Here is a 57,671-nt window from a genome sequence, read left to right on the forward strand (position 1 = left end):
CATAGGTGTATTTTTAGGGTCTTATTATGAAATGGCAATTTACAGATTGTTACTGATATGACTCTTGAGGTGCGTATACCGAGTAAGAATATTCAAGTAGTATGCTTAGAAAATAACAAGCAAGAATTAATTTTTATAAAACACGCCTTAATTTATTTTTTAGAAAAATTAAATTTTTCTATTTGGCTTGTTATTTTTTAATAAAGTCATCTCGGTTTTGTTTTGATAAAAATATATTTATCTCAATTTTATATTGTCTATTAATAAGGGTTTACTATGTTAATTAATAAAAAAAATCTGATCGTATTATCTATCGCTGCTGGCTTAGGTTTTTCAGGTGCAGCAATGTCTGCAACGAACGCACAAGTAACAGTAACTGGGAATATTGCTGCTGCAACATGTGATTTAAGTGTCACAAATACCAATATCGATTTAGGAACATTTATCTCTTCAGATATTCAAACGGTTGGAACTGTAGCGGGTAGTACTCATAATTTTGATATGAGCTTATCTAACTGTAGTAAAGATTTTGATGCAGAAGGCGGTACTAAATTCGTTCAAATGTATGCGAAAGGTACTGCTTTAGCAGCAAACACGTCGTTATTCAACAATATCGAGAAAGGTACTGTGGGCGTGGAAGTTAAAGCGGATGAGCAACCTGTTAAGCCAAATTCAACCATTAAGTTAAGCAGCATTGATTCACTGACCAAAGAAGGCTCTGCAGTGATCCCTATGAGTGTTGCGTTGAACTCAACAGTGGCAACTCCAAATTCACAGCGTATCGAAGCGCCGATTACTTTCTCTGTAAGCTACGAGTAAGTTTGTCGTGAAATGGCAGGTTTCTGCCATTTCACTTTTTAACTCATCACGAGAAGATAAAAAATGAAATTATTAACTTTACTCCGTACGCTTCCTGTTTTTGCAACTCTGTTTTTTATTCAAATAGGAATGACGTCTGCGGCTGGAGTCGGTATCAATACCACTCGGGTTATTTTCAACCAAGGAAATCAGTCAGTCCCTGTCACTCTGCGCAATAGTACAGAGAAGGAAGAATATTTGGTTCAGGTTTATCTGACAAAAACCGCCAAAGGTACGGCGCAAGACCAAACTTTAGATGTGCTTCCTCCTATGTTCTATCTCGCATCAAGCCAGCAGCGCGATGTTCGCTTAGTGGAAGGTGCCGGATCATCCGCATTACCGAAAGATAGAGAATCTGTTTTTTATTTTCATGCTAGAGCCATTGCAGCAAGTGAAAAGAATGCTGGGCAGCAGAATGCAGCGATGAAAGGTGAAGTGAAAATTGCATTAGAGAGTGTGATTAAAGTTTTTTATCGCCCTAAAAACCTGACGTTAACGGCAGAGCAAGCTCAAGGTAGCCTGACATTTGAAGAGACAGCGAACGGAATCAAAGTGATTAATCCATCGCCATATTACATCACATTGTCATCATTGAGTGTGGGGGGGAAAGCGGTGACGTTAAACCCTGAAATGAACAACACTATGATAGCGCCTTTTGCCAGCATGGATTATCCAACCCCGGTGAAAAAAGGCAAAAAAGTATGGGCTGCCATCAATGATCTTGGGGGACGAAGTGAGTATTCACAACCTTAAACTGGGACAGTATCGATGGGCGCTTTTTGCTGGGATATTTTCCATTGTGGCGATACCCGAAGTGAATGCAGCAAATACCTTAGAGTTGACAGCAGAAATCGACAATGCAGGAGAGTGCGATATTGCGGTTAGCCCTTCATTGATTGAATTCAAACGACGTCCTTCCGTCGGTGAGTTTGTGGCGAATGATGCGGTAGATATCCAACTATTAAGTTTGTCGTATAAATGTACGGGTTATGAAACCAATGCTCGCCCTGAAATAAAAGTAACAGGGAATACAGCTACCGATACCAATTTGTTTTTAACAGCAGATCCAAAAGGCGCCAAAGGCGTTGGTTTTATGCTGAAAGATGGCGCGGTGAAGGATCTTTCTGGTTATTACAATGCAGGTAAAACAGTGGTCAATGGTGATTCGGTACTTCTATCCGCAGGCGCTACTGATGGCGAAAAGCCTTTTACGGTAGGTTTTATTCGCCAAGTCGGTAATAACACCGTCACCGCAGGTGCAGTGAAAGCCGCAATCTTATTCACTGTTGTGATGCCATAAATGGAGGCGATATGAACAAATATTCATATTTTCTCATGGCTTCATTGTTCGTTTTTACAGGGGAACTGTTTGCTGCTTCAAACACGGTGAGTATTAACTTTGATGCGCATTTATATCGTAGAACGTGCGATGTAAACCTCTCCGAAAGTGTGGTGGCTTATGGAAAAGTGAAGCCCCAAACCATTGTTGATAATGACTCTGGTGTTAGTACCGCTCTAAATCGCAATGTGATTTTAACCTTAGCCAACTGCTCCGGTCTGGGCACATTAAGTGGTAGCAAAGTCATTGTGACCGGCCCTAGCCAAGTCATGAATAAAGAAACCTTGTTTAAGGAAAGTGGTTCTTCAGGCGGTGTGGGTATTCGATTAAAAGCCGATGGGAAAAATAAGGTTAGCGGGGATTCGGTTTGGGATTTATCTGCGACCAGCAATCAAGGAAGCCAAATTACAGTGGTCACGGCGCTTTCATGTGGAAATTGCCAAAACGTTCAGAAAATTCAATTAGGCACATTTAAAGCCACCATGATGTTTACCGTTTTAGCTTATTGAGCCGTTTATTGAGTGATGAATCTATTAATAATAAAAATAACGGAATACTTTCAACTATGTTTAAGAAAACAGGTACATTACTTTTTATCTCTCATTTATTTGTGTTGTTAATTAGCATTAACGTTAATTCAGCACAAGCGGGATTGCTTCTAGAAAAAAGTCGTATTATTTGGAGCGATACCGACACTCAGCAATCAGTGACATTAACCAATGACAGTGATGACATTTATTTAATTCAATCCGGTGTATTTAATACACCAACGGGCACCCAAGAATCGCCACTGTTTTCTGTTATTCCACCTTTATATCGTTTAGATGCGAATAAACAGCAAACTATGAAAGTCTTATTACAAAGCTCTCCAGAATCATTGCCTCAAGATAGAGAATCAATTTTCTATTTTAGCGCGATTGCTATTCCAGGTGTTTCTCCTGAATTATCGGAAAATTCAGCGGCGCAATTATCAATCGGCACTCGCTTAGTCATTAAGCTATTTTATCGTCCCGTAAAATTTGCACAGTCGCCAGATGCTGCCGTGGCTAACCTGCAATTCCACACATTGCCGAAAGGTTTATGTGTTGCGAATCACTCCCCTTATTTTATTACGCTCAGCGAAGTCAAAGTGGGTAATCAAGTGTTTGTTGAGTTAGCTGGCACGATGGTGGCGCCGTTTAGCCATCAGACATTGGCGATTTCAGATTCCATTTCTGTACAAACGCCGATGCGTTGGCAGGCCATCAATGATTACGGTGGTGATACTGCACCTTACTCGGGTTCGGTGAAGGAGAATAAGGGGTCGTTATGTCAGTAATGAAATCGCTGTGTGGATGGGTTTTGATGATGACGCTAAGCCATGCGTTTGCTTCAGAGATAAATGAAGGTTTTCATTTTTCACCTGAACGTTTGGTCTATTTGGAAAGTAATACCAAAGGGATCTCTGCGGGTCTACAAAATGGCACCTCAAAAGCGGCATTGATTCAAGCACAAATTGTACCGACGGATCTTCAAACGGGTTTACCTTTGACGGAACATCAAGGGGAAAGCCATGAGGCTTTTTTGATTACGCCACCATTACATAAATTAAATATCAATGAACGTTTTAACTGGCGTATTCAGCGTGTTAATGATGGAAAACTCGCTACCGATAGAGAAACCGTTTTCTACGTTGCGCTGAAAGTGATCCCTGCATCTGATGCTAATGATAAAGCCGCATCACAATTTATTTTGGCGCCAACTATCTATTTAAAAATGCTGTATCGCCCTAAACAAATTGAAGAATTACGTTTAGACGCACAAACCGCAAAATTAGATATCACAGCACAAGGCAGCAAAATCACGATTAACAATCCAACGCCACTCTCTATGACATTAGCTAGCTTATCTGTGGGGGATTATGACGTGCCAGTAGAGAAATTCACCCATGGAATTGCGCCTTTTGGGCAACAGGTCATTTCTCTTGAAAAAAACGTATCAGGCACGATTACGTGGCGTGTATTGAATGAATACAGCATACCGACAAAGGTGGAAGTGAGGGGCGAGCATGAAAGCTAAAATGCGTGATGGCGTTTTTGCCATTTCCCCGATTGCTTTGGCTCTGGCGTGCTGTTTATCCATGGGGAATGCGGTGGCAGAACCTTATTTTGATCCAACACTATTAAATCTACCTGAAGGAACTAGCATAGATAGCATTGATTTATCCGCATTTACGCGTTCTGAATCGGTAACGGCGGGGCGTTATATGGTTACGCTGAGGATCAATAAAGAAGACCAAGGGCAAAAAGAGATCTATTTTTCTGCAGATGCGGCGGGGAATATCGTGCCGGAAATTACCCCTGCGTTATTGGATGAATATGGGGTAAATGTTGAGGGTATTCCAACATTAAGATCCTTACCAAAAGATGAACCGATCACGTCTTTAGAGGCTGCTCTGCCAGACTCTCAAGTGCAGTTTGATGTATCCAAGTTGGATTTAAACATCAATATTCCTCAAGTCGCTATGCGTCAAAAATCCCGTGGTGCGATAGATCCGAGTTTATTGGATCAAGGGATCACTGCGTTTTTGTTTAACTATCAAGTTAATGGTAGTAAACAAAAGCACAGTGGCTCTAGTGCAAGTGGCAAAAATACCAATGATTCGCTGTATGCCAATATTAGCGGTGGTTTTAATTTGGCAGCGTGGCGCTTGCGTTCAAACTTTCTGTATATGGAAAACAAATCCAAGAGCAATGGCTACAGTACCAGCCATCGGGAAAGTGAATTTTCACGCACAACGGTTTCACGGGACATTCAACGCTTAGATTCCGAGTTAGTGATTGGTGAAACCAGCACACTCAGTGATGTCTTTGATAGCGTTCCATTTAAAGGGATCCGTTTGTTATCAAATGAACAAATGTTATCCAAAGGAGATCGCGGATTTGCGCCAGAAATTCGTGGTGTTGCAATGTCTAACTCGCGGATCATCATCAGACAAAATGGCAACATTATTTATCAAACCTATGTGGCACCAGGGCCTTTTGTCATCAATGATATTTATCCAACGGGAACGGCAGGGGACTTAGAAGTTTCTGTACAAGAGGAAGATGGTACCACCCGAGTATTCACTCAAGCATTCTCTTCATTGCCTGTCATGCAACGTGCTGGCGGTGTTAAATATGAAGTTGCTGCCGGTAAATATGATGGTGGGATCACAGATGGCTCCAAAGAGCAGCAGTTTATTATGGGAACGTTGATCTATGGTTTACCGAAGGCAATCACTCTGTATACAGGGTTGCTTGGGGCAAATCATTATTGGAGCGGCATGGTTGGAACAGGGATTTCACTCGGTAGCTTTGGGGCGCTTTCCATGGATGTTACGCATGCACAAGCCTCGATTAATCATGAAAGCAAACAAGGGCAATCTTTTCGTATTCGCTATTCCAAAAACTTATCGGAAAGTGGCACATCCGTTGACTTAACCGCACTGCGCTACTCAACGAAAGAATATTACAGTTTTGCAGATTTCAACCAAGCGGGTTACCAGTTAAAAGAGAACGTCGCACCGTGGCTTAATGGTCGCCAGCGTAGCAGTTTCCAAACCTACATTAACCAATCTTTGGGCAAATGGGGCTCTATCTATTTACGCGGAATGCGCAGTGATTATTGGGGTAAGTCTGACACTGTGACGACGTTGGGTATTGGCTATAACGGCTTTTATCGTGGTATCAACTATGGCATCGATTACAGCATTAGTCGTACCGAAGGTAATGGAAATTGGCCTGAAAATAAGCAAGTTAGCCTCAATATGAGCATTCCGTTCAGCATTTTCAGTGACCACAAGAATATTGAGAGTATTAATAGTACGTTCCAAGTAAGCCATGATAATTCTGGGCGCACTTACCAGCAGGTTGGTATTAATGGTCAGTTATTAGATAACAAACTGAGTTATCAGCTGACTGAAAGTGGCGATAATCGCGACCAAAAAATGACAAGCTCAGTGAATGTGGGCTATCAAGGCAGTAAAGGGTATTACGGTGGTGGATATAGTTATGGCCGTGATAGCCAAATGATGTATGTCAATGCCTCCGGTGGAATGGTTGTCCATTCAGGCGGTGTTTCTCTAAGCCAATATTTAGGCAATTCGGCAGCTATCGTTTATGCACCGGATGCAGCGGGAACTAAGGTGAATAATGGCTCAACGGTTATCGATGCCAATGGCTACGGTATTATTCCGCATTTATCAGACTATACGCAAAATATCGCCAACTTGGATGTGAATACATTACCTGAAAACGTCGAAAGCAAAGAGAATTCGTTGAATCTCTACCCAACCAAAGGGGCTATTGTGAGAGCGAACTTTAAAACCTTAAAAGGGTATCAAGCGATGGTCACCTTGCAGCAGCCAAATCAGGTTCCAATGGGCGCCATTGCGTCATTGCATCAAGATGATAGCGCAGAAGAAGACGTTATTTCGGGCATTGTGAGTGATAACGGACGCGTTTATTTAAGTGGGTTGCCGGAGTCAGGGCAGATAGTCATCAAGTGGGGAAAAAGTGGTTCCGAGCGCTGTGAAGCGCCTTTCAATATGGATAAATCCACAGAAAACGCCTATTCGTCATTACGCAATTTAACTCTGTCATGCCGTTAAGTGGTCTGGATATTTTATGAAAATGAATACAATAAATAAGATGACATTATCAAGTTTAAAAAATCTAGTAATGAGCACATTACTGATGCTAATTAGCATTGCTCAGAGTTTTGCAGGTAATGTTACGGTGCTTAATGGCAGGGGCTTGATTGGGGTTTACGGTGAATACAGTACGACAGTGTCTTCATATACAGACGCCCCTTCATGGGGCGATACAGAAAAATTTTATTATGTTCAGCTCTATAATAACTTTAATGGATATATCAACTATTGTGTCGATGCGGCTGGCATCGTGAGTGCAATTGATGGGGTAAAAGGCATGCCCATCGCAAACGGTGCAATGATACTAGTACCGGAATTTGTGTTTACGGATAGACGAGACCAAGGTGCTAATAATAGTTATATCGACACGATTACTGGGCACTTTAATGGGTGGGGCTCAGGAACCAATGAGCAATTAGGAACTGGAGATTGTCTTTGGGCTCCAAATCAAAGCACACCCACACCGGTAATGCGGCATAACGTCACTGCAACAGGTCGTATGTTAATCTATGGAACGGGTAATCAACGAAGTGGAACTTACCGATTAGCAGATGATATTGGAATAGTGATTCAAAACCCTCGAAATGGAACAAGAACCAGCCGATTAGTGTCGAAAGCGGAGAATATTGTCGTTACGGTGTCAGGATTAACTTGTACTCTCAACACGCCATCTTATGTGAATTTTGGTTCCCATAGTGCGAGTAGCAAAAGTAATGAGTTGCTTTCTACCATGCGAAACAACATGTCAGTACAGTGCGATCAAATTGCGAATAAGATCGCAGCGACGATTTCGTTATCAGGCAATGTGAAGCCGCAATATTACGCAGGTAATAATCTGGAAGTGAACTTATTAAATGCCCAGCAGAAGGCAGGCGCGTATGTCAAAATGTACGTCATGGTCAACGGTAATAAAACACCAATTACTTTAGATCAGAACCCAATTGATTTAGCTAAAATCACCGCTCAGCAAACCAATGTCAGTTTTAATAATGAACTCGTGTATGAGCTTTATTCTCGTGGTAATAATGTGGCGGGTAAGGTGAGTGGCAGTGCGGAATTGTCGATAATTATGCGCTAAGAGTGAGGCTAATCAGTTAGTGAATTAGGGCGTTACTTTTGTGGTAACGCCCTAATTTTTATAAGTTACTTATTCTGGTAAGTATTGATGGCGCTCACGATCCCTGTCGCGTCTAAACCCAGATCCGCTAATAACTCATCTTGGGTGCCTTGAGGAATAAAGAAATCCGGTAGACCCAGGTTCAGAACAGGGAGAATTTTCTTCTCGCTCATCAGGAATTCATTCACACCGCTGCCTGCGCCGCCCATAATCGCATTTTCTTCCAACGTCACGATCAGGTCATGGGTATTGGCCATTTCTAAGATCAGCGCTTCATCTAATGGTTTCACAAAACGCATATCGACGACGGTAGCATTGATTTGTTCTGCGGCTTCTAAAGCGTTGCTCAGTAATGTACCGAAACTGAGGATCGCCACTTTTTCGCCTTGGCGACGAACAATTCCTTTACCAATTTCAAGCGGTGCTAATGGCATTAATTCCGCCCCTGTACCTGCGCCACGAGGATAGCGAACCGCGGTAGGGCCTTCTTGATAGTGGTAGCCAGTGTGCAGCATTTGACGGCATTCATTTTCATCACTTGGCGTCATGATCACCATCGTTGGGATGCAACGTAAGAATGAAATATCGAATGATCCTTGGTGAGTTTGGCCATCAGCACCGACGATACCCGCACGGTCAATAGCAAACATCACAGGGAGTTTTTGGATAGCGACATCGTGGATCACTTGGTCGTAACCACGTTGTAAGAAAGTCGAGTAAATTGCCACGATTGGGTTATAGCCACCAATGGCAAGTCCTGCTGCGAAGGTGACCGCGTGTTGCTCGGCAATCGCGACATCAAAGTATTGGTCTGGGTACTCTTTCGAGAAACGAACCATACCAGAGCCTTCACGCATCGCCGGGGTAACGGCCATCAGTTTATCGTCACCTTTAGCCTCTTCACACAGCCAATCCCCAAAAATTTTGGAGAATGTCGGTCTGGTGTCTTTGCTTTTTGGTAATGTAAAAGTAGCAGGGTCAAACTTAGGTACGGCGTGCCAGCTAATTGGGTCTTTCTCTGCCGGCTCATAGCCACGACCTTTTTTGGTCATAATGTGCAGGAATTGAGGGCCTTTTAACTCGCGCATATTTTTTAACGTTTGGATCAGCGCAATCACATCGTGCCCGTCAACAGGGCCTATGTAGTTAAAGCCTAGCTCTTCAAACATTGTGCCAGGAACAACCATGCCTTTGATATGTTCTTCCGTTTTCTTGAGTAACTCTTTGATTGGCGGGATATTCGAGAAAACTTTCTTTCCACCTTCACGCAGTGTGGTATACAGCTTGCCGGAAAGTAAATGGGCTAAATGGTTATTCAGCGCGCCAACGTTTTCTGAAATCGACATTTCATTGTCGTTGAGGATAACCAGCATATCGGGGGCAGCATCCCCAGCATGGTTCATGGCTTCAAAAGCCATACCCGCCGTAATGGCACCATCACCGATGACACAAACTGTTTTACGGTTTTTATCTTCTTTTTCTGCGGCGATAGCCATACCTAAACCGGCACTAATGGAGGTTGAGGAATGACCAACACTAAGAATGTCGTACTCGCTTTCGGCACGCCATGGGAATGGATGTAACCCATTTTTTTGACGTATGGTGTCGATTCTGTCGCGGCGCCCAGTCAAAATTTTGTGCGGATACGCTTGGTGACCGACATCCCAGACAAGATTATCAAATGGAGTTTTATAGACGTAATGCAGAGCAACCGTTAATTCAATGGCGCCCAATCCTGATGCAAAGTGACCGCTCGAGCGACTGACGCTATTTAGTAGAAATTGTCTCAGTTCATCACAAAGCTTTGGCAAGCTTTCTTTTGGCAGAAGGCGCAGTTCATCAGGCGTCTCTGCCAGTGCCAGCGTTGGATATTTCGCGGTATCTATACTCATTAGGTGCTCACTACTTAAATTAATTAGGGCGATGCCTGTTAACGTCGAGCGGTTGCTGACCGTGATTTTTTTGCGTTGATCGTATTTTATAAGTCGTCACAACGGCTCTAAGTTACTCAGGTAATCAATGTTATAATTATCGGTCTTATCTATACCAAAAGGCAAAGCATATTGTCAGCTTTTGCGCTCAATAACAAAATTGGCTAAAGCTCTCAACAGCTCCGTATTGTAACCTTGGGATTGCAAAGATTCTAAAGCCGTGATCGCATCTTGATAGAGCTCTTTGGCTTTTTGTTGGGCAGCGTCAAGACCTAACAGTGATGGATAAGTGCTTTTTTCATGTTGTTCATCAGCACCTTGGCGTTTGCCTGTCACTGTGCTGTCTCCGATGACGTCTAGAATATCGTCTTGAACTTGAAAGGCAAGCCCAATAGATTCAGCGTATTTATCTAAACTTACTAATGCTTGGTGACCTTTATTACCTGCTGCATAGGCGCCGAGGCGAATAGCGGCTCGAATTAACGCGCCAGTTTTATGCTGGTGGATACGCTCGAGTGAAATCAGGTCAACCCGTTTGCCTTCAGCATCAAGATCTAACGCTTGCCCACCACACATACCCGCTAAACCGCTGGCATAAGCCAATTCAGCAATCATCGCAATGCGGTCTTTGTCGGAAACATTAGGCATGAACGCACTGGAAAGTAATTGGAAAGCGAATGTTTGTAAGGCATCGCCGGCGAGTACGGCATTACCTTCACCAAACTTAATGTGGCAAGTTGGTTGCCCGCGGCGCAGGTCGTCGTCATCCATAGCAGGTAAATCATCATGGATCAGCGAATAAGCATGAATGCATTCTACAGCGGCAGCTGGCGCATCTAAGTTATCCAGGCTAACTCCCAGCATTTCACCGACGGCATAGGTTAAGAAAGGGCGTAAGCGCTTACCACCGAGTAAAGTGCCGTATTTCATGGCTTGCGCTAAAGGCAAATCAGCAAAAGGGAGCGCGTCTAATGAGGTCAATAGGTATTGGTTAACTCTATCGTGGGCTTGGCGTTGCTGGCGCACAAAGGCGTCTGGGTGTTGTTCGGACATAATTTATTCTGTATCAGGTGAGAAATCGTCGAGGGCTTTATTTTCGTCATCGCTCAGCAAAATTTGGACACGTTGTTCTGCTTGCTGGAGGACTTTTTGACCTTGTTTAGCAATTTGGACACCTCGTTCAAATTCGTTTAAAGCATCTTCCAAAGGTAGCTCTCCGGATTCTAAGCGAGCGACAATTTGCTCCAGCTCTTGAAGGGAGTTTTCAAAACTAACGGTAGGAACTTGCTGAGATTTTTCTTTAGCCATAATCGTTAATCACTAATGTTAAATCACTTAAAAGTGGGGGAACTTTAATTATTGTGCAGACTAACTTAGTCTCGCAATGGTTACAATTTATTATTGGTGTTTTTAGATTCAGTACGCAAGATAGTGCTATAATACGCCTCTTTATTGACAACTGGTAAAGTGCACAAAAGTCACTTTTTCGCAACGTCCGTTTGCCCCACTAACCAAGAACATGCCACGACTATGAAGTTTATTATTAAGTTATTCCCAGAAATCACTATCAAAAGCCAAACAGTTAGACTCCGTTTTATTAAAATTCTAACCAGTAATATCCGCAATGTATTGAAGAGTCTTGGCGAAGAGATCTCGGTTGTCCGTAATTGGGATAACATTGAAGTGCGTGTTAAAGGGGAATCAAAGCACGACGAAATTTGTGACATGCTGAGCCGTATTCCCGGCATCCACCACATCTTAGAAGTGGAAGAGAAGCCTTTCACCAGTTTACACCATATTTTTGAAATGACACTGGAAGCCTACGGGTCATCTGTGGAGAACAAAACGTTCTGTGTGCGTGTGAAGCGTCGTGGTAAACACGAGTTTTCATCCATTGATGCAGAGCGTTATATCGGCGGCGGCTTGAACCAGCATATCGCCTCCGCGAAAGTGAAACTGAAAGACCCTGATACCACCGTACATCTGGAAATTGAAGATGACAATTTGATCCTTGTGAAAGCGCGCATCGAAGGGATCGGCGGTTTCCCAATTGGTACTCAAGAAGATGTACTGTCACTGATTTCGGGTGGTTTTGACTCTGGGGTTTCCAGCTATATGTTAATGCGCCGTGGTTGCCGAGTGCATTACTGCTTCTTTAACCTTGGCGGTGCTGCCCATGAAATTGGTGTGAAGCAAATTGCTCACTATTTATGGAACCGTTTTGGCAGCTCCCATAAAGTGCGTTTTATTGCGGTTAACTTTGAACCTGTTGTGGCTGAGATTCTAGAGAAAGTCGATGACGGTCAAATGGGCGTCGTATTAAAACGTATGATGGTCCGTGCGGCTTCTAAAGTGGCAGAGCGTTACGGTGTTCAAGCTATCGTCACCGGTGAAGCACTTGGACAGGTTTCTAGCCAAACATTGACGAACTTGCGTTTGATCGATAATGCTTCCGACACATTAGTTTTACGTCCGCTGATCTCTCATGATAAAGAGCACATTATCAAGTTAGCTCGTCAAATTGGTACGGAAGATTTCGCGAAAACCATGCCGGAATATTGCGGTGTGATCTCGAAAAGCCCAACGGTGAAAGCGGTGAAAGCGCGTATTGAAGCGGAAGAAGAGAATTTCGATTTTGGTATCTTAGAGTCTGTCGTTGAGCAGGCGCAAAACATTGATATTCGTCAGATTGCACAAGAAAGTCTTGAGAAAGTACCTGAAGTTGAGATGGTTAGCCAACTTTCGGCAGATAATGAAGTTATCTTAGATATTCGCTCAATTGATGAGTTTGAAGATAAGCCATTGAAGGTTGAAGGAATTGAAATTAAACATATTCCATTCTACAAACTGGGCACACAATTTGGTGATTTACCAAAAGAGAAAACGTACCTGTTGTATTGCGACCGTGGCGTAATGAGCCGTCTGCAAGCGTTGTACTTGAAAGAGCAAGGCTTTGAGAATATTAAGGTTTACCGCCCGTAAGTTGTCAGGCGATGTTGAATGAAAAAGCGAGCTGATTAGCTCGCTTTTTTGTTTCTAGTCTTCCAGATAATCATTAATACCGGGTGGTAAAACGAGTTGTGAGGCGACATTGGCTGCGGTTTTTCGTCCTTGCAATAATTCAATCAATTTCAGTGCAAAGTCAAAGGCTGTCGCAGGGCCTTGGCTAGTCAGTAAATTTACTCGCTCATCAAAATAGACGCGCTTATCGACCCATTTATGAGCTGGAATTTTATCTCGCATGCTTGGAAAAGCAGTCATATTCCCAAGAGGGAATAGTTGGTGGTGCTCCAAAACAAGAGCTGGAGCGGCACAAATGGCTGCCACAATTTTTCCATCTAAATGCATGCGCCTGATTTTCTCAACCACCAGTGGGCTATCACGGAAAGCTTCTGCTCCTGCCAGACCGCCGGGTAACACGATGGCGTCAAAAGGTTCGTCTGCAACGCGGATGATGGGAAGGTCGGCAACGAGTTTAATACCTCTAGATGCGGTTATCTCTAACGTTCCGTCTTCCGTCACACTGGCTAATGTCACCTGTATTCCGGCACGAACCAGTAAATCAGCGGTCGTGACGGTTTCAATTTCTTCACTACCATTGGCGATGCATATCAGCACGGAGGTTGTCATAACTTTGTTCTCTATTTTTAATTAAGTGATACAAACGGTCATTCTCAGGGGTGGCTAAGCCATGAGCTCGAGCTTTTTTGATTAAGAAGCCCGTGATGTAATCAATTTCAGTTCTGCGATGATGGCGAACATCTTGCCGCATGGATGAATAGTTTTCCGATGTTTGATGAATAATGTCATAGACGCGTTCGGTCATCTCTTCTTTATCAGTATGCAACCCCTCGGCAACCATCACTTGGCAGCATTCATCTATGACCCGTGAAATTTGTTCAGGATAGTGAATGATTTGCCCATTGGTACAATTGTGTTCTGTGGAAAGTGGGTTTATCACGCAATTAACGACCAGTTTTCGCCAAATGGTATTGAGGATCTGATTATGCCATGCCACATCCGGTAGAGCTTCATGCAGGATATTGGCGATAGGGTAATAAGCTTCTGCTTGAGAGTTGACGGCACCTATATGAGTGATACCGCTGGCAGTATGAAAAACTTGGTTGTTATCTTGCCACGCCGCATGAGTTGTAACTCCGCTCAAAAATGGATGGCGCAATGTGCCTAACTCTTCCAAGGTGCCTAATCCGTTATGCAGTAGGAGAATAGGGCTAGTTTCAGGAATGATGGGCAGCAGGGGCAATAAAGCATCAGAAACTTGCCATGCTTTCAAACAGACAATCACTAATTCGCTTGTGTGTAGATGCTGATGGTTATTGCAAGGAATTAATTCGCGGAAAATTTTATCGTCAGGTCCATTAACATCAACAAATAAGTCGGATTGAGCAACTCGTAGCCATCCTTGAACATTGTGTCCTTGTGAGGAGAGGGCGGCTAGCCAAAGTTTACCAATAGCACCACAGCCAATCAGGGTTATTTTCATCGATTTTCCCTACTATCTGAGAGCGGTTGATTTGGATTAATAAGCGCCATCATAGCGATTTTAATATGATATCCAAATAATTAGTTGCGTTATACAAGTGAGCCAATCTGACAACATGGAGTGTCATGGGCAAATAAGCTATTATAAGCCGATTGATTATAGGAGAGCGTTAAAATGCCATCATTTGATATTGTATCTGAAGTTGAAATGAGTGAAGTCCGCAATGCGGTAGAAAATGCTCAGCGCGAACTGACTAGCCGCTGGGATTTTAAAAATATCACGGCAAGCTTTGAACTGAATGATAAGAATGAGTCTATCAAAGTGACTAGTGAATCCGATTTCCAAGTTTTACAACTGCTTGATATCTTAAGAGAGAAAATGGCAAAACGGGGAATTGATGGCGCAGTGCTGAATGTCCCTGAAGATATTGTACATAGCGGCAAAACTTACAGCGTGGAAGTGACTTTAAAACAAGGCATTGAAGCGAGTATGGCGAAGAAAGTTGTTAAGCTGATTAAAGACAGCAAGTTGAAAGTGCAGGCGCAAATTCAAGGCGAACAAGTGCGTGTAACAGGTAAGGCACGAGATGATTTACAAGCTGTTATGGCGTTAGTCCGTGGCGGTAACTTAGGTCAACCATTCCAGTTTAATAACTTCCGCGACTAATTGATAAGCGTGTTTTAGTTATTGAAAATAGCCCGCAATATTGCGGGCTATTTGTTAATTATAAGATTACATATGATTAAGCGTGAATAATGGCTTCAAGCTCTGCTTGGTTAACCATTTTCTTATCAATCTTGATATAAATACTCATCTCTTCAGCAATCACAACCACATCAAGCACACCGTTCATGGCTTTTAATTGTTCCTGAAGTTTGTTGATATTTTTAAAACGATGTGGAAGCACCATGCGAATACTGCTGACGTAAGGCGGTTGTTTCATGGTTAAGCTGATAGCAAACCAGATAACACAAAGCAGTAGTCCGCCGATAAATACGGTACTGGCTCCTTCAAATTTATACAACCAGCCTCCCAGAATTCCGCCTAAGGCTACCCCTAGAAATTGGCTGGTGGAGTAGACACCCATGGCCGTTCCTTTGTATCCGGCTGGAGCTTCTTTACTGATCAGGGACGGTAAAATGGCTTCCATCACGTTAAATGCAATAAAGAACAGTTGGATCCCTAAGAAGATAATCCAAAGCTGGTGACCTGATTGCCATAAAACAATTTCCGCAGCCGCTAAGAGCAAAATGCAGAACAGGAAAACTTGCTTCATTTTGCGCTGTTTTTCCGCGTAAATAATAAAAGGAAGTACGCAAACAAAGGCGACTAACATGGTGACTAAATACGCTTTCCAGTGATCTTGTGCCAAGTAACCGGCATCGGTCATGATCAAGGGTAGGGCGACAAAGCTGGACATTAGCAGAGTATGCAGACTTAAAATTCCGACATTCAGTTTGAGAAGTTGGGGATTAAGTAAAACCGCTTTTAAATTGCTTTTAACAAAAGCAGATTCACGGTTTACAACATGGTGAGTGTTATTGGGTACCACAAAGAGAGTAACGAAAATAGCACCAACGGCTAATAAGGTGATCCCCCAAAATAAGCCGCTTAGGCCAACAGCATGGGTCACAATAGGCCCTAAAACTAAGGCGATAGCAAACGTTACACCAAAGCTAATACCTAAAAATGCCATTGCTTTTGTACGATTTTGTTCGCGGGTCAAATCCGATAACAAAGCCATAACGGCAGCAGAGATAGCACCAGCGCCCTGTAAAGCTCGACCAATAATAATGCCCCAAATAGAATCGCTTAGCGCGGCAATAACACTACCTGCAATAAAAATAAGTAGGCCAAAAACAATGAGAGGTTTACGACCAATACGGTCAGACATCAAACCAAAAGGAATTTGAAAAACAGCTTGGCTAAGCCCATAAATACCAATCGCCAACCCAATCAAAAACTCGTTAGCGCCCTGTAAGTGCATCCCATAACTGGTGAGGATCGGGAGCACCATAAACATGCCGAGCATGCGAAGGGAGAATACGGATCCTAGTCCCCAAGTGGCACGGAGTTCTAGGTGGGTCATTTTATTATCATTCATAAAAATACTCGTTATATTTTGAGCTGTAGCGGTGTTGGCTACGCTCACTAACTCAGGTCACATACTTATGTATGTTCCTAGGGATTAGTTTCTTGCCGCCAATACTCTTCATATTTCGAGCTGTAGCAGTGTTGGCTACGCTCACTAACCCTAGTCACATACTAATGTATGCTCCTAGGGATTAGTTTCACTTGCCGCCTTGCTACAACACGAACTATTTTGAGTATTAAATTCTCTATATTTAAAGATAAATTAGTGAGTTATGTTTTTTATATAAAAGCATTGGTTTATTGATAGCAGGCGGCTATTTAACCATAAAAATCATCACAAAAATATTCGCAGACAAAGAAAAACGGCGGGAAGTTTGCACTCCCCGCCGTTTGAACGCATTTATTGTCAATGATGCAATAAATTATCGGACTAACGCTATAACAGTATCGCTTGTAACGGTTGGGTCAACTGACATCATCACACTTAGCGAGGTAATCGCTACGATAGAGAAGATGAACAGCTTACGCGCCCAAACTCGGTCGTCATTTTCGGTTTTGAAACCAGAAATTGCCATACCAAGCCACCATAAGCTAACCGCAGCGCCGACAACCAGATATTTATAGCCTGCGTATCCGCTAATCGCTAACATTAATGTTGCGACCATAAACGCAAGGATATACAAGAAGATATGAGTCTTAGCGACAGATATACCCTTGATCACCGGTAACACGGGAATGTTTGCGGCTTTGTAATCCTTAAAGCGGAAAATTGCGATGGCATATGAGTGCGGCATCTGCCACAAGCTGAAGATTAACAGCAGGATTAAGGCTCCAGCGTCAAATTCATTTGTGACAGCGCAGTAGCCGATAACCGGTGGTGCTGCGCCAGATAGGCTGCCAATCAACGTGCCATAAACAGACTTACGCTTCATGTACAGGCTATACACGCCCACGTACACAATGAAACCAATGAGTGCAAGGAGCATTGCCAGAGCATTGGCTGCTACGAGTAGCAGCACCATGCCAGCAATACCTAATGCAGCAGCGTAAATCAGGCTAGCTTTCGGGTCAATCAGCCCTTTAACTAAAGGGCGATTCTTAGTTCTTTCCATGATACGGTCAATATCACGGTCGATGTAGTTGTTAAATACACAACCAGAAGCCACGACCAATGATACACCCAGCAAAGTCGCAATAAACAGCGGGTAGTCAATTGACCCTTTAGAGGCCAGCAGAAAACCACCGATCACAGAAATCAGATTTCCGAATATAATTCCTGGTTTGGTCACTTGCAGGTATTGCTTAAACATATCGGCAACTCTTTAGTCGAGCATCATATTGATGTTCAGGTTGTACATAATCCACAGAGAGCCAATAACAACGATACCGATGATTAGCATAGTGAACAGGAATGCAATCAGGTTCCAGCGCTCATCTGATGATGTATTCATGTGTAAGAAACAAACAAGGTGTACAAGGATTTGCACAACAGCCATTCCAACAACAGTTGCTAGAATAACGCCTTGTGAAGCTGTTCCATTCATCACCATCCAGAAAGGAATTACAGTCAGAATAACTGACAGAATAAAGCCAATCAGGTATGTCTTAACGCTACCGTGGCTTGCTCCAGTATGAGCATCTTTTGCATGACTCATTTAAATAGCCCCCAGAAGATAAACAACGGTAAATACACAGATCCAAACAACATCTAAGAAGTGCCAGAACAGGCTCAGGCAGTTCAGACGGGTTTTGTTAACCGCAGTCAGACCACGACGACAGTTTTGGATAATCATCAGAATGATCCAAACCAGACCACAAGTTACGTGGATACCGTGAGTCGCAACTAATGCGAAGAAAGCAGATAAGAAACCACTGCGATCTGGGCCGTAGCCTTCAGCGATCAGTTCGTGGAACTCATAAACTTCCATAACAACGAAGCCAAGACCAAATAAGAAAGTAATGAACAGCCATAAGTTAACGGCAGCGACTTTCTCTTTGTGCATTGCAATCATTGCAAAACCGTAGGTGATACTACTGAATAACAGTAAGAATGTTTCACCTAATACGAACTGCAAACTAAAGATGTCTTTACCAGCAGGACCGCCAGCAGTGCCATCAGATAAAACCACGTAAGTTGCAAACAAGCTAGCAAACAGGATCAGGTCACTCATTAAGTAGATCCAGAATCCGAATACTTTGGTTGCACCCGCATCGTGGTGCCCATGCTCTGCATGGGCTACATTATGATTAGTCATTGTATTAGTTGACATCGTTCACACCTGCCTTACGTAATTCTTCAAAGTGCTTATTCTCGATTTGTTCGATTTCAGCCACAGGTACGTAGTAATCAACATCTTCGTCGAAGCTTTTTGCAATCCAAGTAACAATCATGCCACCGAAACCAACGATTGCCAGCCACCAGATGTGCCAGATCATTGCGAAACCAAAAATCAAGCTAAATGCAGCGATGATTACGCCAGCGCCTGTATTTTTCGGCATATGAATTTCTTCATATGAAGTAGGTTTCTTATGAGCGATACCTTTCTCTTTCATATCCCACCAAGCATCGCGAGTTTGAATCTGTGGTTCAACAGCGAAGTTGTAGAATGGTGCCGGAGAAGAAGTTGCCCACTCCAGAGTACGTCCACCCCATGGGTCACCGGTTAAATCACGGTTTTCATGGCGGTCACGGATACTCACGATAATTTGGATAACTTGGCAAGCAATACCCAGAGCAATCAGACCAGCACCACACGCAGCTGCAACCAGCATACCGTGATAGGTTGGGTCAATATTTTGGCTCAGACGACGGGTCATACCCATAAAGCCAAGAATATATAACGGCATGAATGCTAAGAAGAAACCAGTGATCCAGAACCAGAAGGCACGAACACCCCATTTCTCATTCAGCGTGAAACCGTAAGCTTTCGGGAACCAGTAAGTCATACCAGCGAAGCATCCGAATACCACACCACCGATAATAACGTTATGGAAGTGAGCAATCAGGAACAGGCTGTTGTGCAGAACGAAGTTCGCACCTGGAACCGCTAACAGAACACCAGTCATACCACCCACAGAGAAGGTGATGATAAAACCGATAGTCCATAACATTGGTGATTTGAACTCGATACGACCTTGGTACATGGTGAACAGCCAGTTGAAAATCTTAACCCCTGTAGGGATTGCGATAATCATCGTAGCGATACCAAAGAAGGCGTTAACGTTCGCACCTGAACCCATCGTAAAGAAGTGGTGTAACCAAACGATGAAGGACATAACGGTGATAACGATGGTTGCCCACACTAGTGAGGTATAACCAAACAGACGCTTTTTCGAGAAGGTTGCTGCAATTTCTGAGAACACACCGAACACTGGTAGAACAAGGATATACACCTCAGGGTGACCCCATGCCCAAATCAGGTTGATGTACATCATCATGTTGCCGCCCATATCGTTAGTGAAGAAATGGGTGCCCAGATAACGGTCTAATGTCAGTAACGTGATGGTCACTGTCAGAATTGGGAATGCTGCAATAATCAGGATGTTGGTACAGAATGCTGCCCAGCTAAATACTGGCATTTTCATCATCGACATACCCGGTGCACGCATACGGATAATGGTCGCGAAGAAGTTAACACCTGTTAATAGCGTACCGATACCGGATATCTGGAGACTCCATATCCAATAATCGACCCCGACCCCCGGGTTGTACTCCAAGCCGGACAGAGGAGGGTATGCTAACCAACCAGTTTGTGCGAATTCACCTACCCCTAATGAGATGTTGATTAACACAACACCCACTACGAAGAACCAGAAGCTCAGGGAGTTAAGGAATGGGAATGCAACGTCACGGGCACCAATTTGCAGAGGAACAACTAAGTTCATCAAACCAACAACAAATGGAGTTGCCATGAAGAAAATCATGATAACGCCGTGCGCTGTAAAGATTTGATCATAGTGGTGAGGGTTTAAGAAACCTTCTTGACCCGCTGAAGCCAGCACTTGCTGACCACGCATCATGATAGCATCCGCGAATCCACGGAATAACATCACCATCGCAACGATGATGTACATAATACCAATTTTTTTGTGGTCAACAGAGGTTAACCACTCTTTCCACAGCCATTTCCACTTTCCGAAATAGGTGATTGCACCGACTAAGCCAAGTCCACCGAGGACAATGGCAATCAGCGTAATAACGATAATCGGTTCATGAAGTGGAACTGCGTCCAGTGTTAATTTTCCAAACATGCCCTTATTCCTCAGCGCCTGCATGAGCATTATGGCTCATATGCATTGAATGACCTGTAGATTCTTGCGCTTGAGCAGTGTTGCCCATGTGCATAGAATGATTTGCTTCATTATTAGCATCTACAGGAGCGTGACCTTTATGGTGCTCATGACCAAACTTCATAATGATGTCTTCATAAAGTTTAGGTTTCACGCTAGAGAAGTAGGTAACAGGAACGTTCATGCTAGGTTTAGCAACTTCGTCGAATGCCTGCATCGTATCCATAGTTTTTGGTGATGCTTTTACTTTCTGTACCCACTCATCGAAGCCTTGGCGATCTGCTGTTGCAATAGCATTGAACTTCATATCTGAGAATCCGTGACCGCTATAGCTTGCTGAGAAGCCTTTATAGGTGCCTGGTTCGTTAGCGATTAAGTGAAGTTTTGTCTGCATACCCGCCATCGCGTAGATCTGTCCACCTAAAGATGGGATGAAGAATGAGTTCATCACAGAATCAGACGTGATTTTGAAGTTTACAGGAACACCAGTAGGGAATGCGATTTCATTGACTGTAGCAATGCCTTGATCTGGATAGATAAAAATCCATTTCCAGTCAGCTGAAATAACTTGAATGGTGACAGGTTCCTGATCACTAACTAATGGCTGATACGGGTCCAGCTCATGAGTCGTTTTCCAAGTGATAGCACCCAGAATAATGATAATAATGATAGGAACTGTCCAGCAGACTAACTCAATTTTGTTAGAGTGAGCCCAGTTAGGACGGTAGGTAGCTGACTTATTGGACTCACGATATTTTACAGCGAAGATAATCGCCATGAAAATAACAGGAATCACAACAAGGAGCATCAAACCAATTGCAATAAGAATCAGTTCTTTTTGTTTTACGCCAACGGCGCCTTTCGGATCCATCAACACCATATCACAACCGCCTAATAATAAGGCTGCTGCAACAAGTGAGATTGCTCCAATGCTTTTTTTGTAGTTCATAAGTCTCATCCACGACCCCAAATGACAAGAATCTAATTGTCGTTTCATCAGTGCGGGCATTTTACGGTAAGGTTGTGCGAGTGTAAATGATTGTAAGGTAAAGAAACGGAAATGTTAGCTCTTTATGTTAATATGATCACATGTAAAGCTTTTGCTTCTAAAAAGTTAAAATTGCTGCTAATTATAGGTATGTTTTGATAAAACAGTATGAATACTAAATTATCTTGGTAATTTTTCAAAGAAAAATATATACAAAATTGACAAAAAAATGTGGAAACTGCTTGGATTGTTAAGAATTTGAGTAGGGGAAATTACTGATTATATTGCCGATAAAGTTAAATTGGCTACTTTACCGGCAAAATAATAAAGAAAAATTGTTACATTTTTGAAACTAAAGGAAATGTGTTAAAAAAATAAACAATATTTCCTTAGTCACTAGAAGTTATACTTTAATGTATAAATGATTGCATCTTGGTAGAAATCATCACCTAACTTATTGTCAGCATAACGATATTGAACACCCGCAGCTAAATTTGGCGTGGCGTTCCACCAGAAAGCTAATGCGCCATTCACGCCATCACGCCCACCGTTACCATAACGCTCATGACGTGCAAATTCCATTTCATGCCAGTTAGTGATCATGAAATCTTCTTGGAACATTTTGAAGTTATAACCAGCAACCCAACCAACTACATAGCCGTTATTACCAGAATAATAGGTTTGGTCAACATAGTGTAAAGCCACGAAAGGCTTGAACCACAGATCGCCAATCGAGGTGTTATAACCAATACCATACAGTGTGTTGACTTCGTGGAAGTTGCCACCGTGTTTGTCACCCGGTAAAGACCAAGTGCCATAAACGTGGCCGTATAAGTTGAATCCAGTATCTGCGATATAGACTCGAGCTGTTGTTTTCAGTGTATAACGCTGGTTTTTGCCCGGATCTTCATGCTGTTTATTAAATGGGTTTTCAACATCAAAGAAACCATATAATTCACCCCAATTGAAATTAGCGCCACCTTCTAACTCGAAGTAAGCGAAATCTTCCTTATGGGTTGTATTTTTAGATTTATTTTCTGTATGACGGGACCAGTCGAGATAGTTCACGTTGATATCTGCGAAACCATTCTGATACCCAAGAAAATTTTCAGCATTCGCGGTTCCTGTCAATGATGCTAGAGCAGCAGCACAGAGTAGTGTTTTTTTCATAAGACATTATTTTCGTTTATGTATTAATAAAAATTAGTTGTTACGCAAATTTTTAGCTTGTCAACTAACCATCCTCAAACATGTGAGATATTAAGCTTTCAATTTGTAATTAAAAAATCCATTTCAGAGAATGGGTGATCAAAATCACGTTTTTATCAATCTTTAAGCGATATTTGCTAGAGAGATCTAATTTGATAAAAAAGGAGAGATTCCCCAAATTAATTAGTTTAACTTGGGGAGGTTGTGAATTTGATAGAATGGAAATCAACCTGAAGTATCAGATGGGCTTATGTTTTATGGCTTTGCGGACAGCGAGGAAGTCGAGGGTTCCACCAACAATAAGGCTGATAGCGCCAATGGCTATGCCTATGTTAAATATGAGATTCTGATAAGTCGGGAGCGCTAACCACAGGGATATATGGGAAGTAAACAAGTAAACTTTCACCCCTGCAAATGATGTGATTAGTAAACTAATTAACCAAACTGCCAGGATAGATGCTGCTGCCATTAGCGCATAAACCGCGATTTTATATTCTCGAGAGAAAAACTCTCTGCGTTGAAACTCTCCCGTATCTTGGGTGTATAACAACGAAGTTCGGCAAGCGAGTAACAATAAAACCCCCGGTACTGCAACACCAATGGAAATTAAGTAGAACATTGGCCAGCCATAGGTACTGACAAAAATACTTGCGACGGGACCGATATAGACACGGCCTACAGCGGATAATGCTGAAAGCAAGGCAAATTGGGTGGCCGATAAAGACTTATTACATAAGGTCATTAACAAGGCGACAAATGCCGCAGTTCCCATTCCTGAAAAGATATTTTCGAGGAATATAATGGATCCCATGCTGATAATATTTGGCGGTGTTACTGCAAGGAACCAGTAGCCAATATTCGAACCACCTTGGAGAACACCGAAGACGAATAATGCTTTAAATAGGCTCATATTTTTCATCAGATACCCCCCAAATAGGGCTCCGATGATTGTCGCCGCCATACCAACGGTTTTATTTACTGTACCCACCTCGCTTAAACTAAAGCCAAGAGCATTGAGTAAAAAGTTAGTATTTAGCGCCATAACGAAAGCATCTCCCATCTTATAAAAGATGAGAAGCAACAAAATCAGCCATGCGTTATTTCGGCTAAAAAACTCGGCAAGCGGTTCATAAATAGCATCTTTTAACGAAGTTGGTGGGGCGGTATTTTCTTGAGGCTCTTTCGCGAAAAGTGTTGCGAATATCCCTATAAACATCAGAGCAGCCATGACTAAGTAAAGCTGTTGCCACGTTAAGAATTTATCAGCAAGCCAAAGAGCTAATCCCCCAGAAACCAGCATACTGATGCGATAGCCCATGACAGATGTTGCTGCACCAATACCTCGCTCTTCTGCGCTTAATAAATCTGTTTTATAGGCATCAAAGACAATATCTTGGGATGCGGAACAGAAGGCTACAGTGACTGCTAGCGCAGCTAACCACCAAAGATGTTCCGACGGGTTCATAAAACTCATGCCTGCAATGCTAATAACAAGCAAAATTTGTGTTGTTAACAACCATCCTCTGCGACGCCCTAAAAATGGAGGCGTATAGCGATCCATCATGGGGGACCATAAAAATTTTAAAACGTAGGCCTGACCGACGAGAGAAAAGAAACCGATGGTTTTAATGTCAATTTTTTCAACGGTTAACCAAGCTTGTAATGTTCCAGCGGTTAATGCCAAGGGCAACCCTGAGACGAATCCCAGTAAAATTAAGGTAACATTATTGGGCAGTGTAAATCTGGGCAGTGTAAAACGTGGCATTATTCCCTCATCGCCTGATGCTGGTGTATTACGTTGCGCGAAGAATGGCGCAGTAGAAAGATAAAACAACCCAAGCTATTAGTATTAAAGAAATAACTTGGGTTCGTAGGAGAAAGCAGACTGCTTTTGGCTAATCTCTGATGAACCAGAATGATATTAGTATGAAATCATTCTTGATACGCGATTAATATCGTGAATTTTGTCTGATAAAATCGGCCAGTTCTTGGTCTTTCGCCATATCTGAAATTAAATCACTTAAAGCAAGGTTAATCGCCGCAGCAATTTTCTCATTAGTTGCGCCTAATGCTCCTTGGGTATTGTAATTACGGCTATAAGTCCGGCTTTTGGTTGAACCATTTGGCGCGGTAGCATTAACGACAACGCTGGAATTAACCGTAATATTATGACGTAAACTTCCTTCGCTCACTTGCGTGTTCAATTTGTTTAATTGAACCACTAAGTTGATATTGGCGGGAGAAGTCACCATGAAACCACGAGCGGCCATCTGCTTTTCTACCGCTTCTTGCATTAGGTAACGCGGATCGCGAGAGGGATTAAGTACCTCTAAAGTGCCATTTCGATTAATTTCAGCCAATGAGCGATTTGTACGGTTATCAACGCTACTCACGCTAATTGAAGTCGCATTGAGTGTCGGGTTCTTGGCTGGTAATGCAATCTTAGGTTCGAGGGACAGCGTATTAGACGGTGCAGTACAGCCCGCTAATAGAAATAACGCAAAAAGTGGAAAACACAGTTTTCTTAACATAATTCTTCCCAGTTCATCTTTCCTAATTGAAAATGTTCCGTTATGGTTCGGGGTGCAACAACTCACACTATTAGACAACAGTTTGAGAAAAAATTCGCATAAATGTGCAGTTGATGAACATTTTGTATTCCCAGACCATAGTTTCAATAATGTAGATGCTATTATCCGCTATTTCTATAATAAGAAGATAGTTGCCAGCAGCGTGATTGGGTGATTTTTTTTCAAATGCGCCGCCGCATTTTTTAATTAATTTAGGAGTCTCTATGGAGGCCAATATGCCACAAACTATGCAGTCTCGCGTGAGTGAAAAGCTACAGTCTGCATTTGAACCTGAACATATGGAGGTGATTAATGAAAGTCATCAACATAATGTGTTACCTGGTTCAGAGAGCCATTTCAAAGTGGTTTTAGTCAGTGATAAATTTGAAAACAAACGTATGATTGGTCGTCACCGTGAAATTTATGCTATTTTGACTGACGAGCTTGCAGGTGGGATCCATGCTTTAGCTTTACACACTTATACTCCGAAAGAGTGGGATGAATTAGCGAGTACAGCGCTAAAATCGCCTGCTTGTCGTGGTGTTGGTGGTGTGAATCGCTAATCAAATGTCTTGATGACACATGAATATCAATAGTGTGTTTATCGAGTTGCTGTAAGTGAGCGTTTTTTCCTCAATTTGAGAGAGAAAAATGAATTTTTAGTCAGAAAAGTCACAAATAAAGAGGAATGATCGCTTCTTTTATCGGCTTTTCTCGACTCAGGGCGCATGCATCGGTATAATGCTGCGTCTAATTTTCAGTAAGGTTTCGGGACGCTTCTGATATCAGGGATGACCGTTATGAAAGTAACGCCCCCGGTTCTGGAAGGGAGATTGCCATTATGATTTAATGGCATAACTCTGGAGTAGACCGATCACTAAGATTTATTTTGAGGTAAGAAGATGCAAGTTTCTGTTGAAACGACTCAAGGCCTTGGGCGTCGTGTAACAATCACCGTTCCTGCCACTGATATTGAAAAAGCGCTGAATAGCGAGCTGGTTAACGTTGCTAAGAAAGTCCGTGTTGATGGCTTCCGTAAAGGGAAAGTACCAATGCATATCGTTAAACAACGTTACGGTGCGTCTGTAATGCAAGACGTTCTGGGCGATGTTATGCAACGTAACTTTATCAATGCAATCATTGAACAAAAAATCAACCCAGCTGGCGCGCCAAGCTACAAGCCAGAAATGTTCGAAGACGGTAAAGACTTCGTTTACGCGGTTGAGTTCGAAGTGTACCCAGAAATCGAATTAAAAGGTTTTGAAACTATCGAAGTTGAAAAACCAGCAGTAACCGTGAAAGACGAAGACCTCAACGACATGCTGGAAACTCTGCGCAAGCAACAAGCACAGTGGAAAGAAGTTGAAGATGCAGCGGCTGCTGATTCACGTATCACTATTAACTTCACAGGTTCTATCGACGGTGAAGAATTCGAAGGTGGTAAAGCTGAAGACTTCGCACTGGTTATGGGCGAAGGTCGTATGATCCCAGGCTTCGAAGAAGGCGTTGTTGGTCATAAAGCGGGTGAAGAATTCGATATCGAAGTTAACTTCCCAGAAGATTACCATGCAGAAAACCTGAAAGGTAAAGCGGCTAAGTTTGCTATCGTTCTGAAGAAAGTTGAACAACGTGAACTGCCAGAATTTACTGAAGAATTCGTTAAGCGTTTCGGTATCGCTGACGGTTCAGTAGACGGTCTGCGTGCAGAAGTTCGTAAAAACATGGAACGTGAGCTGAAAAATGCAGTTCGTAACCGTGTTAAAGCGCAAGTTCTGGACGGTCTGGTTAACGCTAACGAAATCGAAGTCCCAGCAGCAGTTGTTGATGGTGAAATCGATGTTCTGCGTCGTCAAGCTGCGCAGCGTTTTGGTGGCAACGAAAAACAAGCGATGGAATTACCACGTGAACTGTTCGAAGAACAAGCTAAACGTCGCGTAATTGTTGGTCTGCTGTTAGGCGAAGTTATCCGTACTAACGAGCTGAAAGCTGACGAAGATCGCGTTAAAGCGCTGATCGAAGACATGGCTTCTGCTTACGAAGATCCATCAGAAGTTATCGAATACTACAGCAAAAATGAAGAGCTGATGAACAGTGTTCGTAACTTAGCATTAGAAGAGCAAGCTGTAGAAACTATTCTGGCAGCGGCGAAAGTAACTGAAAAAGAAACTAATTTCACTGAGCTGATGAACCAAGTTCAAGCTGGTTAATTTTTCTTTTTAGCAGTACAAAGCAAAACCCGTGGTGTTTCACTGCGGGTTTTTTGTCAATTAGCGTCGTAATATTTAGACTTTGTGCAAATCATCTTGAAAATTACATTTAAACCCTAATTATAATAAGAGTCATCAAGATATCGTTCGCTAGATGATGTTGGGATTTTTGTGTGGAACACATTTTTCGACAGTATAAAACCGTGTAACTAGATAGACTTGTGTTAAACTCTTTAACAGAGCGTCTTGCCTACCGCAGTGTTTTCAACTGTATTCTGGCTTAATTCTTTAGCGACTTTTTAACCAATATTTTAAAAAGTGACTAAAATAATGAAGTAAGCGAAGAGCATAAGCAGGCAGACACAACTAACTTCGAAAGAGTGTTTTTTAGAAATATTGTTTTTTAGAAATATTGTTTGTAGCACGATCCCTGCCCAAAATGGCGGACAGACAGCAAATTAGGCGCAAGCACCAGAAAGTTTTTAATAGGAGATTTCGATGTCACATTTTGGCGGTCAGGAGCAGTTAGCATCCCAAATGGCACTTGTGCCAATGGTTATCGAGCAAACCTCTCGAGGTGAGCGCTCATATGATATTTATTCGCGTCTCTTAAAAGAACGTATTATCTTCCTAACCGGTCAGGTTGAAGATCATATGGCGAACTTAATTGTCGCTCAAATGCTATTTCTTGAAGCAGAAAACCCAGAAAAAGATATTCAACTTTATATCAACTCACCAGGCGGTGTGATCACTGCTGGGATGTCAATCTACGACACCATGCAGTTTATCAAACCTGATGTGAGTACTATCTGTATGGGACAAGCGTGCTCAATGGGTGCGTTTTTATTAACCGCAGGTACAAAAGGTAAACGTTTCTGCTTACCAAACTCTCGCGTCATGATCCACCAACCATTAGGTGGCTATCAAGGACAAGCGACAGACATTGAAATTCACGCTCAAGAAATCTTGAAAGTGAAATCGCGTATGAATGAATTGATGGCCCAACATACTGGGAAATCCATCGAAGAAATTAGTCGCGACACAGAGCGTGACCGTTTCTTATCAGCAAATGAAGCTAAAGAATATGGTCTGGTTGATCATATTTATACCAGCCGTTAATTTGCGAATATTTTGATATAATTAATTTATATCTTAAAGGTTTTGAAAATTTCTTGCCTTGTTTTACTGCGTAAGCCTGATAAAACAAGGCATTATAAATATAAGTGAGGTCTACTGATGACAGATAAACGCAAAGAGGGGGCAGGTAAATTGCTGTACTGTTCTTTCTGCGGAAAAAGTCAGCATGAAGTGCGTAAGCTGATTGCCGGTCCGTCAGTCTATATTTGTGATGAATGCGTGGATTTATGCCTCGACATCATCCGTGAAGAGATCAAAGAACTGGCTCCGCATCGCGAGCGTAGTGAATTGCCAACTCCCCACGAAATCAGACAACATCTTGACGACTACGTTATTGGTCAAGAAAAAGCGAAAAAAGTGTTAGCGGTTGCTGTTTATAACCACTACAAACGTCTACGTAATGGCGATAAAACCAGCGATGGTGTTGAATTAGGTAAAAGTAACATTCTGCTCATTGGCCCGACGGGTAGTGGTAAAACGTTACTAGCAGAAACGTTAGCTCGCTATTTAGATGTGCCATTCACTATGGCGGATGCGACCACATTAACTGAAGCGGGTTACGTGGGTGAAGACGTTGAAAATATCATCCAGAAACTGCTACAAAAATGCGATTATGATGTTGAGAAAGCTCAGCGCGGTATCGTCTATATCGATGAAATTGATAAAATTTCTCGTAAATCCGATAACCCATCCATCACGCGTGACGTATCAGGTGAAGGGGTGCAGCAAGCATTACTGAAACTGATTGAAGGCACCGTAGCTGCGGTTCCGCCACAAGGTGGTCGTAAGCATCCACAGCAAGAGTTTTTACAGGTTGATACCTCGAAAATTCTGTTTATCTGTGGTGGTGCATTTGCAGGGTTGGATAAAGTTATTGGCCAGCGTCTGAATACACGTTCAGGTATTGGTTTTGCGGCGCAAGTGAAAGGCGAATCTGAGAAGGCAACGGAAGGTGAATTACTCACTCAAGCGGAGCCTGAAGATCTCATCAAATTTGGCTTGATCCCAGAGTTTATCGGTCGTCTACCTGTGGTTGCCACATTGACTGAACTGAGTGAAGAAGCACTGATTCAAATCTTAAAAGAGCCGAAAAACGCATTGACTAAACAGTATCAAGCTCTGTTTAACCTTGAAGGCACTGAATTAGAGTTTCGTGAAGAAGCATTAACGGCGATAGCGAAAAAAGCGATGGCGCGTAAAACCGGTGCTCGTGGCTTACGTTCGATCGTCGAAGCTGCTCTACTTAATACCATGTACGATCTACCTTCAATGAGTGATGTTGAAAAAGTGGTTGTAGATGAAAATGTGATTAATGAACAGTCAGAACCGCTGTTAATCTACAGCAAACCAGATGCTCAAGCCTCTGGCGATAATTAATTTCTTGTCTGTGTTCAATAAGTAATCAAATAAAATGAGGGGTAACCCTCATTTTGTTTTTTATGCTTAACTAACCATTGAATGCTAAAATCTTGTCCCCATATAGTTTATATTCTTAGTTGTGGTTTCCTTATTTTGAAAGAACGCTGTTTATATTGCAGTGTTTTACAAGAATTTTTTCTGTTATAAGCAGAAACCCTTAACTGGCGTGTGCTAAACGAAGAGAGAGCTTTATGAATCCAGAGCGTTCCGAACGCATTGAAATACCAGTATTGCCTCTGCGTGATGTAGTGGTGTACCCACATATGGTGATCCCACTGTTTGTTGGACGTGAAAAATCCATTCACAGTCTGGAAGCAGCAATGGATCATGATAAGCAAGTGATGCTGGTTGCGCAAAAAGAAGCCTCAACCGATGAACCTGGGGTGAATGATCTATTTACTGTTGGGACAATTGCGTCTGTGATTCAGATGCTGAAACTACCTGATGGTACCGTTAAAGTGTTAGTTGAAGGACTACGTCGTGCTCGTATTACTAGCCTGACTGATAACGGCGAGTATTTCTTAGCACAAGCTGAATACCTAGCGAATGATGGTGCGAAAGCGGCTATCTACGATGACGCATCAAAAGCACCTAGCACTGCGGAATTGGTTGATGAAAAAGAGCAAGAAGTTTTATATCGCACTATCGTCAGCCAGTTCGAAAGCTACATCAAACTGAACAAAAAAATTCCACCTGAAGTTCTGACTTCACTGCATGCGATTGAGCAAGACCAGCTAGATAAACTGGCTGATACGATTGCTTCACATATGCCGTTAAAGCTGGCAGACAAACAGCGCGTTTTAGAAATGGCAAACATTGCTGAGCGTGTTGAGTTCCTGATGGCAATGATGGAATCAGAAACTGAGTTACTGCAAGTTGAAAAACGCATTCGTAACCGCGTGAAAAAACAGATGGAAAAAAGCCAGCGCGAGTACTATTTGAATGAGCAAATGAAAGCGATTCAAAAAGAACTTGGCGAAATGGATGATGCTCCAGATGAAAACGAATCGCTGAAACGTAAAATCGAAGAAGCGAAAATGCCAAAAGAGGCACAAGAAAAAGCCGAAGCTGAATTGCAGAAGCTGAAAATGATGTCTCCAATGTCAGCTGAAGCGACTGTGGTTCGTAGCTACATTGACTGGATGGTTCAGGTTCCGTGGCATAAGCGCAGCAAAGTCAAAAAAGATTTAGTGAAAGCGCAAGAAGTGCTCGACACAGACCACTATGGCTTAGAGCGCGTTAAAGATCGTATCCTTGAATACCTCGCGGTTCAAAGCCGTGTTAGTAAAATCAAAGGGCCAATCTTATGCTTAGTCGGGCCTCCAGGGGTTGGTAAAACGTCTCTGGGACAATCTATCGCGAAAGCGACAGGGCGTGAATATACCCGTATGGCTCTGGGTGGGGTTCGTGACGAAGCAGAAATCCGTGGTCACCGCCGCACTTATATTGGTTCAATGCCGGGTAAACTTATCCAGAAAATGGCGAAAGTTGGGGTTAAAAACCCACTATTTTTACTGGATGAAATCGACAAAATGTCTTCAGACATGCGTGGGGATCCTGCATCAGCACTGTTAGAAGTGTTAGATCCAGAGCAAAACGTTGCATTCAACGACCATTATCTGGAAGTTGATTATGACCTGTCTGACGTGATGTTCGTGGCGACATCGAACTCGATGAATATCCCTGCACCATTATTAGACCGTATGGAAGTGATCCGTCTGTCTGGTTATACCGAAGACGAAAAACTGAATATTGCTAAGAGACATTTACTATCTAAGCAAATCGAGCGTAATGCCTTGAAAAAAGGTGAATTATCTATCGATGATGGCGCAATTATGAGCATCATTCGTTACTACACTCGTGAAGCTGGTGTGCGTGGATTAGAACGTGAAATTTCTAAACTGTGCCGTAAAGCAGTGAAAGCGCTGCTGATGGATAAAAAACTGAAGCATATTGAGATCACTGCGGATAATCTGAAAGATTACTTAGGTGTTCGTCGCTTTGACTACGGTCATGCTGATACCGAAAACCGTGTAGGGCAAGTGACTGGCTTAGCATGGACAGAAGTGGGCGGTGATCTACTGACCATCGAAACTGCCTGTGTACCGGGTAAAGGTAAATTAACTTACACTGGTTCTCTGGGTGAAGTGATGCAAGAGTCAATCCAAACTGCACTGACAGTGGTACGCGCTCGTGCAGAAAAACTGGGTATCAATGGTGACTTCTATGAAAAACGTGATATTCACGTTCACGTACCAGAAGGGGCAACACCGAAAGATGGTCCAAGTGCGGGTATCGCAATGTCAACGGCACTGGTTTCTTGCTTAACAGGTAACCCTGTAAAAGCGGATGTGGCGATGACCGGTGAAATTACGTTACGCGGGTTAGTATTACCAATTGGCGGGTTGAAAGAAAAGTTACTGGCAGCTCATCGTGGTGGTATTAAAACAGTTCTTATCCCTGATGATAACAAACGTGATTTAGAAGAAATCCCTCAGAATGTGATTGCTGATTTGCAAATCCATCCTGTTAAGACAATTGAAGAAGTCCTCTCATTAGCATTAGTCAATCCTCCTTTTGGGGCTGAAGTGGTCCAAAAGAAAGCTAAAAGAGTGAGCTGAATCAAGAAGTTTGTATAAAATTAAGGCTGACAGCTAATTTAGGGCTTGTCAGTCTTTTTTTTCGTCGCTACTTTAGCGAAGATTCTGATAATGGTTAGCGTGCTATCTGTTTTCTTGCCATTAATATTCAGGATTGATATAACGGCTGCATCATTAATTAACTATACTTAGTAATGTTAACTATACTGTAGTTGGTTAATTAACCGATAAAGTCAAAACTAATATGGGGATGATAATAGTGAATAAGTCTCAACTGATTGAAAAAATCGCTGCAGAAGCGAATATTTCTAAAGCCGCAGCAGGTCGCGTAGTCGACGCTTTCGTTGCTTCTGTAACGAAATCTCTGAGCAAAGGTGATGATGTTACTTTAGTTGGTTTTGGTACTTTTAATGTACGTCAACGCGCAGCACGTACAGGTCGTAACCCGCAGACAGGTAAAGAAATTAAAATCGCTGCGGCAAAAGTTCCTGCATTCCGTGCAGGCAAAGGTCTTAAAGACGCTGTTAACGGTTAATTGAGTTTAGTTTCGTCTTTCACGCATTTTTGCGAAAACTCAAACTGACGTAATGTCTTTAATCAGCTAATATATAAGCGCGCCATGGAAATGGTGCGCTTTTTTTTCTATCTGAGTTAAAATTAGCGTAATATTAAGAAATTCAACAAAGCAAAGCGGAGTTAAGCCTTTTTATGATGGAAGATCTACGCACGAAGGCGAACAGTCCTTTTATTAAAGTGTTGTTAGCTATTATTATCTTGTCATTCGTGCTGACAGGTGTTGCTGGCTATGTGATTGGTGGCTCAAGTAATAATGCTGCTGAAGTCAATGGACAGCCAATAAGCAAGGAACAATTACAGCAAGCTTTCCAGCAAGAGCGCCAGTCATTACAAGAATACTTAGGAGATAAATTCTCTGAAGTTGCAAGTAATGACAACTACATGAAAGAGCTGCGTACCCAAGCTTTGAATAACTTAATCAATAATCAATTGATTAACCAATACGCTAATGAATTACAACTCTCTGCTAGCGACCAACAAATTGAGCAAGCTATTTTTGCTATGCAAGTTTTCCAAACGAACGGGAATTTTGATAGTGAGAAATACCGCGAAATTTTAAAACGTTACAATATTAATGCAGATGATTTTGCGGCACAAATTCGCCAAGATTTAGTTCGCGCACAATTAGGTAAATCGTTCACCGGAACAGAATTTGCTCTGCCTTCAGAAGTAAAAGCGTATGCAGAATTGTTTATGCAAGAGCGTGAAGTTCGTACAGCAAGCTTGTCGTTAGCTGCGCTAGAAGCTAAACAAACTGTTTCTGAAGATGAATTAAAAGCATATTACGCGGCAAATCAAAACAGTTTCATTTCTCCTGAACAAGTTCAAGTAAGCTATGTAGAAATGGATGCGGCATCTATGCCAAAAGCATCTGTGACGGCTGAAGAAGTGAAAGCTTACTATGATGAAAATCTGAAGAATTTCACTAAAGCGGAACAAAAGCTATATAGCATGATTCAAGTCGCATCAGAAAAAGATGCGCAAGCTTTACAAGCCGAGCTGAAAGGCGGTGCTGATTTCGCAACGTTAGCTACCGAAAAATCCACAGATAAATTCAGTGCAGGTAACAAAGGTGTGATTGGCTGGATGGAAGCAACATCGACACCAAGCGAAATCATCAGTGCGAATTTAACCGAGAAAGGTCAAGTTTCTGCACCGATAAAAGTCCAAGATAATTATGTCTTATTCCGTTTGGATGATGTTAAGCCAGAAGCGATTAAGCCTTTTGATGACGTTAAATCAAGTATTGAAACTAGCTTAGTCCAAGATAAAAGCGTCAAACAATTTTACGATTTACAACAGAAAGTGAGTGAAGCTGCGACTAATGACAATGAATCATTAGCATCAGTTGAAAGCATTTCTGGCTTGAAAGTGGCGACTACTGGCTGGTTTGATCGTCAAAACCCACCGGCACAACTGAATTTCCCGAAAGTCATTAATGAAGTTTTCAGCGACCGTTTAGTCGATAAAAAAGGCACAACAGGTATCAACTCTGACGTGATCAACGTTGAAGGGGACCGTGCGTTTGTCCTGCGTGTGACTGACTATAAAGCGGAATCAACAGAGCCATTCGAAACAGTGAAAGCGGATATCGAAGCATTAGTTAAGCGTCAGAAAGCATCTGCTCAATTAAAAGCGAATGGTGAGAAATTACTGGCAGAGTTACAAGCGGGTAAAGGTGATGAAGCATTGAAAGCTGCAGACACCCAATTTGGCGCTGTTCAAACAGTTTCATTCCTTGCACCTGCAACGGATGTGACTGACGTTGCGATGAAAATGACACCGCCAACTGACGGTAAGCCAACTTATGCAATCGCTTATGATCAAAAAGATAATCTGCTAATTGTTCAATTAGATAAAGTGACTTTAGGTCAGCCAACCGCTGATGAACTGAGCCAGTTATCGAACGAATATCGTGGCGCAATGAGTTCAGCGGTGAATGAAGCCTTGATGCTGAATTTACGCGCGAATGCAAAAATTGAAGTGCAAAGCTTAGAATAAGTTATTTGCATGGAATAATTGCGAAGCGCTTCGCAACTAAAATTGTAATCTCTGTAATAGAAGGCCACCCATTGGGTGGCCTTTCGCATTGTATAAACCGAAGAAAAGTTTTTGGAAAAGTTCTCTGGCATTGTGATGTCTCAACACACATAGGAGAACAATGATGAAATGGAATAAAAGCATTAAACAAGGATTAGGGACAGTGTTAATGGTGGCAATGTTATGCCCTTTATCTGTATTTGCAGCAATCAAGAAAGCAGAAACTGAAAAACCGGTAGCAGCGATAGTACAGCCTCAAAATAGTGATGAAGTAAAAAACGTGGCGAGTTTAGTATCCCCAGACCAAGTGAACATTAATCAAGCCACTGCAGAAGAATTAGCGAGGAAACTCAATGGAATTGGTAAGCAGAAAGCTCAGGCTATAGTGGAATACCGAGAAAAATACGGCGCTTTTAATACGGTTGAAAATATCCTTGAAGTGCAGGGAATTGGACCTGCATTTTTAGAGAAAAATCGTAATAAACTTGTTCTATAAGCAAAATAGCCCACTTTCAACGTGGGCTATTTTTTAGGAAATAGAAAGTCGTGTTATGAGATTAAAAATAAATTATGGGTAATCTTTATACTATTAAATTTAATTTAAAGCGCGAATATGAGAGCTAAGTCTGATTAGTGATATTTTTTCAGCAGCCCTTTCAAATATTTGTTACTTTTATGTTATCAAATAATTCAACTGGTCGGAGTAGTTATGGCAATACACATAAAAGTGCTCGGTTATCACATTGATGTCTTTCAGCATGTCAATAATGCTCGGTACTTAGAGTTCTATGAAGCGGATAGATGGGATTGGATGGGCAAAGCTAATCTTATTGAATGGGCTATCCAGCATAGAATAGTTATGGCGGCCGTGAATATTAATGTTAACTATTTCCAAGCCGTTGGGTTGGGCGATGAGCTAACCGTCATTTCACGAATGGATAAAATCGGAGTGAAGAGTGCTGTTTGTTACCAACAAATTATTCGCCATCGTAATGGGGTTGATGAAGTGGTATCCGATGCGTACGTCACGTTTGTCTTCATTGATGGTAAAGTTAATAAAGCCATGGTGATCGAGGATGAACTCCGAGAAAAAATTGAGTCACTGAAAAATAAAACAGATGCTTTTATCGAAGTATAGGCAAATTAGCAGTATAGCCAACCAGGAAACACGAACCATGGTTGGCCTTTAGAATTACTTCGTTGCGTTGAGTTGCTTGAGTAATGAATCCATAACGGCTTGTTTATTATTAAGATAATAATTCAAGCCTTTGCTGCGTAAATGGCAGGCTGCACATTCGGAACAGCCATCACCAGGAATACCATTGTAGCAAGTGAGAGTTTGAGTGCGGATAGTCTCCAGATGACCATAATAGTCAGCAAGAGCCCAAGTTTGCGCTTTGTCTAACCACATAAGTGGTGTTTCGAAACGAATGTCTTTTGCTAGGCCTAGACTAACGGCATGATTGAGCGCTTTGACAAACTCGTCACGGCAGTCGGGATAACCTGAAAAGTCAGTTTCACAGACACCAGTGATCACTGCTTCCGCTTTAACCTGGTAGGCATAGATAGCGGCGAGTGTTAGGAATAGAATGTTACGTCCGGGTACAAATGTGCTTGGTAACCCGCTGGCTTCACTCTCTTCATAGTCAGGAACCGGAATATTATCACGGGTTAAGCTACTAACCGCTAGCTCATTAAGCAGAGTGACATCGAGAACTTTATGCGCTTTTGCGCCTAATTGTAGGCTGAGCTTTTGTGCAATATCGATTTCTAAGCGGTGGCGTTGACCATAATCAAAGGTGACACAATGAACCTCATCATAATATTTGAGTGCTTGAATTAGGCAGGTTGTTGAGTCTTGCCCTCCGCTGAAGACAACAACAGCACGTTTCATGAGTCTCTCCTAAGATTAAATAATGAGGATATTAATTTAGCCCTATGTTAACGAGCCAAGAGGAGAATGAACAGTCTGTTTTTGTACCATCAACCTCTAACTTAAGCAATTTATGCTATGTTTCGGTTATTTATGCAAAGTTATTCTACAATACTAGCAATTCGTAACAGCTTTATTATTTAATCATGATAAAATTTTGCTGATAATAAGATTCGCTCAGGGGCTAAACATGCTGGATAAAATAGATAAAAAACTACTTTGCTTATTACAAAATGACAGCAGCCTATCATTAAACTCATTAGCCGAAGCCGTCAACTTAACCTCGACACCGTGCTGGAAGCGACTTAAGCGGTTAGAAGACGAAGGATATATTCGAGGACGTGTCACGCTATTAGACGGTGAAAAGCTGGGGTTGGGGCTGACGGTGATTGTCATGATTAAAACCCAACAACATAATAGCGAATGGTATGCGCAATTTGTTTCATTTGTAGAAAAATTACCAGAAGTTTTAGTGTTTTATCGCATGGCCGGTGAGTATGACTATCTGATGCAAGTCGAAGTTCATGATATGAAATCCTATGATCTATTTTATAAGAAACTGGTCAATGGCGTTCATGGATTAATTGATGTAACTTCCAGTTTTGCAATGGAAAAAATAAAATACACAACCGTGTTGCCAATCCCTGACTAATCAGCAAGTCACACATTAGCGGAAGAGCACAAAGTCCCTAATAATAAAGCAAGCAGTCACTAACATCATTCAAGGCAGTAATACGTGCGATTATTTTCACAATTACGTTGGTATTTTATAAGCGAATGGCGTCGCTATGTTGGCGCGATTTGTTTTCTTGTGGTCATTGCTATTCTACAAATGATCCCACCGCGCTTTGTTGGTGTGATAGTGGATGGTATTAGCAAAGGGTCGATGACGAATCAACAGCTTTTGACATACGTATTATCCATGCTCGGAATTGCTTTAACCGTTTATGGGTTGCGTTACGTTTGGCGTTTATGGCTATTTGGCGCTTCCTACAAATTGGCTGTCCGATTAAGACAGCAAATTTATCAGCAGCTTAGCTTACAAAATCAGCCATTTTATTTGAAATATCGCACGGGAGATCTTATCGCGCGTACCACGAATGATGTAGATCGCGTGGTATTTGCTGCAGGTGAAGGCGTTTTAACTCTCGTTGACTCCTTGGTGATGGGATGTGCGGTCCTTATCATGATGAGCATAGAAATAAGTTGGCAGCTCACACTCCTTGCATTGATTCCGATGCCCATTATGGCGCTGGTCATTAAGCGTTATGGGGACCAGCTTCATCACCGTTTTAAACATGCACAAGGTGCTTTTTCATCGTTAAATAACCATGCACAAGAGAGCTTAACCAGTATCCGAATGATCAAAGCATTCGGTCTTGAAAACCATCAATCCAATCAATTTGAGCAAGTTGCCACTGAAGCTGGGCGAAGAAATATGCATGTTGCGAAGATTGATGCTCGTTTCGACCCAACCATTTTTATGGCGATTGGAATGGCAAACTTATTAGCCATCGCGGGTGGAAGCTGGATGGTGTTGAATGACACATTAACCCTCGGTGATCTTACCAGCTTTGTGATGTATTTAGGGCTGATGATCTGGCCGATGCTTGCTCTTGCATGGATGTTTAACATTGTTGAACGAGGAAGTGCAGCGTATAGCCGGATTTTAAGCTTATTAGACGAGCCATTAGTGATTAAAGATGGTAGTCAAAGCTTGCTTGCAGAAAAAGGCGAGTTAAACGTCAATATCAGAACATTTTCGTATCCTGAAACCCAGCGCCATGCTTTGCATGATATCCAGTTCAACGTAAAACCAGGGGGATTCCTTGGATTATGTGGGCCAACGGGGTCGGGAAAATCGACATTACTTACTGTATTACAACGTCATTTTGATGTGAATGACGGTGAGATTATTTATCAGAATAAATTACTGACAGATATTCGGCTCGATGAGTGGCGGGCAAGGTTATCAATAGTGAATCAATCTCCATTCCTATTTTCTGATTCGGTCGCAAACAACATCGCTCTTGGGCAGCCTAATGCAACAATGGAGCAAATAGAAGAAGCGGCTCGAGTGGCTTGTGTGCATGAAGATATTTTACGTCTACCAGAAGGGTATCAAACCCAGGTGGGAGAGCGTGGCGTTATGCTTTCAGGGGGGCAAAAACAGCGGATTTCCATAGCCCGTGCAATTTTACAAAATGCAGAAATTCTTATTTTAGATGATGCGCTATCTGCGGTTGACGGGCAGACAGAGCACACCATTTTGCAGAATTTGAGTCGTTGGAGGCAGGGGAGAACGTTGATCATTAGCGCACATCGACTATCGGCTTTGGTGGATGCTGATAATATTCTTGTACTATGCCATGGTGGCATAGTTGCCAAAGGTACTCATAAAGTACTTTCCCAGCAATCTGGTTGGTACAGCGATATGTATCATTATCAGCAAATCGAAGCTGCTTTGGACGGTGATCTATGAGCCAGAGAAAGCCGCTTTGGCCAGCATTAAAACGCTTATTATCTTACGGTAAACCTTACCGCGGTACCATGGGGGTAGCGATTGCCATGCTATGGTTGGCTGCTGCCGCAGAAGTTAGTGGGCCCTTACTGATTAGCTACTTTATTGACAATATGGTGGCGAAAAAACAGATCATTATGCCGCTAACGCTGTATATGGTGATTGGATTTATTGCGTTGCAAATCATTGCTGCACTTCTTCATTACCATCAAAAAATTCTGTTTAATCAAGCTTCAGTTGGCGTGGTGCAAAATCTACGGACCGATGTGATGAATGCGGCTCTGCGCCAGCCATTAAGTGCTTTTGATAAGCAACCCGTGGGGCAGATTATTTCTCGTGTCACCAACGATACTGAGGTGATCAAAGATCTGTTTGTTATGGTTGTACCAACGATCTTTCGCAGTTTGGCATTAATTTGTGCCATGCTAGTCGCCATGTTTTCTTTAGAGTGGCGAATGGCATCCATTGCGGTACTCATTTTCCCAGCGGTTCTGGTTGTAATGTTGGTTTATCAGCGACTTAGTACGCCAATTGTGCGCCGTGTTAGGGCATACCTTGCAGATATTAATAATGGTTTCAATGAAGTCATTAATGGTATGACGGTTATCCAGCAATTTTTACAGCAAGCCAGATTTGGCAAAAAAATGCTGGAAGCAAGTGAAGATCACTATCATTCCCGAATGAAAGCATTGAAATTAGATGGACTATTACTCAGACCACTGCTGAGTTTGTTCTCTGCCTGTGTGCTATGTGGGCTATTGTTACTATTTGGATTTGACGGTACTAGCACTGTGGGTGTCGGGGTTTTGTATGTTTTCATTAATTATTTAGGTCGTTTAAACGAACCATTAATTGAGCTGACATCTCAGCAATCCATGTTGCAACAAGCGGTTGTATCCGGTGAACGTGTTTTTGAATTGATGGATAGCCCACAGCAAGGTTATGGCGAAAATATTGCGCCATTACAGGGCGGGGCAATTGAGATAAAACACCTCTCTTTTGCTTATCGGGATGATAAAAAAGTCCTTGATGATATTAATTTATCCGTCCCAGAACACCATTTTGTGGCACTCGTTGGGCACACGGGAAGTGGAAAAAGTACCATTGCAAACTTAATCATGGGGTATTACCCATGGCAGGAAGGGGAGATTTTACTGGATGGACGAGATTTAAATTCACTTTCCCATCAAGTATTACGAAATGGTATTGCTATGGTGCAGCAGGACCCAGTAGTACTCGCGGCTTCATTTTTTGATAACGTGGCTCTAGGGCGCGATGTTTCCCAAGAAAAAGTGTGGGAAGTCCTTGAAACTGTACAATTAGCTCAGCATGTCCGTGAATTGCCTGATGGATTAGATTCGTTGTTAGGTGAGCAAGGAAACACTTTATCCGTTGGGCAACGACAGTTATTAGCGATGGCACGAGTACTCGTCGTAACACCGAAAATTCTGATATTGGATGAAGCGACCGCGAATATAGACTCTGGTACTGAGCAGGCAATTCAAAAGGCGTTACGTGTTATTCGTCGAAACACTACGCTGGTGGTGATAGCTCATCGCTTATCGACGATTGTGGATGCTGACCAAGTTGTTGTTCTTCATCGAGGAATGATCGTTGAGCAAGGAAATCATGCTGAGCTTCTCCTGCAGGAAGGCCGCTATTACCAAATGTATCAATTACAACAAGTGGGCGAGTCGCTGAACTCTCGTGATGAAGCGGCTGCGGAAGCATTATTAGTTTAGTTAGTACTCACTGACTGGTTTGTATGGAATTGATAAGGTTACCAAATAAGAAAAGCCTCACAATTAGGAGTTCCTATCTAGTTGAGGCTTTTCTTGTTTTAAAGTAAGTAATGACTTACTTTTTTCGGGCTGATATAAATCGGGAAATTATCGAGGTTTTCTCTTACGAATGACCCCTTCTTGTACCGTAGTTGCCACTAAATCCCCTTGTTGATTATAAATTTGCCCTTTAACAAAGCCACGCCCACCAGAAGCAGAAGGGCTCTCAATAGCATACAGTAACCATTCATCAATACGATAAGGGCGATGGAACCACATTGAGTGGTCAATCGTAGCCACTTGTAAATCGCGTTCCATAAAGCCGCGGCCATGAGGCTGTAATGCAGCGGGAAGGAAATTGTAATCCGATGCGTAGCCTAGCAAGTAGTCATGTAACTCTGGTGTATTGGGAAGCTCTCCTTTCGCTTTAAACCAAATATAGCGAAATGGTTCTTGAGGTGCGCTATCAAACGGGCTATAGAATTGAATCGGGCGAAACTCGAAAGGATTAGGGCGCAGTGCATATTTTTTGACAGCATCGGGAAGCTGGTCTGCGAAGCGTTGAATGATTTCATCCTGTGAAATCAATTGCTCTGGCGCGGGGACATCGGGCATTAAATTTTGATGGTTAAACCCGTATTCTTGTTCTTGAAATGAGGCGGTCATAAAGAAGATCGGTTTACCATTTTGAATGGCGCTAATACGACGTGTACTAAAGCTGCCACCATCACGCAAAATTTCTACATCGTAAACAATCGGTTTTTGGCTGTCTCCTGGGCGCAGAAAATAGCTATGAAATGAGGTTATGATGCGACCTTCGGGTGTGGTTTGTTTCGCTGCATACATGGCTTGTCCAACAACTTGTCCACCAAAAACTTGCGGCAAACCAAGATCTTCACTTTGCCCCCGAAAAATACCTTCTTCAATTTTTTCGAGTTTAATTAGGCTAATTAAGTTTTGTAATTCTGTGCTCATAGTTACCTTGAAGATGGTTAAAAAATATCAGATGCAGCTATTTTCCCATTAATCTACAGAAATAGGTAGGCAGTTTGTGTACGGATTAATTGACAATCGTTTTTGGTTACAATTTGAAATATAATTTCATTATTTAATTTGTATTAGATATAATTTTCTAAGTTTAGATAAACTCTAATATATCAAGAATAATCATATTGAAATGTCTAGTTAAATCAAAATATTACAGGTAATTATAATGACATTCTATCGCTACGTGATTAGTTCGTTGATACTTATTTTCTTAGTAGGTTGCGAAGGGAACAACGCCAATCCCCCTGAAAAAAGGGTGAAAGGGAAAAGTAATCGCGAAAATCAGCAGGTAGACATTGGTACGATCAGCGGAAATATCCTTATTGCTAAAAATAAAGGATTATCTGAAAACGTGGATATTACGGTTACCATGGTAGATAACTCATTTGTTGAGTTACCAGCGCTGATATTATCTCAAAAGCACTATACTAACTTGAACAATCAAGTGACGCTTCCGTATCAGCTGACATACCACAAAAATGAAATAAGAAACCAAGCTAAAATCACGGTTAGTGCGACGTTACACGTTGATGGAAAATTAGTCTATATTACAGAATCGTCGACCGAAGTGATCAACAATGGCATGGTTGAAAATATTGATTTACTACTGGTTCCTGCTAACTAGTGGTTGCTTCTTATTAGTAAGTATTAATTCCTGCCAATATTTATTGTTCATACCAAACTGTATTAAATAGCCATTCAGATTTTTGTGTAATAAAACAGCACTTGACCGCCACTTTCTTGCTATTTAACTATCTATCAAGCATAATGCCCGTGCTTTGAAAGAAGCAATCAATGGGGGCTCTGTTGGTTCTCCCGCAACGCTAACTTGTTAACTAGGTCAGGTCCGGAAGGAAGCAGCCATAGCAGGGGTCGTGTGTGCCGGGATGTCGCTGGCAGGGCTCCCACCCAATATTAAATCCTCTCTTCATATTCTCGTTTTCATCAATCACATTTTCAGTAACAACAGCTATTGTCTTTTGGCTATGCTTTCTTGTTATTATCACGCTTGGTTTAATATATTTTAATAATAAGAAATTGATTACTATTCTTAATTGATATTTACAATGGTTAAATTGATATCGAAATAGCTATTATCGCATGAAATGTTAAATTAATTGGGATTAGGGAAAGGCAAAAATAAAAGGATATAAAGAGGCTGTCAGTATTCGGTGAATACTAACTAAGATAAATAAGGAATTTTCATTGAGCCGATAAAGTATTACCGGCTATAACCATTCACTATCTATGCGCGTAAATAAGTATTTATCTAACAAACTTCCAAACAGATGCTGGGATTTTATCGTAAAGTTTATTCATGGTGAGTTCGGCAAGACGATGATCTGCTGCAGAGTAAAATAACTCTAATTCATCATCAGATAACTCATACTTATTTTTCTCAATGACGCGCTCAAGTGTTTCAATAGTGGTGCATTTTCTTAAACGCATCAGATAATCGGATTTGGTCATAACGCCCTTTCTTTATGTGTCGATAACCTAAAATATACTATGGGATAGTGAAATTAAAGGTAAATGGTGATTCTATGTCTTACTTGTCAGGCATTTTAGATCATCATCGAGCACGGCGACAAGATTTTGATTCATACTTTCCCAGTCAATGATTTCGCTGAAAGTAATTACTGGGCTGCCAAATAAATTATATGTCTCGTCAAGATACTCTTCAACAAGAGAAATAACGAGATTTTCTTTTGGATACTTGATTTTGAATCGCCAGACAAAAGCTGCAATATGCTCAACGAGCTCATTGAGACTGATGCTTTGTGGCGAACTAAGATCATTTACCCAATGGGTGTTTGTTTTTTGTAAACTTGATATTGCGTCTCTATTCAAACTGTTACACAGATATTTTAATTCGGCTATATCATGTTTCTTGGGTGAGTATTCATCCATAATCACCTCCATGGGCGAATCTGACTTTTACTTTGCGTATTTTTGTATCAAAAATAATGTCATATCAACTAAATATAAGCATCTGTTTTCAATATAAGCAAACATAGTTAGTATATTGATAAATATAAGATTATCACTAATTGAGAGAGTTTTTAGATTGTCACTAATATAAAAGTAATATTCAAATATAAACTGATTGCTCAGATTGCTTTCGCCACATCAATAATAATAGCACTTTTATTTCATAAGTCACCACCCAATAATGACTTTTTTATGGAGGGAGCCGTAAGAGGACTAGGAAAAATCGGGCTAATTATTTTTCTATCACACTCTAATGAAGAATGTAAATGATATTGTGCGGTTTAGACAATTAAGTGTATTTAGACGATATGTTACAACTAAAATTGTGATCGAGATTGATATCGAGATTAAACCTAATTAAATAGTTTATTTCTAATCATTGAAATTTATTTAATATAAAATCCCCTAAGGTTTAACCTTTATGGGGATTTTTGAAATATTTAATTTAAAGATATAAATTCAATGTAACACCTGGCTTTAAATCTGCCATTTTAACACCTGAGTTCCAATTCATCAGGTCGTTAAGTTTAATTCCATGACGTTTAGCAATGCTGTAATAAGTATCGCCTTTTCTGACTTTGTAGGTTCCACCTTTACGGTTATTGCTGGTCGGTGTCGTACCTGAAATTTTTAATGTTTGTCCTGGAACGATGTTAGCTTTAGCTGTTTTTAACCCATTTAACTGTTGGATGTTCTTTGCAGTTGTATTGAATTTCTTAGCAATACTTGCGATAGATTCGCCTTTGCGAACTTTATAACTAAAGGTTTTAGCTTGCTTTGAGCTCGCTTTTGCTGTCTGGATGTTACTGGCTGCGGCTTGCGCATAACGATTTTGTGCTACCGCGTTGCGAATATCATTTAATACGTCTTGATCCGTCAGTGAAACTTTTAGCTGCTCAGCTTTTGCGGTTGGCAACATAATATAATGCGGGCCATTTGGTGACGTAACGCCTCGGGTATAACCCGAATTATAGGTTTTAATGGATTCTTCCGTTAAACCTGTTAATTCAGCAGCTTGAGTCAATGTGATTTGTTGTCCCACATCAACTTGCGTTAACCCTCTATTCTTATTGCTTTTTGGTAATCTGACTTGATAGCGTTCTGGTTGTCTTAGCACTTGGCTAAGCGCAAGGATCTTCGGAACATATTGTTTGGTTTCTTTAGGTAATTGAAGAGACCAAAAATCTGTTGGTAAGCCAGCAGCTTCATTCTTTTTAATCGCGTTTTGTACGCAACCTTCACCGCAGTTATAAGCAGCAAGTGTGAGCTCCCAATCGTGACCAAACATAATGTTCAGATTTTCAAGGAGATCTAACGCTGCTTTTGTGGATGTCACAACATCGCGTCGCTCATCAACCCACTGCGTCTGTTTTAACCCATATGAACGTGCCGTGATGGGAACGATTTGCCAAAGACCCGCCGCTTGTGCAGGGGAAGTGGCTTTAGGGTTATATGAACTTTCAATGACAGGAATTAAGGCTAATTCCATTGGTAAGTTGCGATCATTGATTTCATCTACAATTAAGTACATGTAAGGCTCTGCTCTTACTGCCACATCATAGATAAAACTTTGTTTATTGGAGTAACTATTGGCCATTTCCCGAATTGTTGCGTTTTCGGGGATATCCATCTTCAGTTCACCACTAATATAACCCCAAAGGTCATGATCGACTTTGGAAACCTGTCTACTTGCTGCTTGGTTATGGGATGCAACAGTGTCAATTGAGTGGTTGGCTGAAGATTTTGGTTGCTTAACGGTGACTTTGGAAGTGCCTTGACAGCCCGCAAGCAAAACAATGGCGATGAGGGTCGCGATTATCTTCATTAGCTCTGTTTTTCTTTGTTTTTAATGTTTAAAAGTTGACCAGATAATACTGGCTTTAGCTGTTATTGACAATAATTATACATCAATATTCATCTTTTAATTGGCGTAATAATGTAAAAACTGCTCGTAATGATGGATTTGTCATATTAATGTTCAGTTTTTGTTGCAATTCAGGGTTTTCGCACTGTAAAAAAATGTTGATATTTTTCTCAGTTTTCAATGTGCTAGGTACTGTTGCTTGCTGATTATTGCGCAAAGTTCTTACTTTTTCGGAATAATTCGTAATTGTCTCATTTTCAGGCCAAATATGATGAGCGAATTGTAAATTAGACTGCGTATATTCATGCGCACAGCAGATGAGAGTATCATCAGGAAGTGCTGCAATTTTTTGAATCGATTGATACATTTGAGCGGGAGTACCCTCAAAGATCCGCCCACAACCGGCTGAAAATAATGTATCGCCACAAAATAGGTAAGGAGCTTGGTAAAAACCAATATGTCCAAGCGTGTGACCTGGGAGACCGATGACTTGAAAATTGAAGTCACCAATGGTGACGGAATCTCCATCGCACACCAACTCTGTAGCCCCTTTAACTAAGGTTTCTTGGGGGCCAAATACAGGGATTTTTGGATATTGGGCAATAATTTCTTTCACACCCTGTGTATGGTCGTTATGATGATGGGTGAGTAAAATTGCAACAGGGGTCAATTGGTTAGCCGTTAATATTGAGAGAACCGGCTCTGACTCAGCAGGGTCAACGATGATACACTGCTGGTTGTTTGCTAGTAGCCAAATGTAATTATCATTTAACGCTGGTACTCGAATTAACTCCATAATCAACCTCGATCCGATTTTTAAGGGGAATGTTATGAAACCTGCGCGTATTGAAGAAAAGATTCAAATGCCCGCCAGTTGGTCTGATATTCCTTTTGGTGAACACTATCGCCAAGCCTTGGAAGCCCAGTTAGCGCCTTGGTGGCAAAAAATGTTTGGTTTTCACCTGCTTAAATTAGGTCATTTGAGTACAGAAATCCACACTAAAGAGTGCATGATCCCTCATCAATTCACGCTAGGTGAAGATCCTCACGTATTTGATGTCGCAGCAAATCCCGAAGCTCTGCCTTTTGCGGATAAGACTATTGATGCCTGTTTAATGCCCCATTTACTTGCCTATAGTCATGATCCGCATTGGATCTTGCGGGAAGTTGATCGGGTATTGATCGATGATGGTTGGCTGATTTTATCGGGGTTTAACCCATTTAGCCTAGCAGGAATGGCTAAATTAGTGCCTATTTTGCGTAAGCAGCAGCCTTACTGTAGCCGTTTTTTCCCTTCTCTCCGGGTATTTGATTGGCTAGGGTTGCTCAATTATGAGGTGCTATATCACCGAAACTGCCAAGTGCTTCCTTGGGTTTCATCGGAAAAACGGGTCAATAAACGTTGTGGTGGAATTGGCGTGATCAGCGTGATTGTTGCAAGAAAACGGACATATCCATTAACGCCAACGCCCTTGAAATTTAAGCAGCCTAAGGTGAAAATTTCAACAGCGTTGGGTGCAACGAAAGAAATCAGTAAATCGAAGCAACTTCGTTAAGTCTGAACCTGACTATTCTTGATTAGGCTGGTAGCCTGTATCTTCTTTTGTTGGCGCATTGGCCGCGGCGCGAGCTAATTCATCACACTTTTCATTCTCCGCATGCCCCGCATGACCTTTTACCCAGCGCCAATCGATAGTATGGCGCGTAATTGCTTGGTCGAGACGCTTCCAAAGATCCACATTGACCACTGGCGATTTATCCGCTTTTTTCCATTGGCGACGCTTCCAGTTATGGATCCATTGAGTGATCCCTTGACGTACATATTGGCTATCGGTGGTCAGGATAATATCGCAAGGTCGGGTAAGTGACTCTAAAGCAACGATTGCCGCGAGTAATTCCATGCGATTATTGGTGGTGAGGAAAAAACCATCACTGAGTGTTTTCTCATGTTGCTGATAACGAAGTACGATACCGTATCCGCCGGGTCCTGGGTTACCTAAACAAGACCCATCAGTGAAAATTTCTACCTGCTTTGTCATTTCTGTTACACTCTTCCTTATTCATCAACTTCTAGTTTGACACAAAAAAACATTATGAGCACGGCGATAACCCGACAAATTGTCCTCGATACTGAAACCACAGGTATGAACAAGCTTGGTGTTCATTATGAAGGGCACAATATCATTGAAATTGGTGCTGTAGAGGTGATTAATCGCCGCTTAACAGGACGCAATTTCCATGTGTACATCAAACCAGACCGTCTCGTTGACCCAGAAGCTTTTGAAGTCCACGGAATCAGTGATGAATTTTTGCAAGACAAACCGGTATTTGCCGATATAGCCGATGAATTTATCGAATTTATTCGCGGTGCAGAACTCGTCATTCACAATGCGCCCTTCGATATCGGTTTTATGGACTACGAGTTTCGTAAGCTCAACAGAGGCATTCCTCCAACCTCCGAATTCTGCACCATTACCGATAGCTTAGTATTAGCTCGCAAGATTTTCCCCGGTAAACGTAATAACTTAGACGCCTTATGTGATAGATATCTTATCGATAACTCCAAGCGAACATTGCACGGCGCTTTACTCGATGCTGAGATCCTCTCTGACGTCTACTTAGCGATGACAGGGGGGCAGACCTCTCTTGCATTTTCAATGGAGTCTGAATCCAGCAATACAGAGCAAGCCAATGAAATTCAACGTATTGAGCGTCCAGTCAGTGGATTAAAAATTATTTATGCTTCTGATGAAGAAATTGCAGAGCATGAAGCCCGCTTAGATATCGTGGATAAAAAAGGGGGAAAACCCTGTTTATGGCGGCAAACTGAGCAAGATGACGAAACTCTTCATTAAGGTCGACAGTTTTGTGATCTGATAAGGCTAAAAACTGCTCAACCGTACGATTTTTCAAGAAAAAGAGTTGACTGTCATATCAAGTATTCGTAATATGCTTGGCGTTCCCAGTAGGGAACTTCGGAGCGGTAGTTCAGTTGGTTAGAATACCTGCCTGTCACGCAGGGGGTCGCGGGTTCGAGTCCCGTCCGTTCCGCCATATTGCAACGCCATGCTATTGATTAGCATGGCGTTTTTGTTTTTGAGGTTATTATGGTATGCCATCCAGTATGCCATTTTATTTTGGTTCTCCTTCAATTGCATTAGTGAGTATTGGACGCAATACAGGTATATAGTGAACTCTAATTAAGATGGACAATAATGAAGGTGAGGTTACCCACCTTCAATTATTATTTTATCATGAGAGCTAATTCTTAGTCATGCACTCAAATATCCCCAATGTGTTTATATTCGTGGTACTAACCCATCCGAGTTTAGCTGATTCAGGTAAATCATCAAAAAGTGTTATGGCATGGTAGAGTTGTACCCATTGTTCATCAGCTGTTCGTTTAGCGACCCAGAATTGTTCTTTTCCTGATGTGGGCTGATAGTTGATAGACTTGGAAGCCCTATCGGGTTGATCATAAATCTGAAGCGTATTGGCAGCAGATGAGTTGAGTTGGACACAATCTCGATAAGTTGGTTTAGTTTGTTTGCCGAAATAAATCCCCAATGTGACGATTGCGATAATTCCCACAAAAGGAAGGCTGTTTAATGTGCGATTTTTCATTGAAAGATAACCTCCACATGGTCAATGTGTTTTCCTTGACTGTAAGCATCCAGCCACACTTTTTTGTTAATACGGGATAAGCGGTAATAGATATCGAGAGGGCCGTCTTCACAATCGCCAGTCGAGGTACTAAATAGTTGGTTGGTTTGACTATCAATCACTTCGGCAATTACGAAGGCACATTTAGCGCCCAGATTCACTGTGCTCGTGACGACATAACGTCCCTCGAGGTAATCGTCAACACGACAATCTTTATCGGCAATCGCTTGGTTATTACACATTGGTGTAAAACCACTTTTATCGATGGCGGTATCAAATACATTCGTGTTAAAGGCGCTCGCGGTAAAATTGAGGCAAAACACCATGAAAATGAAGATGTATTTAGTCATGACTTATCCTCATTGTTGAACCGTCTTTCTGATGGTTGTTTTTCTGATAGGTGAGTCGACCTAATGTGATTGCAATAGCCAGTTCGATAAAAAATAGCAGGAATAATCCGAACATATTTAATCGGTTAGGCAATAGAACGTTAAGGAGTACCAGTAGCGCTAAGATAACAAGGGAAATGATTGTTGACAGGGTTATCCTGAGTTTCCGAGAACGCGTTGCTGTGTATTGTTGTAGGAAGCCATGCCCCCAATACCCCACATAACCTGCGATGGTACCCGCTAGAATCACCATGATATTGAGATTGATTTGGTTGCCAATGCCTATCGCTAAGACATTCATAATGACAAGGTATAGCGCTAAGAATGTCATTAAACGGAAAATAGGATGCGGGTATTGAAATGGATGGGATACATTTTTAACGGTATGGATATAGACAATAACGCCAGCGCTCAGTCCGATAAGGCAGGCGAAAAGGAGGAAAATAAAAAAGTATTCATAAAGTATAAAAATTAAAGCATGGTCAAAAACCATAAAAGGAATAATCCCGATGAGCAATAAGTAGATAACACATAAAGAGGCGATGAAAGCGAAGACGAATGCCAAAATTTTTCGCGTTAGCATTAAACGGAAAGGGATACCCTTAAACCCATAAATGACCCACAACAATATTTGAGAAATCAAGAGTGGAGCTAACATCGCGATAAGGTAATACAGTAGATACATTAAGGGCTTACCAATAAATAAGTCGACCTTATAGTGATTGGCGATGATGGCTGTAAAACCGAATACTAGCACTAGGCTAATGATGAAAAAAATTCGTTCAACACCTAAACGAATATGATTAATTGAATTCATTTGAACCTCTTTTTATTACAATTATTCTGTGGGAAAATTTAACCGCGGTTATTTTTTTGTTTAATCAATAAAATAGCCAACATCAAAAATGCATGTTGGCTAGGTAAGTTGAGGGTAATCTTTAAGGCTGAATGCCAGAGATTAGAATCGGTAAGTCAAACCAAGCATGATGTCATTGGCCTTCACTTTGATTTTTGAGGTGTTTTCCCCATCGCCTACCGCTGTCGTGATGTCGGCTTTTCCAGCATCTAAATAGCGATAACTTAGACCCATATCCCAATCGTCATTGATGGCATAGTTCACCCCCGCACCGACACTCCAGGCAAAGTTATTGGCGGTATGCGTATGAGTATCATGCAGAGAGAGTCCTGGAGTATAAGCATCAGCGCGGGTGGTTTTAAAATCTATGGCCGCATAGCCTAGCCCGACAGAGATATACGGCGTGAAATTTGAGCTATTTTTAATGTCGTAGTATCCATTGACCATTAACGTATTGAGTTTGATTTGGTTTTTAATATCACGAGTTTGATGTACGTCATTACGCACACGGTCGCGGATGTTGTAGGTTGAATTCGCTTTATCACGCGCCATAAATTCCAATTCAGCTCGAACAGGGATATCAAACTGACTGGAAAAGTCGTAACCCAACGCAAGTCCACCACCAAATACCCCCGTACGATGGCTATCTCCATTTTTTGTACCATTATCACCGGCATCAGCATAGCCGCTGTAGACAAATTGCTGGTCGGACATTTGCACAATGGATGCGCCCATTTTACCCGTGATATAAAGCCCCGTTTTACTGTCATCCGTGTTAGCGAATGCTGGTAATGAAATGCACCCCATTAGGGCGGGAACAATAAACGCTTTTTTCATGATTGATTTCCTTTTAATCAATATCACATTAAGTATGGTTGAATCGCGTTATATCAGTGGAAGGCATGAAAGATTTGACTCAATCACCTTAATATCACTGACATAAAGATAATTTAGCGTGAGATAGTTTAACTTAATCGATCTGTTTTACCTATCAATAATTGAAATACGATCGGCGATATCGATCATGTCTATCAATAAACGGTTATCGATCGGCGTAATCGATCAACTGTTGTTTCGGTGCTTAAATAAGAAAAAGAGTTGATGAGAAAGTGAGTCAAAATGGAAGGGAATAAAATGATGTTTAAAGAATGCTCTCCTTTCTTGAATAGGTTGGTATGCTCGATATTATCAAGTACCAAAATACGGGATAAGTCTTTATGTTAGCGCTAACGCTTTATAAGCAACGCCGTTTACTCATGTTATAGATATGAAAACCGAACTCCGTTAAGACCCAATGGTTTGATGTATGCCAGTGGATTAAGCCTTTTTTCTCCAGCGAGTTGAGTGTCCTTTTGTTGCAGAGTGAGCCATAATTGAGTTTCACATTACTCAAGGTTTTTAGTTGCCGTTCTGATAATTTCATCGCGTTCACCGTAAGATCCAATTATTTAACGTATACTGTGGCTATAGTTGTTCGCGTCCAGCAAAATGAGCATGCATTTGTTCTGTCAGTACCCACAACGCTTTATTAAGCTTAATATCCCCATCAATTCCATTCACTGAACGCGTGCGAGCGCGTTTACCTTTGGCATTCCTGCCTGATAATCCTCCCTTGATTAAATTTTCCTGTAATCGTTGGTACACTGTCCAAAGATCGTCTTTCTTATCCTCAAAACGGCGAGGTTGTAAGACTTGAGCTTCAGTTATTGGTTGATGTTCCTCACCAAAGCGATAGGTTAAAGCCGCATGCGCCAAGGCATGTTGTGCTGGTGGCGGTAATAGTAAGGACTGCATTTGCTCACGTTTTTCAGCGATAGCATCAAACGTATCTAACACTTCGTAAGCCCCTTCAATCACTTTATCGACGACATTACCTTTATGGGGAACTCTGACCTCCCCAAAGGTATCGCCACAAACCAGCCCATTTTGACAAACATAGCGAAAAAAGCCCGGTAACATTTGATAACTACTGGAGCCATCATGGCTATTAAGTAAGATGATTTCAGGCACTTGGCTACCCGTAATTTGGTCATGACGTCGGAGCCGTAACATATGCTTAGTATGATCACGACGGCTGTCATCTCGCACACGAGTTTGGCATGCAAAGAATGGATAAAAGCCTTCTTTTTGCAGGCTATCCAATAAGGTAATCGTAGGAATATAAGTATACTTTTCGCTACGAGATTCATGCTTTTCTTCAGAGAACACACTGGGTACTGTGCGAAATAACTCTTCGAGAGTTAACGGGCGGTCACGGCGAATGCTATTCGCCGCACCAAAGCGAGAAGCTAAACGAGACATAGGGGGCCTCCTCAGTGATAACACTGATAAATTAAAATAAGATAAAGGAAATAAGTGAGGTGATAAGCTGGTGGACGCTGTATTAAAGCGTTATCAATAACTTAGTCAATTAGGTGAAAGATTTGTGCTTGCTCGGGATGTTGCATCGCATAGTCACGAAGTTGGTAAAAATACTCTACCAGCACAGAACTCTCGGTTTTAAACGACCAGATGCTATACACCATTAGACAGACTGCGATACCGGCTGCTTCAGGGCTTAACTCAGCCTCGTTACCATTATGCGGGTTAAACATTTGCAGGGAGGTTTCGAGCATATCAGGCCAGATAAATGCGCCGCCATTAGACAGCATACTGAACTCCCAGAAAGCACCTTGATAGACCTCACACATCTTATCCATCATGTTAAAGATATCGCCTTCAATACGTTGCCAGTCTGGCACAGTACCAAAGTAAAAACGCCAGAAGGTACTACGACCACGGGAATTGACGAGGTTGGTTTTGATAACAGTTGATTCTTGCTCTTGTAAAGTAAACATAATAGAACTCCAATTCAGTCGATATTGATAGACAGTAATAAACAAAAAAGCCCTACACCTTGCGGTGCAGAGCTTTCTAGAAATGATAGGTATATTGAGTATCATTTTTAGTGACTCATTCTGATGATTGATTCACTAAAATAATATAGATATAAAAATAAATGTAAGTTAATTAATGGGTTAGTCTGATGATGCTTTTATAATGAATCAGATAATACGAAGGCGTAAATAAGGACTTGGTTAATCGATTAGATGGAAAATGGCGGAACGTTCTGGGTGTTGCGCCGCATAATCACGCAATTGATAAAAGCGATCGATGAGGATGTCACTTTCCGTTTGAAATGACCATAAACTGTACATCATCAAACACACAGCAATCCCTGCCGCTTCACAGCTAACGTTCGCCTCATTGCCGTTATGAGGATTGAATAGCGTCAGTGTCTCTTGAGGTAAATCGGGATAAATAAAGGCGCCACCATTGGATAAGGTACAATATTCCCAATACCCGCCGTGGTAGTCCTCACAAAACTGTCCCATAGTGGTAAAGATGACCACTTCAAAAGTGCTCCAGCCTTTCACACTCCCGAAGTGGTTGAGCCAAAAATCCAGGCGTTGTTCATTGGGGACGAGTGTCATTGCAATAGCGGATTCAGTTGTATTATTCATCAGTTGATACTCCAAGAAAAAGAAATAAAAAAGCGTCAATCCCGTTAAGGACTGGCGCTTGATGTCATCAATGTTGTATTAATGTAAGAAGCTAAAAGAATATGCTCCACAGGGATTTAGCAACGGATACGATGCTATTTTTGACTGTATTCATCGTTCCTTTTATTAATGCAGGCAGGGGAAGGATATCTATCAGAGTATTGACGATATCACTGACACATTGCCCAAAATCGTTACGTGCGGTGTTCTCCACCGATTGCGTCCGGTAAGCGCTGCTCAGTTGCCTAGCTACTCCGCTACTGGCTTGCGCCGGTAACGCCTGTATGAGTTGCTCTGCTAATTCAGTGAGTTGATAGTTTTCGACCGCAGAAACTGTTATCACAGGATGATGTGGCTTAAAGGCGGTTATGACGGCTTGTTGCTTTAATTTTAAGTTATAGGTCTGCTCTGAGGATGGTTGATGCTTGTATTCATCCCACTGGCGACAAGGCTCTATTTTATCGGCTTGGTTCAAGACAAATAGAAATTGATTAGGTTGGTAACCGCATTTCTGCGTGAGAAAGCGATAGCACTGTTCATCAGAAGACCATGCTCGGTCATCGGCCTTGAGTACCCAAATGATTAAATCGAATTCTGGTAATAAGTTGCGATAGAGCTGGTGGTACTCTTTATCCCGCTCAAGGCTTTCCCCCACGCCGGGTAAATCTACAAAAGTGAGAGTATGGTTGTTCATCGTCATGCTGAAGCGTTGGGCTTGGCGTGTGCAGCCTGAAACATCACTCACAGGCGATAAGGGCGATTGGAATAATGCGTTGATAAGACTGGATTTTCCCGTTCCCGTTTTACCCATCAAACCGATGATGGGAGAGTAGTTGATGAGCTGACTGAGTTGGTTGAAAAAAGAGGTTTGGAATGAAGTCGGTAGAGTCGATAGGAGGGTTTTAAAGTGAGCGTTCTGATGCATATTATACCTTGAAATAAAAGAAAATGATAGTTATTCAAGGAGATAATATATATCTGAGATTTTTTGTAATACTGAGTTGCCCTTATTAAATATATCATGAGTCGCTTACACTAGATTATCTATATGTTCTTTCTATCAGGGGTCTCTTTAGCTACCTAATTCTTTATCAAATGGAATAATCAATACTCCTGCTTGCTCAATGAAGATAGTCAGCGATTGGGGGTTATACGCTTTACTAAGGTTACTCAACAGATTGAATATATGACTAAATTGTGGGGGTGACTTGAATATAGTAAATAAGATTGATGATGAATAAATTTTTTCATTGATGCTTGTGAAATAAAAATTGGTAACCTGCTACAGCTGCTACAGCTGCTACAGCTGCTACATGTAGCAGCTGTAGCATATACTTAGAGCCTACCGTCCAGCTGTTTACATGCAAGCAAACCGTTTTGCCAAAAGCGTTCAAAGACACCGGTATCACGCCATTCAAGGAAGCGACGATGTGTAGAACTCGAAGAACATATCCCGTGGCATTCAGGGCGTTCCACTGGTAGCCAGTTCTGAGTACAAAGAATATGGCATTCATGGCAGTTCGGTTATCAACTCGTTTACGGTGAGTGCCGAGCGGATGATTAGTTTTGTGCTCAGGAATAAGCAGTGCTATTTTTTCAGAGTTCATCGCTGATCCGTAATCTGCTACCTGTCATATTTTCACCTTCAGAAATTGCTCGTTACGACATTCTGACAATCCCTTCTGTGGTAGGTTTTTAGTCTTCCTTACAAAATAATTTATGATAGGATAATGCTTAATAAAATTAATTAGGTTGGAGCCTATTCCGTGTTTTATATCCATCAGTCCAGCTTCAACCCGTAGAGATGATTGAGTCATTGTGGATGAATAACTGCGTTGAGCGGATCAGTTTAATGTGATGATGCGATGCCAGTCATGACTTGATAAACTGAGTATTAAGCCATTGGTTGAATGGGATAAACAAGACGCATGATAAATGATGGTCTGAAACAAACCAGAGGTTCTGGTATTGTTGGGAGTACTAACTTATTGAACAAACTCATTTAATCGATCCTTATTCACTCAAATATAACTCCGCCATTCCATCTAAACGGCTTTTCACTTCTTTCCAATTCGGCATAACACTGGTTAGCAAACGCCAGAAACGCTCGCTGTGGTTGTGCTCGGCAATATGGCATAGCTCATGCAAAATTACGTAGTCGATACACTCTTTGGGTGCTTTGACCAAATGTGGATTCAGCATGAGATTACCCTTCGTTGAGCAGCTTCCCCATTGTTTGGTCATCGGCAGAACCCGAAAACTCGGAATTCCTTTCACCCAAGTGGTTTGTGGCAACAATGCGGCTAAGCGTTCGTGGAAAATATGCTCGGCACGCACGCTATACCAGCCTGAAACCAAAGCTTTGATCAGAGCTTGCTTATCTTCGTTAAAGCGGTTTAGCGTCACTAGCAGTTTGCCTCGTTCCATTTTGACGTTAGAAATAGCATCTCGGTCTTCAACCACTTTGAGAACGTAACGTCTACCAAGGTAGAACTGCATTTCACCGCTGACGTATTCTTTGGCCTGCACATA

At 41.8% G+C, this 57,671-nt stretch carries 55 protein-coding genes, 1 tRNA gene, 1 other RNA gene and 1 pseudogene (1 of these 58 only partly in view); 27 read left to right on the forward strand and 31 right to left on the reverse strand.

The window, feature by feature from the left end:
• Window positions 1–276: 276 nt before the first annotated feature.
• From H0913_RS04100 to H0913_RS04135, 8 genes are all read left to right on the forward strand, one after another.
• Complete coding sequence (locus H0913_RS04100; protein ID WP_154602746.1) at window positions 277–819, forward strand: fimbrial protein; 543 nt, start codon at window positions 277–279, stop codon at window positions 817–819.
• A 63-nt stretch (window positions 820–882) separates the two neighbouring features.
• Entirely contained in the window at window positions 883–1,611 is a 729-nt protein-coding gene (locus H0913_RS04105; RefSeq protein ID WP_154637972.1) for a molecular chaperone, read from the forward strand.
• On the forward strand, window positions 1,592–2,158 hold the full coding sequence (locus H0913_RS04110; protein WP_232368825.1) for a fimbrial protein: 567 nt from the start codon (window positions 1,592–1,594) through the stop codon (window positions 2,156–2,158). The genes H0913_RS04105 and H0913_RS04110 overlap by 20 nt, the downstream gene beginning before the upstream one ends.
• A gap of 11 nt (window positions 2,159–2,169) precedes the next feature.
• On the forward strand, window positions 2,170–2,706 hold the full coding sequence (locus tag H0913_RS04115; RefSeq protein ID WP_230086589.1) for a fimbrial protein: 537 nt from the start codon (window positions 2,170–2,172) through the stop codon (window positions 2,704–2,706).
• 56 nt (window positions 2,707–2,762) lie between these two features.
• Window positions 2,763–3,515, forward strand: a complete 753-nt coding sequence (locus H0913_RS04120) for a molecular chaperone (protein WP_181478019.1) — start codon at window positions 2,763–2,765, stop codon at window positions 3,513–3,515.
• A complete protein-coding gene (locus H0913_RS04125) occupies window positions 3,506–4,255 on the forward strand; it encodes a molecular chaperone (protein WP_154637974.1) in 750 nt (249 codons plus the stop codon). Before H0913_RS04120 ends, H0913_RS04125 begins: the two co-directional genes overlap by 10 nt.
• On the forward strand, window positions 4,245–6,827 hold the full coding sequence (locus tag H0913_RS04130) for a fimbria/pilus outer membrane usher protein (protein WP_232368826.1): 2,583 nt from the start codon (window positions 4,245–4,247) through the stop codon (window positions 6,825–6,827). The genes H0913_RS04125 and H0913_RS04130 overlap by 11 nt, the downstream gene beginning before the upstream one ends.
• Window positions 6,828–6,897: 70 nt before the next feature.
• Window positions 6,898–7,947, forward strand: a complete 1,050-nt coding sequence (locus tag H0913_RS04135; RefSeq protein ID WP_232368827.1) for a hypothetical protein — start codon at window positions 6,898–6,900, stop codon at window positions 7,945–7,947.
• Between the two features lie 65 nt (window positions 7,948–8,012).
• Here the strand turns inward: H0913_RS04135 and dxs are convergent, their stop codons facing one another.
• The 3 genes from dxs to xseB all read right to left on the reverse strand — a co-directional run bounded on the left by dxs (window position 8,013) and on the right by xseB (window position 11,225).
• Window positions 8,013–9,878 carry a 1-deoxy-D-xylulose-5-phosphate synthase gene (gene dxs, locus H0913_RS04140; protein ID WP_154602740.1) on the reverse strand — a complete coding sequence of 622 codons (1,866 nt, stop codon included), beginning with the start codon at window positions 9,876–9,878 and terminating at the stop codon, window positions 8,013–8,015.
• A gap of 174 nt (window positions 9,879–10,052) precedes the next feature.
• Window positions 10,053–10,970 (reverse strand): (2E,6E)-farnesyl diphosphate synthase, encoded by a 918-nt coding sequence (gene ispA, locus H0913_RS04145; protein ID WP_181478020.1) that lies wholly within the window; start codon window positions 10,968–10,970, stop codon window positions 10,053–10,055.
• A gap of 3 nt (window positions 10,971–10,973) precedes the next feature.
• A complete protein-coding gene (xseB, locus tag H0913_RS04150) occupies window positions 10,974–11,225 on the reverse strand; it encodes an exodeoxyribonuclease VII small subunit (RefSeq protein WP_036953869.1) in 252 nt (83 codons plus the stop codon).
• Window positions 11,226–11,447: 222 nt separating this feature from the next.
• Here xseB and thiI point away from each other — a divergent pair, with 222 nt between their 5' ends.
• On the forward strand, window positions 11,448–12,899 hold the full coding sequence (gene thiI, locus H0913_RS04155; RefSeq protein ID WP_181478021.1) for a tRNA uracil 4-sulfurtransferase ThiI: 1,452 nt from the start codon (window positions 11,448–11,450) through the stop codon (window positions 12,897–12,899).
• A gap of 54 nt (window positions 12,900–12,953) precedes the next feature.
• Here the strand turns inward: thiI and yajL are convergent, their stop codons facing one another.
• Both yajL and panE read right to left on the reverse strand, forming a co-directional pair.
• Complete coding sequence (gene yajL / locus H0913_RS04160) at window positions 12,954–13,547, reverse strand: protein deglycase YajL (protein WP_154602738.1); 594 nt, start codon at window positions 13,545–13,547, stop codon at window positions 12,954–12,956.
• The gene (gene panE / locus H0913_RS04165) at window positions 13,510–14,421 is read right to left on the reverse strand and encodes a 2-dehydropantoate 2-reductase (protein ID WP_154602737.1); all 912 of its coding nucleotides are present in this window, start codon (window positions 14,419–14,421) and stop codon (window positions 13,510–13,512) included. The genes yajL and panE overlap by 38 nt, the downstream gene beginning before the upstream one ends.
• A 174-nt stretch (window positions 14,422–14,595) precedes the next feature.
• On the opposite strand from panE, the gene H0913_RS04170 reads away from it, so the two are divergent.
• The gene (locus H0913_RS04170; protein ID WP_036953882.1) at window positions 14,596–15,087 is read left to right on the forward strand and encodes a YajQ family cyclic di-GMP-binding protein; all 492 of its coding nucleotides are present in this window, start codon (window positions 14,596–14,598) and stop codon (window positions 15,085–15,087) included.
• Window positions 15,088–15,163: 76 nt separating this feature from the next.
• On the opposite strand, the gene H0913_RS04175 is transcribed toward H0913_RS04170, so the two are convergent.
• From H0913_RS04175 to H0913_RS04215, 9 genes are all read right to left on the reverse strand, one after another.
• Window positions 15,164–16,525, reverse strand: coding sequence for an MFS transporter (locus H0913_RS04175; RefSeq protein WP_181478022.1), 1,362 nt, complete (start codon window positions 16,523–16,525; stop codon window positions 15,164–15,166).
• A gap of 412 nt (window positions 16,526–16,937) precedes the next feature.
• Window positions 16,938–17,825 (reverse strand): heme o synthase, encoded by an 888-nt coding sequence (gene cyoE, locus H0913_RS04180; RefSeq protein ID WP_181478023.1) that lies wholly within the window; start codon window positions 17,823–17,825, stop codon window positions 16,938–16,940.
• A gap of 12 nt (window positions 17,826–17,837) precedes the next feature.
• Window positions 17,838–18,170: a cytochrome o ubiquinol oxidase subunit IV gene (locus H0913_RS04185; protein ID WP_006657209.1), complete on the reverse strand. Its 333-nt coding sequence runs from the start codon at window positions 18,168–18,170 to the stop codon at window positions 17,838–17,840.
• Window positions 18,171–18,785: a cytochrome o ubiquinol oxidase subunit III gene (locus H0913_RS04190; RefSeq protein ID WP_036953890.1), complete on the reverse strand. Its 615-nt coding sequence runs from the start codon at window positions 18,783–18,785 to the stop codon at window positions 18,171–18,173.
• Window positions 18,775–20,766 (reverse strand): cytochrome o ubiquinol oxidase subunit I, encoded by a 1,992-nt coding sequence (gene cyoB, locus H0913_RS04195; RefSeq protein ID WP_036953892.1) that lies wholly within the window; start codon window positions 20,764–20,766, stop codon window positions 18,775–18,777. Before cyoB ends, H0913_RS04190 begins: the two co-directional genes overlap by 11 nt.
• A gap of 4 nt (window positions 20,767–20,770) precedes the next feature.
• Entirely contained in the window at window positions 20,771–21,763 is a 993-nt protein-coding gene (gene cyoA / locus H0913_RS04200; protein ID WP_036953895.1) for a cytochrome o ubiquinol oxidase subunit II, read from the reverse strand.
• 426 nt (window positions 21,764–22,189) lie between these two features.
• Entirely contained in the window at window positions 22,190–22,963 is a 774-nt protein-coding gene (locus H0913_RS04205) for an outer membrane protein OmpK (RefSeq protein WP_154602735.1), read from the reverse strand.
• A 277-nt stretch (window positions 22,964–23,240) separates the two neighbouring features.
• On the reverse strand, window positions 23,241–24,767 hold the full coding sequence (gene ampG / locus H0913_RS04210; RefSeq protein ID WP_181478024.1) for a muropeptide MFS transporter AmpG: 1,527 nt from the start codon (window positions 24,765–24,767) through the stop codon (window positions 23,241–23,243).
• Between the two features lie 184 nt (window positions 24,768–24,951).
• Complete coding sequence (locus H0913_RS04215; RefSeq protein WP_154602733.1) at window positions 24,952–25,533, reverse strand: YajG family lipoprotein; 582 nt, start codon at window positions 25,531–25,533, stop codon at window positions 24,952–24,954.
• A 263-nt stretch (window positions 25,534–25,796) separates the two neighbouring features.
• Between H0913_RS04215 and bolA the strand changes: the two genes are divergently transcribed.
• The 9 genes from bolA to H0913_RS04260 all read left to right on the forward strand — a co-directional run bounded on the left by bolA (window position 25,797) and on the right by H0913_RS04260 (window position 36,689).
• Entirely contained in the window at window positions 25,797–26,135 is a 339-nt protein-coding gene (gene bolA, locus H0913_RS04220; protein WP_181478025.1) for a transcriptional regulator BolA, read from the forward strand.
• A gap of 339 nt (window positions 26,136–26,474) precedes the next feature.
• Complete coding sequence (gene tig / locus H0913_RS04225) at window positions 26,475–27,779, forward strand: trigger factor (RefSeq protein WP_154602731.1); 1,305 nt, start codon at window positions 26,475–26,477, stop codon at window positions 27,777–27,779.
• 498 nt (window positions 27,780–28,277) lie between these two features.
• Window positions 28,278–28,898 carry an ATP-dependent Clp endopeptidase proteolytic subunit ClpP gene (gene clpP / locus H0913_RS04230; RefSeq protein WP_006657219.1) on the forward strand — a complete coding sequence of 207 codons (621 nt, stop codon included), beginning with the start codon at window positions 28,278–28,280 and terminating at the stop codon, window positions 28,896–28,898.
• A 117-nt stretch (window positions 28,899–29,015) separates the two neighbouring features.
• On the forward strand, window positions 29,016–30,293 hold the full coding sequence (gene clpX, locus H0913_RS04235) for an ATP-dependent protease ATP-binding subunit ClpX (protein ID WP_006657220.1): 1,278 nt from the start codon (window positions 29,016–29,018) through the stop codon (window positions 30,291–30,293).
• A 233-nt stretch (window positions 30,294–30,526) separates the two neighbouring features.
• A complete protein-coding gene (gene lon, locus H0913_RS04240; protein ID WP_154637982.1) occupies window positions 30,527–32,956 on the forward strand; it encodes an endopeptidase La in 2,430 nt (809 codons plus the stop codon).
• A 238-nt stretch (window positions 32,957–33,194) separates the two neighbouring features.
• Window positions 33,195–33,470 (forward strand): nucleoid-associated protein HU-beta, encoded by a 276-nt coding sequence (gene hupB / locus H0913_RS04245; protein ID WP_181478026.1) that lies wholly within the window; start codon window positions 33,195–33,197, stop codon window positions 33,468–33,470.
• A gap of 173 nt (window positions 33,471–33,643) precedes the next feature.
• Entirely contained in the window at window positions 33,644–35,512 is a 1,869-nt protein-coding gene (gene ppiD, locus H0913_RS04250; protein WP_154602728.1) for a peptidylprolyl isomerase, read from the forward strand.
• A gap of 163 nt (window positions 35,513–35,675) precedes the next feature.
• Window positions 35,676–36,047: a ComEA family DNA-binding protein gene (locus tag H0913_RS04255; protein WP_181478678.1), complete on the forward strand. Its 372-nt coding sequence runs from the start codon at window positions 35,676–35,678 to the stop codon at window positions 36,045–36,047.
• A gap of 213 nt (window positions 36,048–36,260) precedes the next feature.
• Window positions 36,261–36,689, forward strand: a complete 429-nt coding sequence (locus H0913_RS04260; protein ID WP_036953922.1) for an acyl-CoA thioesterase — start codon at window positions 36,261–36,263, stop codon at window positions 36,687–36,689.
• 54 nt (window positions 36,690–36,743) lie between these two features.
• On the opposite strand, the gene queC is transcribed toward H0913_RS04260, so the two are convergent.
• On the reverse strand, window positions 36,744–37,445 hold the full coding sequence (queC, locus tag H0913_RS04265) for a 7-cyano-7-deazaguanine synthase QueC (RefSeq protein ID WP_154602727.1): 702 nt from the start codon (window positions 37,443–37,445) through the stop codon (window positions 36,744–36,746).
• 229 nt (window positions 37,446–37,674) lie between these two features.
• Here queC and H0913_RS04270 point away from each other — a divergent pair, with 229 nt between their 5' ends.
• From H0913_RS04270 to H0913_RS04280, 3 genes are all read left to right on the forward strand, one after another.
• Window positions 37,675–38,136, forward strand: coding sequence for an Lrp/AsnC family transcriptional regulator (locus H0913_RS04270; protein WP_036953928.1), 462 nt, complete (start codon window positions 37,675–37,677; stop codon window positions 38,134–38,136).
• Window positions 38,137–38,220: 84 nt separating this feature from the next.
• A complete protein-coding gene (locus H0913_RS04275) occupies window positions 38,221–39,966 on the forward strand; it encodes a SmdA family multidrug ABC transporter permease/ATP-binding protein (RefSeq protein WP_181478027.1) in 1,746 nt (581 codons plus the stop codon).
• On the forward strand, window positions 39,963–41,747 hold the full coding sequence (locus tag H0913_RS04280; protein ID WP_154637984.1) for a SmdB family multidrug efflux ABC transporter permease/ATP-binding protein: 1,785 nt from the start codon (window positions 39,963–39,965) through the stop codon (window positions 41,745–41,747). Before H0913_RS04275 ends, H0913_RS04280 begins: the two co-directional genes overlap by 4 nt.
• 147 nt (window positions 41,748–41,894) lie before the next feature.
• Here the strand turns inward: H0913_RS04280 and tesB are convergent, their stop codons facing one another.
• The gene (gene tesB / locus H0913_RS04285; RefSeq protein WP_154637985.1) at window positions 41,895–42,761 is read right to left on the reverse strand and encodes an acyl-CoA thioesterase II; all 867 of its coding nucleotides are present in this window, start codon (window positions 42,759–42,761) and stop codon (window positions 41,895–41,897) included.
• A 238-nt stretch (window positions 42,762–42,999) separates the two neighbouring features.
• Between tesB and H0913_RS04290 the strand changes: the two genes are divergently transcribed.
• Complete coding sequence (locus H0913_RS04290; protein WP_154637986.1) at window positions 43,000–43,458, forward strand: YbaY family lipoprotein; 459 nt, start codon at window positions 43,000–43,002, stop codon at window positions 43,456–43,458.
• A gap of 180 nt (window positions 43,459–43,638) precedes the next feature.
• Window positions 43,639–43,735, forward strand: an RNA gene (gene ffs, locus H0913_RS04295) — signal recognition particle sRNA small type.
• Between the two features lie 364 nt (window positions 43,736–44,099).
• Here ffs and H0913_RS04300 read toward each other — a convergent pair.
• The 4 genes from H0913_RS04300 to gloB form a co-directional block, all read right to left on the reverse strand.
• Window positions 44,100–44,303 carry an HHA domain-containing protein gene (locus tag H0913_RS04300; RefSeq protein WP_004905417.1) on the reverse strand — a complete coding sequence of 68 codons (204 nt, stop codon included), beginning with the start codon at window positions 44,301–44,303 and terminating at the stop codon, window positions 44,100–44,102.
• Between the two features lie 72 nt (window positions 44,304–44,375).
• Window positions 44,376–44,744, reverse strand: coding sequence for an Hha toxicity modulator TomB (tomB, locus tag H0913_RS04305; RefSeq protein ID WP_154602723.1), 369 nt, complete (start codon window positions 44,742–44,744; stop codon window positions 44,376–44,378).
• Between the two features lie 526 nt (window positions 44,745–45,270).
• Entirely contained in the window at window positions 45,271–46,650 is a 1,380-nt protein-coding gene (mltD, locus tag H0913_RS04310; RefSeq protein ID WP_154637987.1) for a murein transglycosylase D, read from the reverse strand.
• 82 nt (window positions 46,651–46,732) lie between these two features.
• On the reverse strand, window positions 46,733–47,485 hold the full coding sequence (gloB, locus tag H0913_RS04315; RefSeq protein ID WP_154602721.1) for a hydroxyacylglutathione hydrolase: 753 nt from the start codon (window positions 47,483–47,485) through the stop codon (window positions 46,733–46,735).
• A 34-nt stretch (window positions 47,486–47,519) separates the two neighbouring features.
• On the opposite strand from gloB, the gene H0913_RS04320 reads away from it, so the two are divergent.
• Entirely contained in the window at window positions 47,520–48,245 is a 726-nt protein-coding gene (locus tag H0913_RS04320; protein ID WP_154602720.1) for a class I SAM-dependent methyltransferase, read from the forward strand.
• A 12-nt stretch (window positions 48,246–48,257) separates the two neighbouring features.
• Here H0913_RS04320 and rnhA read toward each other — a convergent pair whose 3' ends face one another.
• Window positions 48,258–48,728 (reverse strand): ribonuclease HI, encoded by a 471-nt coding sequence (gene rnhA / locus H0913_RS04325; protein WP_181478028.1) that lies wholly within the window; start codon window positions 48,726–48,728, stop codon window positions 48,258–48,260.
• Window positions 48,729–48,782: 54 nt separating this feature from the next.
• Here rnhA and dnaQ point away from each other — a divergent pair, with 54 nt between their 5' ends.
• Window positions 48,783–49,544, forward strand: a complete 762-nt coding sequence (gene dnaQ, locus H0913_RS04330) for a DNA polymerase III subunit epsilon (RefSeq protein WP_132496201.1) — start codon at window positions 48,783–48,785, stop codon at window positions 49,542–49,544.
• A 122-nt stretch (window positions 49,545–49,666) separates the two neighbouring features.
• Window positions 49,667–49,743 (forward strand) — tRNA-Asp (locus H0913_RS04335).
• A 207-nt stretch (window positions 49,744–49,950) separates the two neighbouring features.
• Here the strand turns inward: H0913_RS04335 and H0913_RS04340 are convergent.
• From H0913_RS04340 to H0913_RS04385, 10 genes and pseudogenes are all read right to left on the reverse strand, one after another.
• On the reverse strand, window positions 49,951–50,313 hold the full coding sequence (locus tag H0913_RS04340; protein ID WP_181478029.1) for a hypothetical protein: 363 nt from the start codon (window positions 50,311–50,313) through the stop codon (window positions 49,951–49,953).
• The gene (locus H0913_RS04345) at window positions 50,310–50,702 is read right to left on the reverse strand and encodes a hypothetical protein (RefSeq protein WP_181478030.1); all 393 of its coding nucleotides are present in this window, start codon (window positions 50,700–50,702) and stop codon (window positions 50,310–50,312) included. Before H0913_RS04345 ends, H0913_RS04340 begins: the two co-directional genes overlap by 4 nt.
• Window positions 50,695–51,558, reverse strand: coding sequence for a hypothetical protein (locus H0913_RS04350; protein ID WP_181478031.1), 864 nt, complete (start codon window positions 51,556–51,558; stop codon window positions 50,695–50,697). The genes H0913_RS04345 and H0913_RS04350 overlap by 8 nt, the downstream gene beginning before the upstream one ends.
• A 141-nt stretch (window positions 51,559–51,699) precedes the next feature.
• Window positions 51,700–52,434 carry an outer membrane protein gene (locus H0913_RS04355; protein ID WP_181478032.1) on the reverse strand — a complete coding sequence of 245 codons (735 nt, stop codon included), beginning with the start codon at window positions 52,432–52,434 and terminating at the stop codon, window positions 51,700–51,702.
• Between the two features lie 627 nt (window positions 52,435–53,061).
• Complete coding sequence (locus tag H0913_RS04360; RefSeq protein WP_181478033.1) at window positions 53,062–53,898, reverse strand: DUF932 domain-containing protein; 837 nt, start codon at window positions 53,896–53,898, stop codon at window positions 53,062–53,064.
• A gap of 101 nt (window positions 53,899–53,999) precedes the next feature.
• Window positions 54,000–54,434, reverse strand: a complete 435-nt coding sequence (locus H0913_RS04365) for an antirestriction protein (RefSeq protein ID WP_181478034.1) — start codon at window positions 54,432–54,434, stop codon at window positions 54,000–54,002.
• Window positions 54,435–54,674: 240 nt separating this feature from the next.
• Window positions 54,675–55,100, reverse strand: coding sequence for an antirestriction protein (locus H0913_RS04370; RefSeq protein WP_181478035.1), 426 nt, complete (start codon window positions 55,098–55,100; stop codon window positions 54,675–54,677).
• A 91-nt stretch (window positions 55,101–55,191) separates the two neighbouring features.
• Entirely contained in the window at window positions 55,192–56,064 is an 873-nt protein-coding gene (locus tag H0913_RS04375) for a GTPase family protein (protein WP_181478036.1), read from the reverse strand.
• A gap of 422 nt (window positions 56,065–56,486) precedes the next feature.
• Window positions 56,487–56,774, reverse strand: a pseudogene (locus H0913_RS04380) (transposase); the annotation flags it as partial.
• A gap of 378 nt (window positions 56,775–57,152) precedes the next feature.
• Window positions 57,153–57,671, reverse strand: partial view of a M48 family metallopeptidase gene (locus H0913_RS04385; RefSeq protein WP_181478037.1) — the 3' portion only. Its footprint extends 258 nt past the window's final position; 519 of the gene's 777 nt are visible here — the last part of the coding sequence; its start codon lies off the right edge, out of view — the gene reads right to left on this strand; the stop codon is at window positions 57,153–57,155.

It is taken from the genome of Providencia rettgeri (assembly GCF_013702265.1).
GTDB lineage: Bacteria > Pseudomonadota > Gammaproteobacteria > Enterobacterales > Enterobacteriaceae > Providencia > Providencia zhijiangensis.

Excerpts from the sequence above, each read along its gene's own strand:
- H0913_RS04100 (WP_154602746.1), top strand. The coding sequence starts at position 277 with ATGTTAATTAATAAAAAAAATCTGATCGTATTATCTATCGCTGCTGGC.
- H0913_RS04105 (WP_154637972.1), top strand. The coding sequence starts at position 883 with ATGAAATTATTAACTTTACTCCGTACGCTTCCTGTTTTTGCAACTCTG.
- H0913_RS04115 (WP_230086589.1), top strand. The coding sequence starts at position 2,170 with ATGAACAAATATTCATATTTTCTCATGGCTTCATTGTTCGTTTTTACA.
- H0913_RS04120 (WP_181478019.1), top strand. The coding sequence starts at position 2,763 with ATGTTTAAGAAAACAGGTACATTACTTTTTATCTCTCATTTATTTGTG.
- H0913_RS04125 (WP_154637974.1), top strand. The coding sequence starts at position 3,506 with ATGTCAGTAATGAAATCGCTGTGTGGATGGGTTTTGATGATGACGCTA.
- H0913_RS04130 (WP_232368826.1), top strand. The coding sequence starts at position 4,245 with ATGAAAGCTAAAATGCGTGATGGCGTTTTTGCCATTTCCCCGATTGCT.
- H0913_RS04135 (WP_232368827.1), top strand. The coding sequence starts at position 6,898 with ATGAGCACATTACTGATGCTAATTAGCATTGCTCAGAGTTTTGCAGGT.
- dxs (WP_154602740.1), bottom strand. The coding sequence starts at position 9,878 with ATGAGTATAGATACCGCGAAATATCCAACGCTGGCACTGGCAGAGACG.
- ispA (WP_181478020.1), bottom strand. The coding sequence starts at position 10,970 with ATGTCCGAACAACACCCAGACGCCTTTGTGCGCCAGCAACGCCAAGCC.
- xseB (WP_036953869.1), bottom strand. The coding sequence starts at position 11,225 with ATGGCTAAAGAAAAATCTCAGCAAGTTCCTACCGTTAGTTTTGAAAAC.
- thiI (WP_181478021.1), top strand. The coding sequence starts at position 11,448 with ATGAAGTTTATTATTAAGTTATTCCCAGAAATCACTATCAAAAGCCAA.
- yajL (WP_154602738.1), bottom strand. The coding sequence starts at position 13,547 with ATGACAACCTCCGTGCTGATATGCATCGCCAATGGTAGTGAAGAAATT.
- panE (WP_154602737.1), bottom strand. The coding sequence starts at position 14,421 with ATGAAAATAACCCTGATTGGCTGTGGTGCTATTGGTAAACTTTGGCTA.
- H0913_RS04170 (WP_036953882.1), top strand. The coding sequence starts at position 14,596 with ATGCCATCATTTGATATTGTATCTGAAGTTGAAATGAGTGAAGTCCGC.
- H0913_RS04175 (WP_181478022.1), bottom strand. The coding sequence starts at position 16,525 with ATGAATGATAATAAAATGACCCACCTAGAACTCCGTGCCACTTGGGGA.
- cyoE (WP_181478023.1), bottom strand. The coding sequence starts at position 17,825 with ATGTTTAAGCAATACCTGCAAGTGACCAAACCAGGAATTATATTCGGA.
- H0913_RS04185 (WP_006657209.1), bottom strand. The coding sequence starts at position 18,170 with ATGAGTCATGCAAAAGATGCTCATACTGGAGCAAGCCACGGTAGCGTT.
- H0913_RS04190 (WP_036953890.1), bottom strand. The coding sequence starts at position 18,785 with ATGTCAACTAATACAATGACTAATCATAATGTAGCCCATGCAGAGCAT.
- cyoB (WP_036953892.1), bottom strand. The coding sequence starts at position 20,766 with ATGTTTGGAAAATTAACACTGGACGCAGTTCCACTTCATGAACCGATT.
- cyoA (WP_036953895.1), bottom strand. The coding sequence starts at position 21,763 with ATGAGACTTATGAACTACAAAAAAAGCATTGGAGCAATCTCACTTGTT.
- H0913_RS04205 (WP_154602735.1), bottom strand. The coding sequence starts at position 22,963 with ATGAAAAAAACACTACTCTGTGCTGCTGCTCTAGCATCATTGACAGGA.
- ampG (WP_181478024.1), bottom strand. The coding sequence starts at position 24,767 with ATGCCACGTTTTACACTGCCCAGATTTACACTGCCCAATAATGTTACC.
- H0913_RS04215 (WP_154602733.1), bottom strand. The coding sequence starts at position 25,533 with ATGTTAAGAAAACTGTGTTTTCCACTTTTTGCGTTATTTCTATTAGCG.
- bolA (WP_181478025.1), top strand. The coding sequence starts at position 25,797 with ATGGAGGCCAATATGCCACAAACTATGCAGTCTCGCGTGAGTGAAAAG.
- tig (WP_154602731.1), top strand. The coding sequence starts at position 26,475 with ATGCAAGTTTCTGTTGAAACGACTCAAGGCCTTGGGCGTCGTGTAACA.
- clpP (WP_006657219.1), top strand. The coding sequence starts at position 28,278 with ATGTCACATTTTGGCGGTCAGGAGCAGTTAGCATCCCAAATGGCACTT.
- clpX (WP_006657220.1), top strand. The coding sequence starts at position 29,016 with ATGACAGATAAACGCAAAGAGGGGGCAGGTAAATTGCTGTACTGTTCT.
- lon (WP_154637982.1), top strand. The coding sequence starts at position 30,527 with ATGAATCCAGAGCGTTCCGAACGCATTGAAATACCAGTATTGCCTCTG.
- ppiD (WP_154602728.1), top strand. The coding sequence starts at position 33,644 with ATGATGGAAGATCTACGCACGAAGGCGAACAGTCCTTTTATTAAAGTG.
- H0913_RS04255 (WP_181478678.1), top strand. The coding sequence starts at position 35,676 with ATGAAATGGAATAAAAGCATTAAACAAGGATTAGGGACAGTGTTAATG.
- H0913_RS04260 (WP_036953922.1), top strand. The coding sequence starts at position 36,261 with ATGGCAATACACATAAAAGTGCTCGGTTATCACATTGATGTCTTTCAG.
- queC (WP_154602727.1), bottom strand. The coding sequence starts at position 37,445 with ATGAAACGTGCTGTTGTTGTCTTCAGCGGAGGGCAAGACTCAACAACC.
- H0913_RS04270 (WP_036953928.1), top strand. The coding sequence starts at position 37,675 with ATGCTGGATAAAATAGATAAAAAACTACTTTGCTTATTACAAAATGAC.
- H0913_RS04280 (WP_154637984.1), top strand. The coding sequence starts at position 39,963 with ATGAGCCAGAGAAAGCCGCTTTGGCCAGCATTAAAACGCTTATTATCT.
- tesB (WP_154637985.1), bottom strand. The coding sequence starts at position 42,761 with ATGAGCACAGAATTACAAAACTTAATTAGCCTAATTAAACTCGAAAAA.
- H0913_RS04290 (WP_154637986.1), top strand. The coding sequence starts at position 43,000 with ATGACATTCTATCGCTACGTGATTAGTTCGTTGATACTTATTTTCTTA.
- H0913_RS04300 (WP_004905417.1), bottom strand. The coding sequence starts at position 44,303 with ATGACCAAATCCGATTATCTGATGCGTTTAAGAAAATGCACCACTATT.
- tomB (WP_154602723.1), bottom strand. The coding sequence starts at position 44,744 with ATGGATGAATACTCACCCAAGAAACATGATATAGCCGAATTAAAATAT.
- mltD (WP_154637987.1), bottom strand. The coding sequence starts at position 46,650 with ATGAAGATAATCGCGACCCTCATCGCCATTGTTTTGCTTGCGGGCTGT.
- gloB (WP_154602721.1), bottom strand. The coding sequence starts at position 47,485 with ATGGAGTTAATTCGAGTACCAGCGTTAAATGATAATTACATTTGGCTA.
- H0913_RS04320 (WP_154602720.1), top strand. The coding sequence starts at position 47,520 with ATGAAACCTGCGCGTATTGAAGAAAAGATTCAAATGCCCGCCAGTTGG.
- rnhA (WP_181478028.1), bottom strand. The coding sequence starts at position 48,728 with ATGACAAAGCAGGTAGAAATTTTCACTGATGGGTCTTGTTTAGGTAAC.
- dnaQ (WP_132496201.1), top strand. The coding sequence starts at position 48,783 with ATGAGCACGGCGATAACCCGACAAATTGTCCTCGATACTGAAACCACA.
- H0913_RS04340 (WP_181478029.1), bottom strand. The coding sequence starts at position 50,313 with ATGAAAAATCGCACATTAAACAGCCTTCCTTTTGTGGGAATTATCGCA.
- H0913_RS04345 (WP_181478030.1), bottom strand. The coding sequence starts at position 50,702 with ATGACTAAATACATCTTCATTTTCATGGTGTTTTGCCTCAATTTTACC.
- H0913_RS04350 (WP_181478031.1), bottom strand. The coding sequence starts at position 51,558 with ATGAATTCAATTAATCATATTCGTTTAGGTGTTGAACGAATTTTTTTC.
- H0913_RS04355 (WP_181478032.1), bottom strand. The coding sequence starts at position 52,434 with ATGAAAAAAGCGTTTATTGTTCCCGCCCTAATGGGGTGCATTTCATTA.
- H0913_RS04360 (WP_181478033.1), bottom strand. The coding sequence starts at position 53,898 with ATGTCTCGTTTAGCTTCTCGCTTTGGTGCGGCGAATAGCATTCGCCGT.
- H0913_RS04365 (WP_181478034.1), bottom strand. The coding sequence starts at position 54,434 with ATGTTTACTTTACAAGAGCAAGAATCAACTGTTATCAAAACCAACCTC.
- H0913_RS04370 (WP_181478035.1), bottom strand. The coding sequence starts at position 55,100 with ATGAATAATACAACTGAATCCGCTATTGCAATGACACTCGTCCCCAAT.
- H0913_RS04375 (WP_181478036.1), bottom strand. The coding sequence starts at position 56,064 with ATGCATCAGAACGCTCACTTTAAAACCCTCCTATCGACTCTACCGACT.